The 56,249-nt window shown below is 62.0% G+C and carries 49 protein-coding genes, 1 tRNA gene and 20 pseudogenes; 51 read left to right on the plus strand and 19 right to left on the minus strand.

What is annotated here, in order from left to right:
* The coding region (locus QNJ43_RS08745; RefSeq protein WP_300469165.1) for a carboxymuconolactone decarboxylase family protein at positions 1 to 312 on the minus strand (312 nt) is incomplete at its 3' end.
* A 114-nt stretch (positions 313 to 426) separates the two neighbouring features.
* On the opposite strand from QNJ43_RS08745, the pseudogene QNJ43_RS08750 reads away from it, so the two are divergent.
* From QNJ43_RS08750 to QNJ43_RS08820, 15 genes and pseudogenes are all read left to right on the plus strand, one after another.
* Positions 427 to 1,393, plus strand: a pseudogene (locus tag QNJ43_RS08750) (LysR family transcriptional regulator).
* A gap of 213 nt (positions 1,394 to 1,606) precedes the next feature.
* Positions 1,607 to 2,863: an ABC transporter substrate-binding protein gene (locus QNJ43_RS08755; protein ID WP_300469167.1), complete on the plus strand. Its 1,257-nt coding sequence runs from the start codon at positions 1,607 to 1,609 to the stop codon at positions 2,861 to 2,863.
* A gap of 113 nt (positions 2,864 to 2,976) precedes the next feature.
* A pseudogene (locus QNJ43_RS08760) lies at positions 2,977 to 3,847 on the plus strand (sugar ABC transporter permease).
* A 61-nt stretch (positions 3,848 to 3,908) separates the two neighbouring features.
* Entirely contained in the window at positions 3,909 to 4,733 is an 825-nt protein-coding gene (locus tag QNJ43_RS08765; protein WP_300469169.1) for a carbohydrate ABC transporter permease, read from the plus strand.
* 6 nt (positions 4,734 to 4,739) lie between these two features.
* The gene (locus tag QNJ43_RS08770) at positions 4,740 to 5,258 is read left to right on the plus strand and encodes an ABC transporter ATP-binding protein (protein ID WP_300469171.1); all 519 of its coding nucleotides are present in this window, start codon (positions 4,740 to 4,742) and stop codon (positions 5,256 to 5,258) included.
* Positions 5,228 to 5,635 carry a hypothetical protein gene (locus QNJ43_RS08775; protein WP_300469174.1) on the plus strand — a complete coding sequence of 136 codons (408 nt, stop codon included), beginning with the start codon at positions 5,228 to 5,230 and terminating at the stop codon, positions 5,633 to 5,635. The genes QNJ43_RS08770 and QNJ43_RS08775 overlap by 31 nt, the downstream gene beginning before the upstream one ends.
* Positions 5,636 to 5,740: 105 nt before the next feature.
* A pseudogene (gene mmsB, locus QNJ43_RS08780) lies at positions 5,741 to 6,626 on the plus strand (3-hydroxyisobutyrate dehydrogenase).
* Between the two features lie 242 nt (positions 6,627 to 6,868).
* Complete coding sequence (locus tag QNJ43_RS08785; RefSeq protein WP_300469177.1) at positions 6,869 to 7,192, plus strand: ureidoglycolate lyase; 324 nt, start codon at positions 6,869 to 6,871, stop codon at positions 7,190 to 7,192.
* Positions 7,189 to 7,341: a hypothetical protein gene (locus tag QNJ43_RS08790; protein WP_300469189.1), complete on the plus strand. Its 153-nt coding sequence runs from the start codon at positions 7,189 to 7,191 to the stop codon at positions 7,339 to 7,341. Before QNJ43_RS08785 ends, QNJ43_RS08790 begins: the two co-directional genes overlap by 4 nt.
* A 358-nt stretch (positions 7,342 to 7,699) precedes the next feature.
* A pseudogene (locus tag QNJ43_RS08795) lies at positions 7,700 to 8,511 on the plus strand (BMP family protein); the annotation flags it as partial.
* A 37-nt stretch (positions 8,512 to 8,548) separates the two neighbouring features.
* Positions 8,549 to 9,178 carry an amidase family protein gene (locus QNJ43_RS08800; RefSeq protein ID WP_300469191.1) on the plus strand — a complete coding sequence of 210 codons (630 nt, stop codon included), beginning with the start codon at positions 8,549 to 8,551 and terminating at the stop codon, positions 9,176 to 9,178.
* Complete coding sequence (locus QNJ43_RS08805; protein ID WP_300469193.1) at positions 9,175 to 9,894, plus strand: amidase family protein; 720 nt, start codon at positions 9,175 to 9,177, stop codon at positions 9,892 to 9,894. The genes QNJ43_RS08800 and QNJ43_RS08805 overlap by 4 nt, the downstream gene beginning before the upstream one ends.
* Positions 9,891 to 11,424 (plus strand): annotated as a pseudogene (locus tag QNJ43_RS08810) (ABC transporter ATP-binding protein). Before QNJ43_RS08805 ends, QNJ43_RS08810 begins: the two are co-directional and overlap by 4 nt.
* Positions 11,414 to 12,451: pseudogene (locus tag QNJ43_RS08815) on the plus strand (ABC transporter permease). Before QNJ43_RS08810 ends, QNJ43_RS08815 begins: the two co-directional pseudogenes overlap by 11 nt.
* Positions 12,448 to 13,380: an ABC transporter permease gene (locus tag QNJ43_RS08820; RefSeq protein ID WP_300469195.1), complete on the plus strand. Its 933-nt coding sequence runs from the start codon at positions 12,448 to 12,450 to the stop codon at positions 13,378 to 13,380. The pseudogene QNJ43_RS08815 and the gene QNJ43_RS08820 overlap by 4 nt, the downstream one beginning before the upstream one ends.
* Positions 13,381 to 13,529: 149 nt before the next feature.
* Here QNJ43_RS08820 and QNJ43_RS08825 read toward each other — a convergent pair whose 3' ends face one another.
* Both QNJ43_RS08825 and QNJ43_RS08830 read right to left on the minus strand, forming a co-directional pair.
* Entirely contained in the window at positions 13,530 to 13,853 is a 324-nt protein-coding gene (locus QNJ43_RS08825) for an FCD domain-containing protein (RefSeq protein ID WP_300469198.1), read from the minus strand.
* On the minus strand, positions 13,834 to 14,250 hold the full coding sequence (locus tag QNJ43_RS08830) for a GntR family transcriptional regulator (RefSeq protein ID WP_300469201.1): 417 nt from the start codon (positions 14,248 to 14,250) through the stop codon (positions 13,834 to 13,836). The genes QNJ43_RS08825 and QNJ43_RS08830 overlap by 20 nt, the downstream gene beginning before the upstream one ends.
* Positions 14,251 to 14,501: 251 nt before the next feature.
* Here QNJ43_RS08830 and QNJ43_RS08835 point away from each other — a divergent pair.
* The 9 genes and pseudogenes from QNJ43_RS08835 (at position 14,502) to QNJ43_RS08875 (ending at position 21,470) form a co-directional block, all read left to right on the plus strand.
* Positions 14,502 to 15,483: pseudogene (locus tag QNJ43_RS08835) on the plus strand (ABC transporter ATP-binding protein).
* 120 nt (positions 15,484 to 15,603) lie between these two features.
* Positions 15,604 to 16,900 (plus strand): annotated as a pseudogene (locus QNJ43_RS08840) (extracellular solute-binding protein).
* 110 nt (positions 16,901 to 17,010) lie between these two features.
* A pseudogene (locus tag QNJ43_RS08845) lies at positions 17,011 to 17,881 on the plus strand (ABC transporter permease).
* Position 17,882: 1 nt separating this feature from the next.
* Positions 17,883 to 18,706: pseudogene (locus tag QNJ43_RS08850) on the plus strand (ABC transporter permease).
* Entirely contained in the window at positions 18,706 to 18,894 is a 189-nt protein-coding gene (locus QNJ43_RS08855) for an aspartate/glutamate racemase family protein (protein ID WP_300469203.1), read from the plus strand. Before QNJ43_RS08850 ends, QNJ43_RS08855 begins: the two are co-directional and overlap by 1 nt.
* Positions 18,895 to 18,898: 4 nt before the next feature.
* Positions 18,899 to 19,375: pseudogene (locus tag QNJ43_RS08860) on the plus strand (aspartate/glutamate racemase family protein).
* A gap of 88 nt (positions 19,376 to 19,463) precedes the next feature.
* Positions 19,464 to 19,994 (plus strand): annotated as a pseudogene (locus QNJ43_RS08865) (SDR family NAD(P)-dependent oxidoreductase); the annotation flags it as partial.
* A gap of 106 nt (positions 19,995 to 20,100) precedes the next feature.
* Positions 20,101 to 20,226, plus strand: coding sequence for a hypothetical protein (locus QNJ43_RS08870; RefSeq protein ID WP_300469281.1), 126 nt, complete (start codon positions 20,101 to 20,103; stop codon positions 20,224 to 20,226).
* A gap of 38 nt (positions 20,227 to 20,264) precedes the next feature.
* On the plus strand, positions 20,265 to 21,470 hold the full coding sequence (locus tag QNJ43_RS08875) for an acyl-CoA dehydrogenase family protein (RefSeq protein ID WP_300469206.1): 1,206 nt from the start codon (positions 20,265 to 20,267) through the stop codon (positions 21,468 to 21,470).
* Positions 21,471 to 21,741: 271 nt separating this feature from the next.
* On the opposite strand, the pseudogene queG reads toward QNJ43_RS08875, so the two are convergent.
* Together queG and QNJ43_RS08885 are read right to left on the minus strand one after the other, a co-directional pair.
* Positions 21,742 to 22,879, minus strand: a pseudogene (gene queG / locus QNJ43_RS08880) (tRNA epoxyqueuosine(34) reductase QueG).
* Between the two features lie 52 nt (positions 22,880 to 22,931).
* A complete protein-coding gene (locus QNJ43_RS08885; RefSeq protein ID WP_300469208.1) occupies positions 22,932 to 23,624 on the minus strand; it encodes a glutathione S-transferase family protein in 693 nt (230 codons plus the stop codon).
* A gap of 248 nt (positions 23,625 to 23,872) precedes the next feature.
* Here QNJ43_RS08885 and QNJ43_RS08890 point away from each other — a divergent pair, with 248 nt between their 5' ends.
* A complete protein-coding gene (locus QNJ43_RS08890) occupies positions 23,873 to 24,679 on the plus strand; it encodes an undecaprenyl-diphosphate phosphatase (RefSeq protein WP_300469210.1) in 807 nt (268 codons plus the stop codon).
* A gap of 136 nt (positions 24,680 to 24,815) precedes the next feature.
* Here the strand turns inward: QNJ43_RS08890 and QNJ43_RS08895 are convergent.
* Positions 24,816 to 25,793 (minus strand): annotated as a pseudogene (locus QNJ43_RS08895) (complex I NDUFA9 subunit family protein).
* 365 nt (positions 25,794 to 26,158) lie between these two features.
* Between QNJ43_RS08895 and QNJ43_RS08900 the strand changes: the two are divergent.
* Positions 26,159 to 26,245, plus strand: a tRNA-Leu gene (locus tag QNJ43_RS08900).
* A gap of 661 nt (positions 26,246 to 26,906) precedes the next feature.
* Here QNJ43_RS08900 and QNJ43_RS08905 read toward each other — a convergent pair.
* Positions 26,907 to 27,137, minus strand: coding sequence for a hypothetical protein (locus tag QNJ43_RS08905; protein WP_300469213.1), 231 nt, complete (start codon positions 27,135 to 27,137; stop codon positions 26,907 to 26,909).
* Here QNJ43_RS08905 and QNJ43_RS08910 point away from each other — a divergent pair.
* Together QNJ43_RS08910 and QNJ43_RS08915 are read left to right on the plus strand one after the other, a co-directional pair.
* Positions 27,123 to 27,806 (plus strand): LysR substrate-binding domain-containing protein, encoded by a 684-nt coding sequence (locus QNJ43_RS08910; RefSeq protein WP_300469215.1) that lies wholly within the window; start codon positions 27,123 to 27,125, stop codon positions 27,804 to 27,806. The genes QNJ43_RS08905 and QNJ43_RS08910 overlap by 15 nt on opposite strands.
* A gap of 152 nt (positions 27,807 to 27,958) precedes the next feature.
* Positions 27,959 to 28,525: a hypothetical protein gene (locus QNJ43_RS08915; protein WP_300469218.1), complete on the plus strand. Its 567-nt coding sequence runs from the start codon at positions 27,959 to 27,961 to the stop codon at positions 28,523 to 28,525.
* A gap of 199 nt (positions 28,526 to 28,724) precedes the next feature.
* Here QNJ43_RS08915 and QNJ43_RS08920 read toward each other — a convergent pair whose 3' ends face one another.
* Positions 28,725 to 28,991: a hypothetical protein gene (locus QNJ43_RS08920; RefSeq protein ID WP_300469220.1), complete on the minus strand. Its 267-nt coding sequence runs from the start codon at positions 28,989 to 28,991 to the stop codon at positions 28,725 to 28,727.
* A 63-nt stretch (positions 28,992 to 29,054) separates the two neighbouring features.
* Here QNJ43_RS08920 and QNJ43_RS08925 point away from each other — a divergent pair, with 63 nt between their 5' ends.
* The 7 genes and pseudogenes from QNJ43_RS08925 (at position 29,055) to QNJ43_RS08955 (ending at position 34,457) form a co-directional block, all read left to right on the plus strand.
* The gene (locus tag QNJ43_RS08925; RefSeq protein ID WP_300469222.1) at positions 29,055 to 29,612 is read left to right on the plus strand and encodes a TRAP transporter small permease; all 558 of its coding nucleotides are present in this window, start codon (positions 29,055 to 29,057) and stop codon (positions 29,610 to 29,612) included.
* A 331-nt stretch (positions 29,613 to 29,943) separates the two neighbouring features.
* Positions 29,944 to 30,921, plus strand: a pseudogene (locus QNJ43_RS08930) (TRAP transporter large permease subunit); the annotation flags it as partial.
* A gap of 107 nt (positions 30,922 to 31,028) precedes the next feature.
* Positions 31,029 to 31,589, plus strand: a complete 561-nt coding sequence (locus QNJ43_RS08935) for a glutathione S-transferase family protein (RefSeq protein ID WP_300469224.1) — start codon at positions 31,029 to 31,031, stop codon at positions 31,587 to 31,589.
* 229 nt (positions 31,590 to 31,818) lie between these two features.
* Positions 31,819 to 31,968, plus strand: a complete 150-nt coding sequence (locus QNJ43_RS08940; protein ID WP_300469226.1) for a hypothetical protein — start codon at positions 31,819 to 31,821, stop codon at positions 31,966 to 31,968.
* Between the two features lie 161 nt (positions 31,969 to 32,129).
* Positions 32,130 to 33,002 carry an amidohydrolase family protein gene (locus QNJ43_RS08945; RefSeq protein WP_300469229.1) on the plus strand — a complete coding sequence of 291 codons (873 nt, stop codon included), beginning with the start codon at positions 32,130 to 32,132 and terminating at the stop codon, positions 33,000 to 33,002.
* A 103-nt stretch (positions 33,003 to 33,105) separates the two neighbouring features.
* Positions 33,106 to 33,807: pseudogene (locus tag QNJ43_RS08950) on the plus strand (SDR family NAD(P)-dependent oxidoreductase); the annotation flags it as partial.
* A 479-nt stretch (positions 33,808 to 34,286) separates the two neighbouring features.
* Entirely contained in the window at positions 34,287 to 34,457 is a 171-nt protein-coding gene (locus QNJ43_RS08955; protein WP_300469231.1) for a hypothetical protein, read from the plus strand.
* A 65-nt stretch (positions 34,458 to 34,522) separates the two neighbouring features.
* On the opposite strand, the gene QNJ43_RS08960 is transcribed toward QNJ43_RS08955, so the two are convergent.
* Positions 34,523 to 35,317: an aminotransferase class I/II-fold pyridoxal phosphate-dependent enzyme gene (locus QNJ43_RS08960; RefSeq protein WP_300469233.1), complete on the minus strand. Its 795-nt coding sequence runs from the start codon at positions 35,315 to 35,317 to the stop codon at positions 34,523 to 34,525.
* 308 nt (positions 35,318 to 35,625) lie between these two features.
* Here QNJ43_RS08960 and QNJ43_RS08965 point away from each other — a divergent pair, with 308 nt between their 5' ends.
* Positions 35,626 to 36,531 carry a hypothetical protein gene (locus QNJ43_RS08965; protein ID WP_300469235.1) on the plus strand — a complete coding sequence of 302 codons (906 nt, stop codon included), beginning with the start codon at positions 35,626 to 35,628 and terminating at the stop codon, positions 36,529 to 36,531.
* A 108-nt stretch (positions 36,532 to 36,639) separates the two neighbouring features.
* Here QNJ43_RS08965 and QNJ43_RS08970 read toward each other — a convergent pair whose 3' ends face one another.
* The gene (locus tag QNJ43_RS08970) at positions 36,640 to 36,990 is read right to left on the minus strand and encodes a cyclophilin-like fold protein (protein ID WP_300469238.1); all 351 of its coding nucleotides are present in this window, start codon (positions 36,988 to 36,990) and stop codon (positions 36,640 to 36,642) included.
* A gap of 529 nt (positions 36,991 to 37,519) precedes the next feature.
* On the opposite strand from QNJ43_RS08970, the gene QNJ43_RS08975 reads away from it, so the two are divergent.
* From QNJ43_RS08975 to ptsN, 7 genes and pseudogenes are all read left to right on the plus strand, one after another.
* Positions 37,520 to 38,140, plus strand: coding sequence for a ribonuclease H-like domain-containing protein (locus QNJ43_RS08975; protein WP_300469240.1), 621 nt, complete (start codon positions 37,520 to 37,522; stop codon positions 38,138 to 38,140).
* A gap of 137 nt (positions 38,141 to 38,277) precedes the next feature.
* Positions 38,278 to 39,000, plus strand: a complete 723-nt coding sequence (lptC, locus tag QNJ43_RS08980; RefSeq protein ID WP_300469241.1) for an LPS export ABC transporter periplasmic protein LptC — start codon at positions 38,278 to 38,280, stop codon at positions 38,998 to 39,000.
* On the plus strand, positions 38,997 to 39,551 hold the full coding sequence (locus QNJ43_RS08985; protein WP_300469243.1) for an LptA/OstA family protein: 555 nt from the start codon (positions 38,997 to 38,999) through the stop codon (positions 39,549 to 39,551). The genes lptC and QNJ43_RS08985 overlap by 4 nt, the downstream gene beginning before the upstream one ends.
* Positions 39,552 to 39,814: 263 nt before the next feature.
* The gene (gene lptB, locus QNJ43_RS08990) at positions 39,815 to 40,552 is read left to right on the plus strand and encodes an LPS export ABC transporter ATP-binding protein (protein WP_300469283.1); all 738 of its coding nucleotides are present in this window, start codon (positions 39,815 to 39,817) and stop codon (positions 40,550 to 40,552) included.
* A 295-nt stretch (positions 40,553 to 40,847) separates the two neighbouring features.
* Positions 40,848 to 42,424 (plus strand): annotated as a pseudogene (gene rpoN / locus QNJ43_RS08995) (RNA polymerase factor sigma-54).
* 242 nt (positions 42,425 to 42,666) lie between these two features.
* Positions 42,667 to 43,248 (plus strand): ribosome-associated translation inhibitor RaiA, encoded by a 582-nt coding sequence (gene raiA / locus QNJ43_RS09000; RefSeq protein WP_300469246.1) that lies wholly within the window; start codon positions 42,667 to 42,669, stop codon positions 43,246 to 43,248.
* A gap of 71 nt (positions 43,249 to 43,319) precedes the next feature.
* Positions 43,320 to 43,787 (plus strand): PTS IIA-like nitrogen regulatory protein PtsN, encoded by a 468-nt coding sequence (gene ptsN / locus QNJ43_RS09005; RefSeq protein WP_300469248.1) that lies wholly within the window; start codon positions 43,320 to 43,322, stop codon positions 43,785 to 43,787.
* A 226-nt stretch (positions 43,788 to 44,013) separates the two neighbouring features.
* Here the strand turns inward: ptsN and QNJ43_RS09010 are convergent, their stop codons facing one another.
* From QNJ43_RS09010 to QNJ43_RS09035, 6 genes and pseudogenes are all read right to left on the minus strand, one after another.
* Positions 44,014 to 44,265, minus strand: coding sequence for a DUF1150 domain-containing protein (locus tag QNJ43_RS09010; protein WP_300469250.1), 252 nt, complete (start codon positions 44,263 to 44,265; stop codon positions 44,014 to 44,016).
* 105 nt (positions 44,266 to 44,370) lie between these two features.
* Complete coding sequence (locus QNJ43_RS09015; protein WP_300469252.1) at positions 44,371 to 44,799, minus strand: Hsp20 family protein; 429 nt, start codon at positions 44,797 to 44,799, stop codon at positions 44,371 to 44,373.
* 231 nt (positions 44,800 to 45,030) lie between these two features.
* Positions 45,031 to 45,804: a FecR domain-containing protein gene (locus QNJ43_RS09020; RefSeq protein WP_300469254.1), complete on the minus strand. Its 774-nt coding sequence runs from the start codon at positions 45,802 to 45,804 to the stop codon at positions 45,031 to 45,033.
* 291 nt (positions 45,805 to 46,095) lie between these two features.
* Positions 46,096 to 47,294 (minus strand): annotated as a pseudogene (pcaF, locus tag QNJ43_RS09025) (3-oxoadipyl-CoA thiolase).
* Positions 47,295 to 47,431: 137 nt separating this feature from the next.
* Complete coding sequence (locus QNJ43_RS09030) at positions 47,432 to 48,205, minus strand: CoA-transferase subunit beta (protein WP_300469256.1); 774 nt, start codon at positions 48,203 to 48,205, stop codon at positions 47,432 to 47,434.
* Between the two features lie 8 nt (positions 48,206 to 48,213).
* Positions 48,214 to 49,062 (minus strand): CoA transferase subunit A, encoded by an 849-nt coding sequence (locus QNJ43_RS09035; protein WP_300469258.1) that lies wholly within the window; start codon positions 49,060 to 49,062, stop codon positions 48,214 to 48,216.
* Between the two features lie 349 nt (positions 49,063 to 49,411).
* Between QNJ43_RS09035 and QNJ43_RS09040 the strand changes: the two genes are divergently transcribed.
* Entirely contained in the window at positions 49,412 to 49,660 is a 249-nt protein-coding gene (locus tag QNJ43_RS09040; protein WP_300469260.1) for a helix-turn-helix domain-containing protein, read from the plus strand.
* A gap of 471 nt (positions 49,661 to 50,131) precedes the next feature.
* Complete coding sequence (locus QNJ43_RS09045; protein WP_300469262.1) at positions 50,132 to 50,539, plus strand: CerR family C-terminal domain-containing protein; 408 nt, start codon at positions 50,132 to 50,134, stop codon at positions 50,537 to 50,539.
* Here the strand turns inward: QNJ43_RS09045 and QNJ43_RS09050 are convergent.
* The 3 genes and pseudogenes from QNJ43_RS09050 to QNJ43_RS09060 form a co-directional block, all read right to left on the minus strand.
* Entirely contained in the window at positions 50,484 to 50,918 is a 435-nt protein-coding gene (locus QNJ43_RS09050) for a precorrin-6A/cobalt-precorrin-6A reductase (RefSeq protein ID WP_300469265.1), read from the minus strand. The two genes, QNJ43_RS09045 and QNJ43_RS09050, sit on opposite strands and share 56 nt — an antisense overlap.
* Positions 50,879 to 51,241 (minus strand): precorrin-6A/cobalt-precorrin-6A reductase, encoded by a 363-nt coding sequence (locus tag QNJ43_RS09055; RefSeq protein ID WP_300469267.1) that lies wholly within the window; start codon positions 51,239 to 51,241, stop codon positions 50,879 to 50,881. The genes QNJ43_RS09050 and QNJ43_RS09055 overlap by 40 nt, the downstream gene beginning before the upstream one ends.
* Positions 51,234 to 52,332: pseudogene (locus tag QNJ43_RS09060) on the minus strand (cobalt-precorrin-5B (C(1))-methyltransferase). The gene QNJ43_RS09055 and the pseudogene QNJ43_RS09060 overlap by 8 nt, the downstream one beginning before the upstream one ends.
* 109 nt (positions 52,333 to 52,441) lie before the next feature.
* On the opposite strand from QNJ43_RS09060, the pseudogene cobA reads away from it, so the two are divergent.
* From cobA to QNJ43_RS09090, 6 genes and pseudogenes are all read left to right on the plus strand, one after another.
* A pseudogene (cobA, locus tag QNJ43_RS09065) lies at positions 52,442 to 53,333 on the plus strand (uroporphyrinogen-III C-methyltransferase).
* Complete coding sequence (locus QNJ43_RS09070) at positions 53,330 to 53,602, plus strand: hypothetical protein (protein ID WP_300469271.1); 273 nt, start codon at positions 53,330 to 53,332, stop codon at positions 53,600 to 53,602. The pseudogene cobA and the gene QNJ43_RS09070 overlap by 4 nt, the downstream one beginning before the upstream one ends.
* A complete protein-coding gene (locus tag QNJ43_RS09075; RefSeq protein ID WP_300469273.1) occupies positions 53,590 to 54,579 on the plus strand; it encodes a cobyrinate a,c-diamide synthase in 990 nt (329 codons plus the stop codon). The genes QNJ43_RS09070 and QNJ43_RS09075 overlap by 13 nt, the downstream gene beginning before the upstream one ends.
* Positions 54,580 to 54,759: 180 nt before the next feature.
* Complete coding sequence (locus QNJ43_RS09080; RefSeq protein WP_300469275.1) at positions 54,760 to 55,026, plus strand: hypothetical protein; 267 nt, start codon at positions 54,760 to 54,762, stop codon at positions 55,024 to 55,026.
* A 251-nt stretch (positions 55,027 to 55,277) separates the two neighbouring features.
* Positions 55,278 to 55,628, plus strand: a complete 351-nt coding sequence (locus QNJ43_RS09085; RefSeq protein ID WP_300469277.1) for an RcnB family protein — start codon at positions 55,278 to 55,280, stop codon at positions 55,626 to 55,628.
* Positions 55,629 to 55,825: 197 nt separating this feature from the next.
* Positions 55,826 to 56,170 (plus strand): cobalamin B12-binding domain-containing protein, encoded by a 345-nt coding sequence (locus tag QNJ43_RS09090; protein WP_300469279.1) that lies wholly within the window; start codon positions 55,826 to 55,828, stop codon positions 56,168 to 56,170.
* Positions 56,171 to 56,249: the final 79 nt, after the last annotated feature.

The raw sequence follows: 56,249 nt of genomic DNA on the forward strand, positions 1-56,249 counted from the left end.
GCGGTTCGCAGCAATCTCTTCCGGCGACAGCTTGGCGAGGTTGGCGCCGAGATAGGTGTGGGCGGAGAGGCAGTAGCCGCAACCGTTATATTCGGAGATCGCAAGGGCGATCCGTTCGCGGGTGGCGGCAGGCAGTCGGCCCTTGCCGAGCGCACCGAAAATGCCGAGGTAGCCTTCCAGCGCGGCCGGGCTGAGGGCGGCCAGACGGAACAGGTTCGGCACGCTGCCGAGCTGCTTTTGCACCTGCTGGAGAAGCGGGCGGGAGGCTTCGGGCGCGTCGTCGACGGTGGCCGGGTAATCGATGCGGGACATGGGGATCTACTTGGGATCGAGTTGGATCGTTCGTCTCGATGTCCCCAAGGTAAGAATTCCGCTTTTCGCGAATAGATGGTACTTTCGAGATCCCTCCTCCCGAAAAGTGAGAGCATGGCAGACCGTTTCGATTTCATGTCCATCCTGATTGCAGCGGTCGATTGCGGCAGTCTTTCCGTCGCCGCGCGCGAGCTCGGAATGCCGCTGGCCACGATCAGCCGACGGGTTGCGGAACTGGAGGGGCGTCTCGGCACGCAGCTTGTGATCCGCTCGGTTCGCGGTCTTGCGCTGAGCGAGGCGGGCACAACCTATGTCGCGGCCAGCCGTGGAATTCTCGAACAGGTGGCGAAAGCGAAGAAGGCGGCGGCGGGCGAGTTCAGCACCGTCAAGGGACGGCTCAGCCTGACGGTACCGATCGTCTTCGGCCGCCTGCACGTTCTGCCGGTGATCACCGATTTCCTGAAGACCTACCCTCAGGTCGATGTCCGGCTTGAGCAGATCGACCGACCGATCAGCCTGCACGAGGAACATATCGCCGCCGCCGTGCGCATCGGCCGTCTGCCTGACAGCAGCCTGCGGGCACGGCGTCTGGGAGAGGTCCGGCGCGTAACCTGCGCCAGTCCGGACTATCTTGAAGAGCGGGGACAGCCGGAGCGCGGCGAAGATCTCGCCGGTCACGACTGCATCACCTTCGAGAACCTAATGTCGGCGGAGCGCTGGCGGTTCGGCAAGGGGCACAGGGAACGGCAGGTCCGGGTTCACTCGCGCATGGCGGAGACGGCGGTCGATGCCGCCACGGCCGGGCTTGGCATCACCCGGGTTCTGTCTGTCCTATCAGGCAGTACAAACGGTGGCTGCGGGGCGCTTTGTCGTCCTTCTGGAAGACAACGAGCTTCTGGAAGACGACGAGCCGGAAGCCTGGCCGGTCAACATTCTCTACGCGGGCGGTCTCGTGCCGCAGAAGCTGCGCGCCTTCATCGATTTCGCCGCTCCACGCCTGAGCGCGGTGCTCTCCGAACAGTCTGCACATTTTCGCGCCGCTGCTCCGCTGAGTGCAACTCGCGGTTTCACAACCGCGTAAACAAGCCGCCTATAATGCGACAGTATGCTGCGGAAGGTTCCTTTGATTGACAATCGATCAAAGTGGATGCAGTTAAATTCCCGTACTGATTTTCGACTCTTCATTATGTTCAGCGATGACAAATGCCATTGAGACTCGCACCGGACCATAACGATACTAGATTGTAGCCTAACAAGGTTTACGGGTTGAGACCTGAAAAGCGAGGGACGTCCCATGAACAAGTTCAAGAATATCCTTGCCGCAACTATCGTAGCGTCACTTGCCCTTCCGGGCATTGCCTACGCGGACGGAACCGTCGAGGTTCTGCACTGGTGGACCTCCGGCGGCGAAGCCAAGGCAATCGGAGAACTGAAGAAGGCCTTCGAGGCGGAAGGCGGGAAATGGGTCGACTCGCCGATCGCAGGCGGCGGTGGCGATGCGGCGATGACCGCACTGCGCGCCCGCGTCGTCGCGGGCAATCCCCCAACCGCCGTTCAACTCAAGGGACCGGGCATTCAGGAATGGGCCGCTCTCGGCGCGCTCGACGACGTGCAGGACGTGGCCGACGAGGAAGGCTGGGACGACGAACTTCCCCCCGCTCTTGCCAAAATCATGAAATATGACGGCAAATACGTCGCCGTTCCCGTCAACATCCACCGCGTCGACTGGTTCTGGGCCAATCCGGAAGTGCTGGCGAAGGTCGGTGTTACCGAAATGCCGACGACCTGGGGTGAATTCAACACGGTCGCCGACAAGCTGAAGGAAGCGGGCATTACGCCGCTCGCCCATGGCGGTCAGCCCTGGCAGGACGCGACGATATTCGAGGACGTGGTGCTGGGCATCGGCGGGGCGGACTTCTTCCGCAAGGCGCTGATCGATCTCGATCAGGACGCGCTGACCAGCGACACGATGGTCAAGTCCTTCGATCAGCTCCGCAAGCTGCGCGGCTATGTGGACCCGAACTTCTCCGGGCGCGACTGGAACCTCGCCACCGCCATGGTGATGCGCAGCGAAGCCGGTTTCCAGATCATGGGCGACTGGGCCAAGGGCGAGTTCCTGACAGCCGGCAAGGTGCCGGGCAAGGATTTCGTCTGCGCGCCGACGCCGGGCAAGGGCTTCGTGCTCAACTCCGACAGCTTCACCTTCTTCAAGGTCACCGGCGAGGAAAAAGTCGAGGGCCAGAAGGTGCTGGCGAGCCTGATCATCTCGCCCAAGTTCCAGGAAACGTTCAACCTGGCCAAGGGCTCCATTCCGGCCCGCACCGACGTCACGCTCGACAAGTTCGACGATTGCGCCAAGAAATCCCACGCCGACCTTCTGGCGGCGATCAAGGCCGACTCGCTGGTGCCCTCCATGGCGCATGAAATGGCGGTTCCGCGCTCCGTGCGCGGCGAATTCCTCGACCTCGTGACCAATTTCTTCAATTCCGACATGAGCTCCGAGGACGCGGTCAAGACGCTCGCCGCCGCCGTCAAACGCGCTCAGCAGTAACCTCTCTACAAAGGCTCAGATAAGGGTCCTCCGATCAGGGCACGGGGCTAGGACATTTCAGCGTCCCGGTTCCGCTCCTGCGGTTCGAACACCTTTCCGGAAAGATATTTGCAATGGGACGCCTGCTGAAGCGCTGGCTGCCGAAACTGGCGGTCTCGCCGCTATTCGCGGTCAATCTTTTCTTCGTCTACGGCTTAATCGCCTGGACCGTCTATATCTCGTTTACCCGCTCCGGCATCCTGCCGACCTACGATTTCGCGGGACTGATCCAGTATGTGCGACTGTGGGAGACGCCGCGCTGGTATGTGGCGCTCGCCAACCTGTTCATCTTCTCCGCGCTGTTCATCGGTGTGTGCACGATCATGGGGTTGATCCTCGCCGTTCTGCTCGATCAGCGCATCCGCGCGGAAAGGGCAATCCGCACCATTATCCGATGGTGCTGTCCTTCATCGTCACCGGCACGGCGTGGAAGTGACTCCTCAATCCCGACCTCGGTCTGGAAAAGGTGGTGCACGACCTCGGCTTTCCGGGCTTCCGGTTCGACTGGTTGGTCAATCCGGAGATGGCCATCCATCTACACGGTGGTGATCGCGGGCGTATGGCAGTCGTCGGGCTATGCGATGGCGCTGTTTCTCGCCGGATTGCGCTCGGTCGACGACAACGTACTGAAGGCGCGGCGACGATCGACAGGGCGGGATCGTGGCGCACCTATTCGCGCATCGTGCTGCCGAACCTGCGGCCGGTGTTCCTGTCGGTCTTCATCATCCTGGCGCACCTGTCGATCAAGAGCTTCGACCTCGTCATCGCGTTGACCAACGGCGGGCCGGGCTACTCGACCGACAACCCGCGACCTTCATGTATTCCTTCGCCTTCCAGCGATCTGAACTGGGTACGGCGGCGGCCAGTGCCGTGATGATGCTGGCGACCATCCTCGCAATCATCGTGCCCTATCTCTATTCCGAATTGCGGGAGACGAACCGATGAGCGGCGCAAACTCTTCCGGCATCTGCGCGCCTTCTGCTGGGGCCATCACGTCCTGCGCTATATGCTTTATGCGCTGCTAGTGCTGTTCTGCCTCTACTATCTCGTGCCGCTCTTCGTGATGGTCCCGACCTCGCTGAAGTCGGTGGCGGAGATCCGCGACGGGTACTTGATCGCGCTACCCGATGCGCCGACATTCGCCGCCTGGACGAAGGCGTGGGATACGGCCTGCGCGGGTGTTCGCTGCGACGGGCTGAAGCCCTATTTCTGGAATTCGGTGATGATGGTAGTGCCCGCCGTGGCGCTGTCGACGTTTCTCGGCGCGATCAACGGCTACGCGCTCACCAAGTGGCGCTTTCGCGGCACCAACGTGATCTTCGCGCTGATGCTCTTTAGCGCCTTCATCCCCTCCCAGGTGGTGGTGCCGATGGCCCGCACGCTCGGCGCGCTGGGGCTTGCGGGCTCCGTCTTCGGGCTGATCCTGGTGCACACGGTCTACGGGCTCGCCTTCTCCACGCTGTTCTTCCGCAACTTCTTCGTCGGTGTGTCGGATGCCATCGTGAACGCGGCGAAGATCGACGGAGCGGGCTTCTTCCGCATCTTCTTCATGATCATGATGCCGATGGCGCTGCCGGCGATGGTGGTCACGGTGATCTGGCAGTTCACCCAGATCTGGAACGACTTCCTGTTAGGCGTCATCTTCACCATCGGCGACAGCAATCCGCTCACCGTTGCGCTCAACAACCTCGTCAACACCTCCACCGGCGTGAAGGAGTACAACGTCGACATGGCCGCCGCGATCATCGCCGCGCTGCCTACGCTCCTCGTCTACATCGTCGCCGGAAAGTATTTCGTCCGCGGTCTGGCCGCCGGCGCTGTGAAAGAATAGGGAACCATGGCCAGCATACGCCTCGAAAACGTCCGCAAGCGCTTCGGCAACGTCGATGTCATCAAGGGGATCGACCTGGAGATCGAGGACGGCGAATTCGTCGTGCTCGTCGACCCATCGGGCTGCGGCAACTCCACCCTTCTCAACCTGATTTCGGGTCTGGAAACGATCAGTTCCGGCGACGTGAAGATCGGCGACAAGCGCGTCAACACCGTGCCGCCGAAGGACCGCGACATCGCGCTGGTGTCCCGGTCCTACGCCCTCTATCCCACCAAGAACGTGCACGACAACATCACCTTCGGCATGCAGACGCGAAAGGTGCCTGTAGCCGAGCAGCAATCGGCGCTCAAGGAAGTCTCCGAAATGCTGCATATCGATCATCTGCTCAATCGAAGGCCGGGGCAGCTTTCCGGCGGCCAGCGCCAGCGCGTCGCCATGGGGCGCTCCCTGGTGCGCAAACCGGAAGTCTTACTGTTCGACGAGTCGATCTGTTCGTGGCCGGCTTCATGGGCTCGCCGCCGATGAACATGCTGCCGGGAAAGCTGGTGCGCGACGGCGGCACCTTCGTCGATGCGGGCGAGTTGCATTTCCCATTGTCAAAGGACCTTGCCGACAGGCTCTCGATCGAGGACGGGCACGAGGTCGTCCTGGGCCTGCGTCCGGAAACGATCTTCGCGGCGGGCAGCGAGTTGCCTGGACCGGACCGCTTCATCTTCGAGCGGCCGGTCGAGGCCGTGGAGCCCACCGGGCCGGAAACGATGCTGGTCTTCACCGTCGCGGAGACGGAGATGATCGCGCGGGTGCGACCACAGGACGAGGCCCCCGTGGGCGCACCGTTCCGCTTCGAGGTTGAAATGGGCAAGGCGAAGCTCTTCGACAAAGCGACCGGCGTGCAGCTTTAATCGCCTTCAAAAGACATCTAAAACATGTCCAATCCGAGTAGGGAAAAGTGCTGAGGGAGCGGCATTGTCCCTGCGCGGGCGTTCGACATCCTGGGAGGAATACAAATGAGCGACGTCGCATTCATCAGCCTTGGCAACATGGGGCTGCCCATGGCGATCAACCTGGTCAAGGCCGGGCATTCCGTCACCGCTTTCGACACGGTGCCGGAAGCGCTGGACAAGGCGAAGGCGGAAGGAATGCGGATCGCGGCCGAGGCGGTCAACGGCACCGATTTCGTCGTCACCATGCTGCCGAACGGCTCGATCGTCGCCAAAGTCTATGCCGAGATCGTTCCGGCCGCCAAGGCGGGCGCGGTACTGATCGATTGCTCCACCACCGATGTCGCAAGCGCGCGTCAGGCCCACAAGATGAGCGCCAAGGCCGGGCTTCTCTCGCTGGATGCACCGGTGTCCGGCGGCACGGCGGGGGCAGCGGCGGGCACACTGACCTTCATGGCGGGAGGACAGCGCGACGCCTTCGACAAAGTGGGGCCCGATCCTCGATGCAATGGGGGCGAAGATCGTCTATTGCGGCGAGGGCGGTGCGGGACAGGCGGCCAAGATCTGCAACAACATGCTGCTCGCCATTTCGATGATCGGGACCTGCGAGGCCTTCTCCTTGGCCGAAAAGCTCGGGCTTTCGCCGCAGGTCGCCTTCGACGTGATGTCTACCTCGTCCGGCGCGTGCTGATCGGTCAACGCCTATTGCCCGGTTCCCGGCGTCGGACCGCAGACCCCGGCCGACAACGGTTACAAGCCTGGCTTTGCCGCGGAGCTGATGACCAAGGATCTGGGGCTTTCCCAGCAGGCGGCCGACGAATCGGGCCAGGCGACGCCGCTCGGCGCCCATGCGCTCGATCTCTATCGCCATTTCCTTGAGAACGGCGGCGCGGGCAAGGATTTCTCCGGCATGATCGAGTATCTCAGGACGGCAGTACGCGGCGGCGCCTGAGACGTCGGTTTCGCCCGCTTTTTCGCAGAATTCTACCCTAGCGGCAGATAACCATCGATCCAAATCGGCGCTTGACACAGGTGCCGGTTTCCAAGCCATCTCCGGCAACCGCACGAAACCCGGCACGGCTCCGTTGCCCGGTCTTTCACGCTTCATCCAGCGCTCAAAAGACCGTCGCCGCGCCGGGCTCTCCCGCCTTGCCGCCGGTTCGCAGACAGCGCAACAGCATGCCGAGAGCGGACATGATCAAACCGATCCCCCTCACCCCCGAAGCCTTCGCCCCCTTCGGCCATGTCGCGCACAGCGGCAAAGGCGATACCCAGATGATCCGCGACGGATCCGTGCTCATGACCAAGACCGCCGCCAAGATCGGCCATGACGCGGAAGGCACTGAATTCTCGATCGATTTCCACGACGTCGCCCCCGTCTCGGGCACGTTGCGCATGACGGTTGCCGAAAAGCACCCGCAGTCGTCGCAGGTCTTCGTGCCGATCAACGCGGAGCGCTATAGGAGCCTACCCCCGGCGTCGAGCCGATCGTCTTCGTCGCGGGCACGAAGGACGTGATCGTCTACAATTCCGGCGTCTGGCATCACGGTATCGTCGCCCTCGACAAGCAGACCGTGTTCACCTCGCTGATCTGGCGCCCGACCGACGGACGTCCCGACACGATCTTTCTCGATCTGGCCGAGCCGGTCGACGTCTCGCTGGACTGAGTCCCCAGGCCTACCCTCCGGGGTTGCCGCCCCGACTTGCCCGACGTCACGAGGATGCAGCCGCGCCCCCGCGCGGCTGCGACATCCCGCCACGACCGTGAGACCTCGAAAGCGCGCATCGGGTCCACCGCAGCGGAATCAGAACGCTGCCGGATGAATCGGCACGTCAATTGTGCACGATTTCTCCGCATGCCCACATTTGCGCCGATCTCGGCGAAGTCACGGACTTGAGCTGCACGCGTCGATTGACGACAACGTCTCCAGCAGCTTTGCCCGCTCCCATCTTCCGGAACCTTCCATGTTTGACCTTCTGATCCGAAACGCCAACCTGCCCGACGGGCGGGAGGGTATGGACATTGCCGTCAAGGACGGCGTCATCGAGTATGAGTTCTCCGAGGACGTGTCCGGCACCCACTATCCGCGCGCCATGCGCGAATATGTGGAAAAGGACGTCGATCTGATCGTCGGCGAATCTTACGCGGTGGAGCGCGAAGCGCGCCAGGTTGCAAAGGATTGCCTGAACGTGCCTTCCCGATGGGCTTCTTCGGCAAGCCGTCCGGCGACAATTTCGGTGTCTTCGGCACGTGGAACCATGACGGCGCCTATCTCGCCGGCATGCTGGCGGGCAAGATGACCAAGACCAACGTGGTTGGCTCCGTCGCCACCATTCCGATCCCGGAAGTGAACCTACTGATCAACGCCTTCAACGCGGGCGTCCACGACGTGAACCCCGAGTGCAAGACGTTGGTCTCCTTCATCGGCACCTTCTTCGATCCCCCGAAGGCACGCGAAGCGGGCCTTGCCGAGATCAACGCGGGCGCGGACATCCTGTTCGGCGAGCACATCGGCACGGCGGACGCCGCCAAGGAGCGCGGCATCAAGGCTGTCAGTTCGCTGATCGACTACACGGACCGCTATCCCGACACGGTCTTCGCCAACGCCGTGTGGTACTTCCGCCCGATCCTGGATGTGGCCATCGCCGATGTGAAGGCGGGCAAGCCGGTCGGCAAAGTCTACACCTCCTACGGCCTTATGAAGGCAGGCGGCTCGGACATCGTCTACACCAAGGATGTGGCGCTGAAGGAAGCCGAAGAGGCCATGGAGAAGCGTCGCGCCGAGATCAAGGCGGGCACGTTCGAGGTTCCGCCCGACATGAGCGAGCCGAAGTGAAACCGGACCGATTGACGGCGTGAACGCCGGACAGACCATGACAAAACAGAACGACGCGATGGCACTTGCCGCAGCCATCGCGTCTTCACGTGTGAGCGCAAGCGAGGCGATGGAAGCCTCACTCGCCGCCGTGCGCAAGCATCGCGACCTCGGCGCCGTCGATGTGCTCAAGCCCGAACTCGGCCTTGAGGTCGCCGCCGCCTTCGATGCGGAACGGCGCACGACGCCCGAAAGCTTATCTGGGCGGCCCTTCGGTGACGTTCCGACGCTGGTCAAGGATCTCGGCAGTCCGTTTGCCGGAATTCCGGAGGCTGCGGGATCGAACGCGCTGCGCGGGCTTTCCGACGGCAGCGCCGATTCCGAATTCGCCCGCAGGTTCCGGGCAACAGGCTTGATCTCCTTCGGCTCGACGCTTGTCCCCGAATTCGGCATGTCCGTATCCACCGAGCCGCTCGGCCGCGATCCGGCGCGAAATCCGCTCGATCCTAAACGCACGCCCGGCGGCTCCTCCGGCGGTTCGGTGGCGTGCTGCGGACTGATCGGGCTGAAGCCCTCGCGCGGGGTGATGCCGCAGGCTCCCGATTTCGGCAATATCTGGCCGGGCTCGCCTCGGAACTTGCCCTGTGCCGTCCCATCCGGGACGCACGCGTCGCCTTCGATCACATGATCGGAGATGTGCGCGGGCCTTCGCCCGAGCCCCAGATCGAGGCCGCGACATTGGGATCGCGGACCATCGGGCTTGTCAGCGAAGTCGACTCCTTTGCGCTCGAGCCTGCCCGCGCCCACGCGGTTGCGGAGACGACCGCGCTTCTGGAAGGCGCCGGTCATCGCATCATCGACATTCCCTTCACCCGTCTGGCGCCGCTGGTTTCCATCGGCAAGCGCGCTTTTGATCGGATCATCTACGCCTCCATGGCCGCAACGTTCCAGGACGTGCGGCTGAATGAGGACAAGATCGAGCCCCTGACCCGCGCCGCGCTCAACCGCGGACGGGCGATGGAGGTGGGCGACCTGTGGATCACCATGCACGAGGGCGTGCTCGCCGCCCATGCGATGTGGCATATCTTCGACGAGGTCGACATCCTGCTGACACCGATGCTAGCGCACAAGCCGCCAAAGCTCGGCTCTTTTCCGACCGATCACGATGACATCGAAGCCCATTGGGACCGCATGATAGCCTTCGCACCGCTGGCCTCGATCGCCAACATCACCGGCACGCCCGCCCTGTCCATGCCCGCGGGCGCGGACGAGGCAGGATTGCCGCTGTCGGTTCAGTTCATCGCTCCGATGGGGGCCGACCGGCGGCTTCTCGCCATCGGCGCAACGCTTGAAGCGCTCAGGCCCTGGCAGCACAAGTTCGAGATCGCGGGGTTACCGCAATGAGCGATGCCCCCGTCCTGCGTCTGTCCGACATCTCCAAGCGTTTCGGCGACACGGTCGCCAACGATGCGATTTCCATCGACCTTGCGCGTGGCGAGGTGCTGGCGCTTCTGGGCGAGAACGGCGCCGCGGCAAGACCACACTGATGTCGATCCTGTTCGGCCACTACACGCCGGATACGGGCTCGGTGGAGGTGGAAGGCCGCAAGCTCACGCCGGGCCGCCCGCGTGCGGCCATCGATGCGGGCGTCGGCATGGTTCACCAGCATTTCTCGCGGGCGCCGAACCTGACGGTTCTGGAAAACGTCATGACCGGAACCCAGAGCCTGTGGAAGCCGAAATCCGATACAGGCACGGCGCGGCGCAAGCTTGCAGAGATTTCCGAACGCTTCGGCCTGGCGATCGATCCGGACGCGCGGCTCAGCGATCTGTCGGTCGGCGAGCAGCAGCGCGTGGAAATCCTGAAGGCGCTCTACAACGATGCGCATATCCTGATCCTCGATGAGCCCACCGCCGTTCTGACCAATGCGGAGGCCGAACGGCTTTTCACAACGTTGCGTGAAATGGCGCGGCAGGGCCTGTCGCTGATCTTCATCTCGCACAAGCTGCATGAGGTTCTGGCGGCAGCCGACCGGGTGGTGGTGCCGCGCGGCGGCAAGGCCGTCGCCGAACGTCAGGCGAGCGAGACCATCAAGTCGGAACTGACGGACTGATGGTCGGTCATCAGGTCGCGTGGCCCAAGCGCGAGGCGGGCAAGACCGGCGACGTGGTTCTGGAGGCCATCGGCGCATCGCTGGTGAAAGACGAGGTCACACGGCTTTCCGATCTCAATTTCAAGATCCGGGCGGGCGAGACGCTCGGCATCATCGGGGTTTCGGGCAACGGGCAGGCGCAGCTCGCCCATCTCGTTTCCGGTCTCTCGCAGGCGAGCTCCGGCGAACTGCGATTGTTCGACGAACCGATCGCCGACGGCGTGGAAGCGCTGATGAAGGCGGGCGTCGGCCGCATTCCCGAAGACCGCAACGCGGAAGGCGCCATCGGCGAGATGACACTTTGGGAAAACGCCATTCTGGATCGGGTACGTTCACCGCGCTTTTCGCGCAACGGCTTCGTTGACCACGCAGCCGCCCGTGCCTTCGCCTCCATCATCATCGAGTAATTCGACGTGCGCGGCGGAGCGCCGGACCGGCGCACGCGGCTTCTCTCGGGCGGCAACATGCAGAAGCTCATTCTGGGGCGGAACCTGCACGACGAGCCGAAGCTACTGATCGCCGCGCAGCCGACGCACAGGCTCGACGAGGGCGCGATTGCCGCCGTTCACACGCGCATTCTGGAAGCCCGCGCCCACGGGACCGCGGTGCTGCTGATATCCGAGGATCTGGACGAAGTGCTGAGCCTGGCCGACCGTATCCGCGCCATCGTCAAGGGACGATTGTCCCCGCCGCTTGCAGCCGAAGGGGCCGATGCCAAGAAACTCGGGCTCATGATGGCGGGCGACTGGGGTCTTGCGCAGGAAGAAGCTCATGCGTCTTGAACGCCGCACTCACCATCCCTTCGCCCTCGCCGATCATCGCGATCGTCGCCGCGCTGGCAATCTCCGACATCCTGATCGCGGCCGCAGGCGCGCTCATTCTGGAAGCCTATTACCAGATCTCCATCGGCTCCTTCGGCTCCCGTCTGGCGATCACCGAAACGCTGACACGGGCAACCCCGCTGATCTTCACTGGGCTTGCCGCCGCCGTCGCCTTCCGCGCGCAGGTGTGGAACATCGGCGCCGAAAGTCAGTTCTTCATCGGAGCGATCGCGGTCGCGGCCTTCGGGGCGCAGGCGACCGCCGGTCTGCCGCCCGCATTCACCATTCCGCTCCTAATGCTAATCGGGGCGATCGCGGGCATGATCGGCTGCTTCTTCCGCTGGGCCTGAGGCTCGAGTTCGGCGTCGACGAGGTGGTGACGACCCTGCTCCTCAATTTCGTCGCGGTGCTGTTCGTCTCCATGATGATCGAGGGCCCGCTGAAGGATTCGCTCGCCTTCGGTTGGCCGCAATCGCTGCCGGTTGCCGACAATGCGGTGCTGCCCAAGCTGGTGGAGCGCTCGCGGCTTCATATCGGGCTGATCGTCGCCATCGCGATTGCAGTGGTCGTTCATCTCGTTCACGCACGCACGGTCTTCGGCATGCAGTCGAAGGCGGCGGGGCTCAATCCCAAGGCCGCGAAGTTCGCCGGCGTGCCGCTTGCCTCCACGCTGATCAAGGTCGCCTGCCTTTTCGGCGGATTGGCAGGGCTTGCCGGTGCGGTGGAGGTGATGGGGGTGAAGGGCTATGTCACCACCGACCTTTCGCCCGGCTTCGGCTATTCCGGCATCATCGTCGCCATGCTCGCCAACCTTCACCCCATCGGCGTCATCGCGGCGGCCGTGTTTACCGCCGCCACGTTCGTCGGGGCAGACGGCATGAGCCGGGCCATCGGCATTCCGACCTACATCGCGGACGTGACCGTCGCGCTATCCCTGCTGACCATGCTGGTCGCCCTTTTCTTCACGCAGTACAGGATCGTTAAGTGATGGAGATCCTCGACATCTTCGCCTCCGCCGGTCTGTGGGCCGCCGTGCTGCGTATCGCCACACCGCTGATCTTCGGCACGCTGGGCGCGCTGATGTGCGAACGCTCCGGCGTGCTCAATCTCGGCATCGAGGGCGTCACGACCTTCAGCGCGATGATCGGCTGGCTCGCCGTCTTCAAGGGGACGGATCTGTGGACGGGGCTGCGGGTCGCGGCACTTGCCGGTGCTGCCTTCGGCTTCCTGCATGCAGCCCTCACCGTGACGCTCGACCTCTCCCAGCATGTAACCGGGCTCGGCATCACGCTGTTTGCCAGTTCGCTCAGTTATTTCCTGTTCCGGCTGATCGTGCCGGCCGCGGGCACGCCGCCGACCATCGTCCCCTTCCAGCCGATCCACATTCCGGGACTGTCCAACCTGCCCTTCATCGGGCCTGCGCTTTTTGCGCAGACGGCGCCGGCCTATCTCGCCATCGTGCTCGGCTACGTGCTGTTCTTCACCTCGCTGGGGCTGGCGATACGGATAACGGCAGAGAACCCGCACGCAGCGGAGGCGCAGGGCGTCAACCCGATCACGGTGCGCTACGGCGCGATCAGGGCGGGCAGCGTGCTGATGGGCGTGGGCGGCGCGTTCCTGACGCTGTCTGCCTTCAACTCGTTCTTTCCCACCATGGTGCAGGGACGCGGCTGGGTGTGCATTGCGTTGGTCGTCTTCTCCTCCTGGCGCCCGAACCGTGCGCTTCTGGGCGCGCTGCTGTTTGCGCTGTTCGACGCCTATCAGCTCCGGCTGCAGACGGTGGTCGGCAAGGCCGTGCCCTATCAGCTCTTCCTGATGGTGCCCTACATCATGTCGATCGTGGCACTCGCCGTGATGGCGCGGCGTGCACGGGTGCCTCAGGCTTTGATACGGGCCTATCGGCGCGGAAAGCAGTAGGGAAGCGACTTCGCACCAGTCTCTCCGTCGTCATCACCCGGCGCAGTCCGGGTGATCCACAGGATGCTCCACATCTGCGGGAACCCGTATTGGATTGCCCGGACAAAGCCGGGCAATGACGACGGGGAAATGGGAAACTAGCGGCTCCTTCAAGGAGCCAGAGCCGCCTTCAGCGAGGCGGCCTCTGCGGGCTGTTCACGCAGGTTCAGCCCCAAGCGCAGATCGATGATGTGGCTCAGCATGATCTCTTCCGCCGCCGTCCCATCGCCACTGGCCAGCGCCTCGATCAGCGCATGGTTGGAGTGGCTTTCGCAGGCCGTGTCCGCCCGCTTCCAGTAAACCGCGATGATCAGCGACGAGCGCGCGATCAGCGCCCGCACCATGCGGGCAAACAGATGCTGGTCGGCGATATCCGCGATGTCGATATAGAAGAGGCCGGAGAGATAGAGCGCCTTACCCCATGTCCCCGGCATCGATCGCCGCGTGTTCCGCCTCGATATGGGCATGCAGCCGCTCGATATCGGCGGTCTCCACCGCCTGGGCCGCCATGCGCGCGACCCTAGGCTCGATCAGCCCGCGCGCTTCGAACACCTCGTTCGCCTCGCGGATGGTGGGGCTTGAGACGAAGGCGCCGCGATTGCGCTCGATGGCGGCGAGATCGGAATGAGCGAGCGCCTGCAAGGCCGTTCGCGCGACGGTACGGCTGGCGCCGTAGATCTCGCCGACCTCGTCCTCCGACAGATTCACCCCCGGGGGCAGACGATGCTCCAGAACGGCCTTCTGCAGCGCCAGGGCAATATCAAGGGCACGACCGGACGGTAGCGAAAAGATCTGATCGAACCCGCCTCCGGACCGTGGCTCGACGGGCATGACCAATCGATGTCCACCTCTTCAGTTCGTTACCCCGCCATAGGTAGCGGAATGACGAGACATCGGCAATTCAAAATCATATACAATAATTTATGAAATCGTATGCGATATGATTATTTTTTGCGCACGATTGCCTCTCGGATAGAAACACGGAATTTTCAAGTATTTATTTTCAATGGGTTAGCTAGTTTTTCGCCTTGGCACATCGATTGCTTTGTCATTGTTTGATATGACATGTAGTATGGGTGCCCATGACCAAGCCGGCCGAGCTTGAGCTGATTGCCACGACGAAGCGCTACGGCACGACACTGGCCGTCGACGCCATCAACTATTGCTTTCCCGCCGGCAGCTATTCCTGCCTTCTCGGACCTTCGGGGTGCGGCAAGTCCTCCACGCTCAGAATGATCGCCGGACACGAGACGGTGAGCGACGGCAACATAGTGCTCGGCGGACGCAATGTCACCGAACCTACCGCCGGCTGCGCGCGGAACGGCGATGATGTTCCAGAACTACGCCCTCTTCCCCCATCTCAAGGTCGCCGACAACGTCGCCTTCAGCCTGCGCATGAAGGGCGTCGACAAGACAACGCGGCTGAAAAAGGCGCACGAGCTGCTCGACCTCGTCGACATGGGCGACTACGGTGAGCGCTTTCCCAACCAGCTCTCCGGCGGCCAGCAGCAGCGCGTGGCATTGGCGCGCGCGCTCATCACCGAACCTTCCGTCCTGCTCCTCGACGAGCCGCTCTCGGCACTCGCCCCCTTCCTGCGTATCCGCATGCGGCTGGAACTGAAGCGGCTGCAGCGCGAACTCGGCATCTCCTTCATTCACGTCACCCACTCCCAGGACGAGGCGCTGGCCGACAACATCATCGTCATGAACGGCGGCAAGATCGAACAGGAGGGTAGCGCGCGCGAGGTCTTCGATTCTCCGCGCACCGAGTTCATCGCCCGCTTCATCGGCGGGCACAATGTGGTCGACGGCGAGGCAGGACAGGTTGCGGTTCGCGCGGACAAGGTGACGGTCGCACGCCAGAGCACGCCCGCCGGTCTGACGGCGAGGGTCAGCGAAATCGAATATCTGGGCTCGCTGGTGAACCTGACGCTCGATGCGGGCGAGGCAGGCAGCTTGACCGCCGCCATTCCCGACGCCACCTTCTTCCAGAACCCGATCGAAATCGGCGAGACGGTCTCCGTCAGCTGGAAACCGGAAGACGCGCACAGGCTCGTCGCCTGATCCACTTATCTGAAACCGGCAAAGACCGGTCAGGACCCGAAGATCGGGTCACCTCAAACACCCCTGACACACCCGAAACACAACGGGGACACCTCCGGAAGAGGAATAGGAGTAGCAGACATGACCACCCCCAAGGGTTTAAAGACGGTCAGCCGCAGAAACGTGCTCAAGGGCGGCGGCGCTCTGGCGGGCGCTGCCGTCGGCTCAGGTGCGATCACCGGGTTTCCGACCATCTGGGCGCAGAACATCAAGAACGTGACGCTTCGCCAGTTCGGCACCGGCGTGTCCAACATCAACGAGGTCGCCCAGACGGTGAAGGAAGACCTCGGCTTCACGCTGGAAATGACCGCGCTTGATTCCGACAGTGTGACCCAGCACGCCGCCACCCAGCCGAAATCCTTCGACATCGCCGACATCGAATACTGGATCTGCAAGAAGATCTGGGGTGCGGGCAACCTGCAGGCGATGGATACGACCAAGATCAAGAATTACGACGAGATCGTCGGCATCTTCAGAAGCGGCAAGTTGACGCCGGAATCGGAGATCGCGCAGGGCACGGCCCCGCACACGGTCGGCTTCCGTCAACAGCCCGGACAGCAAGTCCTTCGCCAAGGGCGAAACCCAGTGGATGACGCTGAATCCCCACCATCTACAAGGCGGACACGCTGGGCGTCCGTCCCGATATCATCAAGCATCCGATCAAGAACTGGTCGGAACTACTGAACCCGGAATTCAAGGGCAAGGCCTCGATCCTCGACATCTCCGCCATCGGCATCATGGATGCGGCGATGGTGTGCGAATCCATGGGCGAGATCACCTATGGCGACAAGGGCAACATGACCCGAGACGAGATCGACAAGACCATGGCCGTTCTCACCGAGGCAAAGAAGGCCGGTCAGTTCCGCGCCTTCTGGAAGACCTTCGACGAGAGCGTCAACCTGATGGCGTCGGGCGAGGTCGTGATCCAGTCCATGTGGTCGCCTGCGGTCACCGCTGTCAAGACCAAGGGCATCCCGTGCGTGTTCCAGCCGCTTGAAGAAGGTTACCGCATCTGGGGCGGCGGCATCGGGCTTTCCAAGAACCTCTCCGGCCTCGAACTGGATGCCGCCTACGAGTACATCAACTGGGTATCTCGACGACTGGGCCGGCGGCTTCCTGATGCGTCAGGGCTACTATTCGGCCGTGCCTTCGACGTCCAAGGAGTTCATGAGCGAGAACGAATGGAGCTACTGGTTCGAGGGCAAGCCCGCCACCGACACCATCACCAACCCCTACGGCGAACCCCATGGCCAAGGCGGGCGAGACCCGCGATGGCGGCTCCTTCTACGAGCGTATGGGCCACGTCGCATACTGGAACGCCGTCATGGACGAAAACCAGTACATGGTTCGCAAGTGGAACGAGTTCATCGCGGCCTGATCACTTCCTCCCGATCAGTTCCACGGTGACAACCGTTCTCTCCTGCCTGCCCGGAGACTTCCCATCCGGGCAGGCCCCCATTTGCAAATCGCCGGAACGGCTTCATCGCCATGTCGAAACGCGATCCCATCACGCGCGCCGAAAGGATCAGCTGGCTGCTGGTCACGCCGATCACGGCGGTGCTCGGCTTCTTTCTGGTGTTGCCGATCCTGACCATCGTCGTCGTTAGCTTCTGGAGCTACAACGAGTGGTCCTTCTATCCCGACTTCAATCTTGAGAACTTACACCTATCACCTGACCTCGGCGGTGACCTGGGCGACCTATCTCAAGACCTTCAAGTACATGATCCTGGTGTGGGCCTTCTGCACTGCGATTGGCTTCACGGTGGCCTATTTCCTGGCCTTCCACGTGCACACGCTGACGGCGCAGGTCGCGCTGTTTCTGCTGTGCACGACCCCGTTCTGGACCTCCAACATCATCCGCATGATCTCGTGGATCCCGTTTCTCGGGCGCAACGGCATCGCCAACTCCACCCTGATCAACCTCGGCATCGTCGACAAGCCGTTGGAATATATTCTCTATTCTGATTTCGCCGTCGTGCTGGCCTTCGTCCATCTCTATGCGCTGTTCATGGTGGTGCCGATCTTCAACACCATGATGCGCATCGACAAGTCGCTGATCGAGGCGGCGCGCGATGCGGGCGCCAGCGGCTTTCAGATCCTGCGCCACGTGATCATTCCGCTCGCCAAACCCGGCATCATGATCGGCTCGATCTTCGTCGTCACGCTGGTGATGGGCGACTTCATCATCGTGCACCACATGTCGGGCGGCCAGTCGGCCTCGGTGGGGCGGCTCATCTCCAACGAAATCAGCCTGCTGCAATACCCGGCAGCCGCCGCAAGCTCGGTCGTGCTGCTGTGCACGGTGCTCATCATGATTGCGATCATGCTGCGCTTCGTCGATATCCGGAAGGAGCTTTGAGATGAAACCGCGCTCCAGATCCTTCTACGTGCTGGCAGCCTTCTTCGCGCTGTTCGTTCTGTTTCTCTACGGGCCCATCGTCACCATCGGCATCCTGTCCTTCCAAGGGCCGGAGGGTGGGCTGACCTTCCCGATGCGCGGGGTGTCGCTGCACTGGTTCTACGATCTCTTCCAGCAGCAGGCGGTGGGCGACATCTGGGGCGCGTTCCGCCGCTCCTTCGCACTGGGGCTGATGGTGATGGTCGTCACCGTCGTCTTCTCGGTGATGGGCGCCTCGCCTTCCGCAATCGCTTCCGCGGCCAGACGGTGCTGTTCTACCTGATCATTCCCTCCATCCTGGTCTCGCTCGGCGTCGGGCTGATCTTCAACATTCTCGATCTCGACGTGCACTGGGCAACATCCGGTTTCGGCTCGCAGCTCACCTGGACGCTGCCCTTCGGCCTGCTGATCATGTTCGCGGTCTTCAACCGGTTCGACAAATCCTATGAAGAGGCCGCACGCGATCTTGTAGCGACGCCCTGGCAGACAGTACGCCACGTGGTATTGCCGATCATCGGACCGATGCTGATCGGCGTCGCCCTCTTCGGCTTCACACTGTCCTATGACGAATTCGCGCGCACGCTGCTGACGGCGGGATCCTACAACACCCTGCCGCTGGAAATCTTCGGCATGACGACGAACGTCACCTCGCCAGTGCTCTATGCGCTGGGCACGCTGACAACGCTGTTCTCCTTCCTGATCATCGGCATCTTCCTGACGATCGCCGTGGTGCTCAGGGTGCGGCGCGCGCGCCAGGCATCGGATGTCAGTAAGGGAATGATGTGATGCAGGTTCTCGTCATAAACTCCAGCTCGACCGCGACGATGACGGAGGAAATCGCGGAAGCCGCGCGGCTTGCCGCTAGCCCGCGCATGGCGATCACCGCGGTCAATCCGCAAGACGCGCCCCCGGCCATTCAGGGGGCGGCCGATGGAGACGCCGCGCTGCCCGCCCGCCGTCTGCGAGCTGTTTGAACGGATGCTGGCGGGGCCGGTGCAGTTCGATGCGGCGATCATCGCCTGTTTCGACAATGTCGGGCTGAAGGTTCTCAAGAAGACAAGCCCGATCCCGATTATCGGTATCAGCGAGGCGGCCTTTCACGTCGCCACGCTGCTGGGACCACGCTTTTCCGTGGTCACCACACTCGATGTCTCCATCCCGATCATCGAGGAGAACATCGCGACATACAGTTTTTCCGACCAATGCGCCCGCGTGCGCGCAGTGGGCGTGCCCGTGCTGACCGTGGGCGGGGCGGATCACGGTGATCCCTGAATCGCGGAAGAAATCCGACACGCGGCAAAGGAGAACGATTGCCGCTCGATCGTGCTCGGCTGCGCGGCCATGGCGAGCCTTGCGCACACGCTCAGCCACGATATCGGCGTACCGGTGATCGATGGGGTTGCGGCGGCGGTGAAACTCGTCGAAACGCTGCTGGATCTCACTCCGAAGCACTAGGACACGCCTCTTCCCGTGACAGTGTAAAATCCTCTAAGGTCGAGGCCGAACCGGCTCGGGAGAAGCCGGCGGAACCTGGGAGGACTTCATGGATCTTGGCGCACGGCTCAAAGGCCGCCGCATTCTCATCACCGGTGCCTCGAGCGGGCTCGGGGCTCATTTCGCCCGCCTTTGTGCGGCCAACGGCGCGCGCGCTGCGGTTGCCGCGCGGCGAATGGACCGGCTGGAAGAGCTGGTCGAGGATCTGCGCGATGCAGGTGCGGCGGAGGCAATCGCGCTGCGGCTCGACGTTTCCGACGAGACATCGGTGCGCAACAGCTCGGCGACCGGGACGATGGGCGGGCTGGACACGCTGATCAACAATGCCGGGATGGCGAGCGAGAGCCTGTCGCTTGACCAGACCAGCGAGGATTTCGACCGGGTTCTCGATGTGAACCTACGCGGCGTCTGGCTGATGGCGACGGAAGCCGCTCGCTACTGGCGCGAAAGCGCGACGCCCGGCGCCATCGTCAACATCGCCTCCGTGCTCGGCCTCCGCGTCGCCGTCGGCGTGGCGCCTTACGCGATATCCAAGGCCGGGGTCGTCCAGTTGACCAAGTCGCTGGCGCTGGAGCTGACGCGCTTCAACGCGATCGCGCCGGGCTATTTCGCAACCGAGATCAACGAGGGCTTTTTTCGGCGATCCGCGCGGCGCGGTGATGATGGTGATGATCAAGCGCATTCCCATGCGACGTATCGGCGATCTGCCGGAACTCGATGCCCCCTTCGAATTGCTGGCAACCGACGCCTCCTCCTTCATGACAGGAGCCGTCATTCCCGTCGATGGCGGCCATCTGGTCAGCACGCCCTGATCCCGCACTCCCCGCCTTTTCCTTGAAGGACGATCACGATGGATTTCACGCTCGATCCCCGTCACGAGGAGCTTCGCGCACGGGTGCGCACTTTTGTGACCGAGCATCTCCTGCCGCTGGAAGCCGATCCGGCGAGTTTCAACGAATTCGAGAACATACGCCTGCCGCTTCGCGACGAGATGCGCGCAAAGGCCCGCGAGGCGGGCCTGTGGGCCCCGCAAATGCCGCAGGATCGCGGTGGGTTGGGACTTTCCATGGTCGGTCAGGCCACCTTTTACGAGGAAACCAACCGCTGCGTCTTCGGCCCCTCGGTCTTCAATTGCGCGGCGCCCGATGACGGCAACATTTGGCTTCTGGAAACGGTGGCCCGCGAGGACCAGAAGACCCGCTGGCTGCAACCCATCGTGGCGGGCGAGGTGAATTCCTCCTTCGTCATTACCGAACTTCACCCCGGCGGCGGCTCCGATCCCGGCATGATCGGGACTCGGGCGGAACGACACGGCGATGTCTGGAAGATCTACGGTCACAAGTGGTTCATTTCGGGGGCGGCAGTCGCCAAACACTTCATCCTGATCGCGCGCACCGACGACAACCCGGACGAGAAGCGCCGCCACCTGACCGCCTTCCTGTTCCACCGCAACCAGTCCGGCTGGCGGATTGTACGCCGGATCGAAAACATGGGACCGGACGAGCACGACGGCGTCTGCGAGCTGGAATTCGATGGACTGGAAATTCCCGACGGCGACCGCCTGATGGAGATCGGCGACGGACTGAAGGTGACGCAGATCCGCCTCGGCCCTGCCCGGCTGACCCATTGCATGCGCTGGCTCGGCCTGGCCAAGCGGGCGACGGAGATTGCGCAAGCCTACGTCTCGAAACGCGAGGGTTTCGGCCTTCGACTGTCGGAACGCGAATCCGTCGATCTGGCGCTGGGCGAAGTGGCGCACAAGATCCAGATCGGGCGGCTTCTGGTGATACACGCGGCCTGGAAAATCGATCAGGGCGAGCGGGCGCGCAAGGAAGTTTCCCGCGCCAAGATCCACGTGGCAGATACGTTGCACAAGGCGATCGACACCGCGATCCAGCTCAACGGCGCGCGCGGCTATTCCAAAGACACGATGCTGGAATGGATGTACCGCTACGCCCGCTGCGCCCGCCTCGTCGACGGTGCTTCGGAGGTGCACAAGATGGTGCTGTCGCGCTTCCATGCGCAGGAAGGCGACGGGTACTGGAGCTGGGGGTAGAGCGCGGCTGCGGGTTGCGGCGACGACTCCCTCTCCCATGGGGAGAGGGTTGGGGTGAGGGGTATCGGACTGTCTAGGATACGGAGATATCTCCGCCCCTCACCCGGCGCATTCGCGCCGACCTCTCCCCATGGGAGAGGTGATTTCGGGGGCTCTCGGACTTTTCCATTCTGCCGCTTGCCCGTGCATTCTCCTTCCGTCATTACCCGGACTTCGCCGGGTAATGACGGAAGGAGGGGGCAAGGCGTAACGGCGACGTGGAGTGAGAAACTCACTCTGAATTCGCGTGCGCCCATTCTTCGCGAACAGAAGGCTCCGTTTCTTCCGCGCCGAGCACATTTCTTAGCCGACTAAATTCTTCAAGGGACACTAATCGCAACATCGCCCAGACGGCCATCCCGCGCACGTCCGCAGAAGGGTCATCAAGCAGCGCCCGCGCCTTTTCCGCCAGGGTAGGATCGCCGGAATTTCCGATCGCGATCAGGACATTGCGGATGAATCGATCGCGCCCGATGCGCTTGACGGGGGAGCCGGAGAAAAGCGCGCGGAAAGCTGCGTCATCCAGATCCGCGAGCTCCGCCAGACGTGGGGCTTCCAGATCCGCGCGGGCCTGAAGCTTCGCCTCGCGGGCGGTTGCCGCGAACTTGTTCCACGGACACGCGGCCAGGCAATCGTCGCACCCGTAGATCCGGTTGCCGATGACCTCGCGAAACTCATACGGGATCGGACCCTTGTGCTCGATGGTCAGATAGGAAATGCAGTGCCCGGCATCGAGCCGATAGGGCGAAGGGAAGGCCCTGGTCGGGCAGGCATCGAGGCAGGCCCGACACGAGCCGCAATGGTCCCTCTCCGGCTCGCCCGGCTCCAGATCGAGCGTGGTGAAGATCGAGCCCAGAAACAGCCAGGAGCCGAATTCGCGCGAAACAAGGTTCGTGTGCTTGCCCTGCCAGCCGAGACCGGCGGCACCGGCCAGCGGCTTTTCCATCACGGGTGCTGTATCGACGAAAACCTTCACGTCGGCCTGTTCGTCCGCCGCATCACCCTCTTTCGCCAGCGAGACGATCTGACCGGCCAGCGTCTTCAGCTTGCCCTTGATAACTTCGTGATAATCGTGGTGGCGGGCGTAGACGGAGATCGAGCCAACCTCCGGACGCTTGAGATTTTCCAGCGGATCGCGGTCGGGACCGTAATTCATGCCGAGCATGATGATGGAACGAACTTCCTGCCACAGCGCGCGCGGCGCGGCGCTCCTCGGTATCCGCCATCCAGACCATCGTGGCGTGATGACCGTCGCGCAGAAAGCGGGTAAGGCGCGCTGGTGCCTCGGGAATCGCATCGGGAGAGGTGATGCGGCACGCACCGAAGCCCAGTGCTGCCGCCCGCTCGGCTATAGTCCGTTTCAGCCGCACGCCGTGCTCTCCTCCGACCGCTCCCGTCAACCACAACTCAGGGCGCGGTTTGCTAGAAATCCAGATCCACATAGGTCGCGGCCGGGCGCATGCCGGGGATCGTTTCGGCAAGGAGCCCACGGAAACTCGGTCGCGATTTCACCCGTGCATACCAGGCTTTGGCGTTTTCGTCCTCATCCCACGGCACTTCGCCCAGATAATCGACGCACGACAATTCCGCCGCCGCCGCGATGTCGGCAAAGCTCAGCCGGTCGCCGCCAAGCCAGCGGCGCGAGGCGGCCAGATAGCCGATATAGCGCAGGTGATGGCGGATATTGTTGCGCGCGGCCCTGAGCGCCGCCGAATCGGGTTCGCCGCCGCCCGCCGATTTCGGCATTTCCAGCTTGTAGACCTTCTCGCGCACGAAATGGCCGATCACTTCCTGATCGAATTTCCCGAGGAACCAGTCGACCAGCCGACGCACTTCCGCCCGGCGTTCGGCATTGTCCGGCATGAGTCGCTTTTCCGGGATCATGTAGCCGCGCGTCTCGTCGAGATATTCCATGATCACGCCGGCGCCGCAGACCAGCGTGCCGTCGTTTTCCACCACCACCGGCACGGTGCCGGCAGGATTGATCAACAGGAAATCGCGGCGGCGCTGCCAGGGGAATTCGAGGTAGGCCTCGAAATTGACGCCATATTCGTGCAACATCAGACGCACAAAGCGCGAGGCGGGTGAGAAAGGATGGTGATATACGATCAACATGCGGGCTTCATATACTCGTGACGCGGTTTGTTGGGCCGCAGATCGATTGCCAACCTACCCATTCCGCGAAACCGGTAAACGGATCCTGAAGACGGTGCGAACGTTGCAGCAGGACCCACGTAACCCACAGGACCTTTATCCCGGCTATCCCGGCGCGGCGGCGTCATCGAACGTGATACGCTTACCCGTCCGTCGTCCCTCACACCCATCTTCCAGTCTCTTTCCAGTCATCAACGGACCGCAACTCCATGGATCAACAGACCATCTTCGAAGCGCTCGTGCTGGGCACGCTCGAAGGCCTGACCGAATTCATTCCCGTCTCTTCAACCGGCCATCTGCTGCTGCTCGGTCATTTCATCGGCTTCGAAAACCCCGGCAAGACCTTCGAAATGCTTATCCAGCTCGGATCGATCCTGGCGATCCTGTCGGTCTATTTCACCCGCCTGTGGGGGCTGGCCACATCTTTGCCGAGTGACCCGCGCAGCCGCTATTTCGTCGCCGGGATCCTCGTCGCCTTCATGCCCGCGGCGGTCATCGGCTTTCTCGCCCATGACTTCATCAAGACAGTGCTGTTCGAATCACCCGCGCTGATCTGCACGACGCTGCTGATCGGCGGGATCATCCTGCTGTGGGTCGACCGGTTCGACCTCAAGCCACGCTACCATAATGTCACACAGTATCCGATGCGCCTCTATCTCGGCATCGGCCTGTGTCAGTGCCTGGCGATGGTTCCGGGCGTCTCGCGCTCCGGCTCCACCATCGTCGGCGCCCTGTTGATGGGAACCGACAAGCGCTCGGCGGCGGAATTCTCCTTCTTTCTGGCGATGCCGACCATGGCCGGCGCCTTCGCCCTCGATCTCTTCAAGGACCGTCACGCCATCACCTTCGACGATGTGGCGATCATCGGGGTCGGCTTCGTCACCGCGTTCATCGCCGGAGTCATCGTCGTGCGCTGGCTGCTCAACTACGTCTCCCGCCACAGCTTCTCGCTGTTCGCCTGGTGGCGTATCATCGTCGGCTTGGCCGGGTTCGCCGGTCTCTATGCGCTCGACTGACGGGGCGTAGACGGCAAATAAAATGCGGCAGGGCCGCCGGGCCCTGCCGCATAAAGATGTCGCAAAAAAGACGAAACCGAATCACGGAGCCCCTCGGGCGCCAGAGCGATCCGGTCTCGCCGACTATCGGGACAGCCTATTTCGCGTGATAGGCGGAATCGAACTGGCCGTGAACGCGGAAGCGCCAGAGATAGGTCAGCAGGATCGCCGCCATCGTCACCGGCGCGATGCCCAGCCCGTCCAGCGTATGCCCGGCCTTCACGGCCTCTTCGCTCACCACATTGTCCGTCTCGAGCAGGCGAACCTGATCGACCGTCAGGAGCGGCTTCGGCAGCACCTGCGCGACGCGCGCGATCGCCCGGGCAAACCCGAAGGGCAGAGAGATCAGCAGCCGCTTGCGCGCCGTGATCTCCAGCATCTGCTTCATGCATTCCTTGAAGCTCTTCACCTGCGGACCGCCGATCTCGTAGACGCCATCAGCTTCCGCCCCGCCCTCGACCGCGCGGGCGACCGCTTCGGCGACATCGCCGACGAAGACCGGCTGGAATTTCGTCTGGCCGCCGCCTATCAGCGGCAGGAACGACGAGATCCGCGCCATGGAGGCGAAGCGATTGAAGAAATCATCCTCGGGATCGAACAGAACGGAAGGCCGCATGATGACCGCCTCCGGCACAGCCTCGCGCACCGCAGCTTCACCCGCAGCCTTCGAACGCGCGTAGCCGGAGGGCGAATTTGCATCCGCCCCGATGGCGGAGACATGGACGACGTCGGTGATGCCTGCATCGCGGCAGGCCTCGGCAACGGCGCGTGCGCCGAAGGCCTGGACGGCATCGAAGGTCTATCGACCACCTTCGGCAAGGATGCCGACGAGATTTACGACCGCATCCGCCCCGGCGACCGCATGGTCGAGCGACTGGGGATAGCGCAGATTCGCCTGGACGGCGTGAATCTGGCCGATAATGTCGAGCGGCTGGAGATGGAAGGCGAGATCAGGACGCCGCACCGCCACACGCACCCGCCAACCACGCTTTGCCAGCGCGCGAACCACATAGCGGCCCAGGAAACCGGAGCCGCCAAATACCTTCACGAGTTCGCCGTTGAGCGGAGTGGTCATTATCACTCCCTTGCTGTCAGCCCACCGCATGCCGCACGAAACCGGCCCCGGCCGCCGTACCTCCCGGCGGTCTGTCGGCTGTCGAAGTCCCCGTTTTACCCCTAGGCGCCGCAGGGGGGACCGGACGGTCCCGCCAATACTGTTTTCCGGCGCCAGGACAAAGACTTCGACCACGCGGCGTTTTCCACATTCCTCATACTGCCTCGACGCCGATCTGTGAAGTAAGCAGGAGACTTGACGCCATATGCCGCGCGCCGCGCGGGGGTGAAAGAGGCATTTTCAAACAGGATGTTGAAAAGGGTACGATTGTCCCGTTGGAAGTGATTGACAAGCCGCGGCGGTGTTCGTATGTATCGTCGCCATCGGCCCAGGTGGCGGAATTGGTAGACGCGCTAGCTTCAGGTGCTAGTGCTCGAGAGGGCGTGGAGGTTCGAGTCCTCTCCTGGGCACCAAATTCCGGTTTCAGACGGACTGCCACAGTCGGAAATTCTCGGAAAAGCTTCTGTTCTCCGGAGCTTTTTCGTATCTGGGGTCCGTCAGGATCTGTCCCTCATCTGCAGTACTCCCCAACACCTTCACCGAGTACCCAACGTCGTAGCGGCGTTGAAAGTGAGACGGCATTCGCAGCATCGGATCCGACTCAAAACGAACCAGGATTCGTCATGGCCGAGAGACAGTTCCGCTCGGCCCGCTGACCGGTTCAAGACCGTGGCGACAGGCCGATTGCGTCATCGGCGAACAGAAGATTTCGGCAGGGCTTCGGACACGCATGCCTTCCGGCGACACTTGGTAAAGAATACATCTGACGGATCAACGCCTGGAGTCAATTCAGATTCGCGACACGGTCGACAAGAGGCAACTCGGATACTGCATTTCTTCTTAGTTGCGAAAGAAGATCACCCAGATCTTCTGCCCTTTTCCGATCCAGATTGATGATTTTCATTGCAGCTGCGGCTGAGGATAAACACGAAAACAATTGCGTCATCTTGCCCGATAACATCGCTCGGCATTTTTTGAATATTGACTTGAGGACGTCAGTTCTGACCACCTATTGATTGCATCCGGTGTTCCCCCTGCCCGAGGCGGATATGAACGGCGATTGGCAAGTCGAATTCAGAGCGTTGCGGTATTTCGCCTGCGTGGCCGAAGATGAAGAGCTTCACGCGCGCGGCAAACCGGCTCCGGATCGCCCAGCCCGCGCTCAGCCGCTAGGTCAAGAAATTCGAGGACGATCTCCAGGTTCAGCTCTTCGTCCGCAATGCCCGCGGCGCAGAACTGACGGAAGCCGGCGAGATTCTGCTCCGGCGCGCCTACCTGATCTTCAATCAAGTGCAACAGACCCACGACGACGTCACCCTCTATGCCAGCCGACCCGCAGGCGTCGTCTCCGTCGACATGCCGCCGACCCCCGGCGAGTTCATCGCACCGCGACTGCTGGAACGGACAAAGGAACGCTATCCGGATATCGAACTCCGCTTCGTGGAGGGCTTCAGCGGCGAGCTGAAACAGAAGCTGAGCAACAACGAAATCGGCGTGGCCGTGATGCACGACCCCACGCCCCGGGAAGACATCCGCATCAGCGAGCTTCTGGTTGAAAGCCTTTGCCTCGTCGGCAAGAAGGGAAAGCTCAACAAGACCGAATACACGCTTGCGGAGGCCAGCAGCTATCCGCTGATCCTGCCAAGCCGTCCCAATTTCCTGCGCATCCTGATCGACGAACACGCAGAACAGCTCAACCTTCCGCTGAACATCATCACCCGGTCCGACGGCATCGGGCACACGAAGTCGCTGGTCAGATACGGGCACGGGTTCACCATCCTGACCTACGGCGCGATCATTTCCGACGTGCAGCGCGGAGCGCTGGAAGCCGCCCCCATTCGCGACCCGGAAATGAACTGGACGCTTTGCGTGGCGATGCGCACCGACCAGATCCAGAAAATGATGCTGGCGGTGATCGAGGAGCTTATCCAGGACGTGGTCCAGGAGCTCATCTCGACGGGCATCTGGAGGTAAGCTATGCCGCTCAGGCATGAAAAATATTCTTCTATTATATTTGAATTATATCTCCCGATCTTTTCAATCGGGCTCGTCTCCGGCATCGGGTTAGGGAAGCCCGGTTGCCATTCTGAATACAGGGCGCTGAAAGAGGCGCCATGGGAGGAAACATGACTGGACTTCCGCGCCGCGGGTTCCTCGGATCCGCAGCTCTCGGACTGGGCATGCTTGCAGCAGCCTGGACGACAGAAGCCGCCGCTGACACCTACAAATGGATCACCTTCAAGCCGCAAGGCGCCGGTGATGCGCAGTCGATCTCGACGCAATGGTTCGTCGACGAGTTCAAGAAGCACACCGACGGTAAGCACGAGATCGAAGTCTTCTGGGGCGGTAGCGTTGCCAAGACCCACGAGATCCCGGATTCTCTCGCCGCAGGCGTCGGCGACTTCGGCGATATCGTCACGCCCTATTTCCCGGACAAGTTCCCGCTGAATAACGCCGTGGGCTTCTTCATTCCGCAGCCGAAGTCGACGATGGAAATAGCCGAGCTGATGGAAGTCTGGCACAAGAAATACCCGCAGTTCGATCAGGAGCTGACCAGCCAGAACCTGAAGGCCATCGGCTATCGTCCGCTGGAATCCTACGGCCTGCTGTGCACGTCGCTGATCCACTCGGTCGCCGATCTCGAGGGCAAGCGGATCCGCACCTATGGCTTTGCCTATCCGGCTCTGGTGTAAGCGCTGGGCGCAACCCCGGTTTCCATCGCGACGTCGGAAGCCTACGAGGGCTGGAACGAAACATCCTCGATTGCACCCCGATCGGCCCGGCTCTGGCGCATGGCTGGAAATACGATGAAGTGGCTCAATACTATATCGAGATTCCGCTGGAGGGGCCTCCTTCGGCCACCTGATCGCCATGAACCTCGACACCTACAATTCAATGGACGATGAGACGCGCGCCGTCGTCGATTAGCTCGGCAAGGACGACGCCAAGGCCTATTTCGACGAACTCGACAAGATCATTGCCGAAGTCCGCGCCGGATGGCCGGAAAAGGGCGTTCAGGTCATCAAGTTCCCCAAAGAGGAACTGACCGCGGTCATCAGCGACGAGCGTATCCAGAACGTGCGCAAGGAGTGGATCTCCCGTGCAAACGCCGCCGGAGTTCCGAGCGCTGAAATCGTCAAGGAACTGAGCTTCTAGCACTCGCCCTCTCCGAATTGGGCTCGGGGGCGGTTCCTGCCCCCGTCTCTCCACTCCCCATCGATCTTGGGGGCGGACAACGCCCCCGTCATTTTCGGAGACATCGCAGATATCTATGTTCGAAAGAATCTGGCGTGGTTACGGCAGATTTCTTCGTTGGTGCGGGCATATCGCGGGTTTCACCACCTTCGCAATGATGTTGCTGGTGATCGCGAACGCCACCTCCCGCTTCTTTTTCAGCGCGCCGGTCTGGGCGCCTTCGAGCTGACCGAGTCCATGCTGACGGTGCTGATCTTCCTGTCGCTCGCGCTCACGCATTTCGAAGGCGGCCATATCCGCGTGGTGCTGCTGACCCACCGCATGCCCCGCGGTTTCCGCAAGGCTGCGAACCTGTTCGCGCTGCTCGCCGGAGCCCTCTTCTTTGCCTGGTGCGCGCAAGTCGCCTGGGGCTACACCATGAAGTCTTACCTCATCAACGAGCAGCAGTGGGGCACCGTTCGCTACCCGCTCTACCCCATCAAGTTCGTGGTTTTCTTCGGCCTGACGCTTCTCGCGATCCAGTATGTCCTCGGATTTGTTCGCGAAATACTCATCACCAAGGACCATGAGGAGTTGGGCCTGTAATGACCGATCTTGAAATCGGCCTCGTCGACATCGTCGCGCTGTTTGCGGCCATCCTGCTCGGCGTCAACGTCATGGTCGGCCCTCGGCGCGGTCGGCGCAGCGGGCCTTGCGGCAATCGTCGGCGTCAAGGGCGCCACGGCCATGCTCTCCACGGTGTTTTTCGACACCACTCACAGCTTCCATTTTTCCGTCATTCCGCTGTTCCTGCTGATGGGCTTCTTCGCCATGCGCGCCGGGCTCAGGGAGGATATGTTCAAGGTCACCAGCAAATGGCTGGGGAACCTCAAGGGCGGACTAGCCATCTCCACGACCATCGGTCGCGGCGGCCTTTGGATCGAGCGTGGGCAAGGCGACGGTCTTCACCAAGCTGGCTCTGCCGGAAATGTTGGCGCGCGGATACGACAAGAGCTTCGCATCGTCGTCCATCGCGATTGCCGGTACGCCGACGGTCGTGATCCCGCCGAGCGCGCTCGTCGTGGTCTACGGCATCCTGACGGATTCCAGCATCGGCGGCCTGCTCATCGCCGGCATCATCCCGGGGCTGGTCTTCGCGGTCATCCTATGCCTGGCGACCTACATCACCGTTCTGCGCAAGCCGGAACTGACTCCGCCCGCCCACACGGACGCGACCTTCAAGGAGAAGGTCTATTCTCTCCGGCTGGCGGACCCGCTGGTCCTCGTGATCGTGTGCATCATCGCAGGCCTCTATCTCGGCATTTTCACGCCGACAGAAGCCGGCGACATCGGCGCAGGCCTGACGCTGATCCTCGCCATCATCCGTCAGCGCGGGATCAAGGGCGTCAGGCTAAGCGAAACGATGCTCGATACCATCCGCACCTCGGCGATGATCTTCGCGATCATCATCTGCGCGCTGGTGTTCTCCAAGTTCCTCGCCCTCAGCGGTGTCGCCAATACGCTGGGCACCTTTCTGACGACGCTCGACGTCAACCGCTGGGTCGTGGTCTTGATCATCGTCGGCATCTATCTGGTGCTCGGCATGATGATGGATGGCCCAGCCCTGCTGGCGATCACGCTGCCGATCACCCATCCGGTGATGATGAAGCTCGGCTTCGATCCGATCTGGTTCGGCGTGTTCGTGGTCCTGCTCGTCGAGATAGGAGCCGGTCACGCCTCCGGTGGGGATCAACTGCTTTGTCGTGCAGGCGGCATCAGAAGGGCGCGTGCGCCTGGAAGACGTGTTCCGCGGGCTCATTCCCTATGTGCTCGCCGGGTTCCTGATGCTGCTTATGCTGTGTCTGTTTCCGCAAATCGCTCTGTTCCTGCCGCAGACGATGAAGTGAGGGACTGACATGAGCCTGAATGCTTCTCCGACCCGCGGGAGCGAACCGGATCTCGTTCCGCGGATCCTGCGCTCGACCCTGATGTCCCCCCTTCGGGCGAAAAGTGCGCATCGCAATGGATGTTCTCGGACTGTCGAAAAGTATCGAGATCGTCCCCGCCGATACCCGGGACGTGGACGATACGCTCCGGCTGCATAACCCGCTCGGCAATATGCCGTGCCTTCTGCTGGAAGACGGCACCGCGATTTACGACAGCCGGGTCATCCTGGAGTTTCTGGATGCCTGGACGGGCCGGAACATCCTCATTCCGCGCGACCCGATGGAACGGGCACTTGCCCTGTCCCGGGCGCCCCTGGCCGACGGTATCGGCGATGCGGCACTCCTGATGATCTACGAACATCGCTTCCGCGAGCCGGAGCAGGTCTCCGAGGTCTGGCTGAGCCATCAGCGCGGCAAGGTCGACCGGGGGTTTGCCGCCATCCGTGCCGATCTGCCCGATCCGAAAAAGACGGACATCGTCTCCATCAGTCTGGCCTGCGCGCTCGGCTATCTCGACTGGCGCAAGTCGGTGGAATGGCGCAGCCGTTTTCTTGATATCGCGGCCTGGCTTGAGGATTTCGCAGCCGCCGAACCTGCCTTCAACCGCACCCGTCGACCGGACGAGGCAAACACATGACCCGCATCCCCCCCTCTCGACCAGGAAAATCTGAGCCCCCGTCAAAGGGAAGTCTACGAGGACATCGCCTTCGGCCCGCGCGGACGCGTGCGGGGCCCTCTGGCCGTCTGGCTCAACCGCCCCGACCTTTGCCGACAGAGCCCAGGCACTGGGGCGCTACTGTCGATACGACAGCAGTCTTCCCCAGCGCTTGTCGGAACTGGCGATCCTTGCGACCGCCCGCGTCTAGATGTCGGAATTCGAGTGGGCCGCCCACAAGCAGATCGCGCTCAAGGCCGGGATTTCGCAGAACATCGTTGAAGCGATCCGCACCGGCCGCACGCCCGTCTTCACCGCAGCGGACGAGATCTATGCCGAAGCTGTCGAGGTGCTCAGATAGGACGCGGTCGTCGATCTGACGGGACTGCTCGGCTACTACACGCTGATTTCCATGACGATCAACGTGTTCCAGATACCGCCTCCCGACGGACTTGCTCCGGAACTCGAATAGCGATTTCCGCTCCCATCGCGCATTCGTACCGTTTTTACATGAGGCCAGCCTTGAACTCGGCTCCGATCACCTTTCATCCTGCCCCGCGCAAACCGTCCTTCGTCATGCCGAAGGACGCCTGCGATACCCATTGCCATGTCTTCGGAACGGCCGCGCGCTTCCCCTACTCCGCGCAGAGCAAACTGCAACCGGGCGATGCGCCCAAGGAGAAACTGTTTGCGCTTCACGACATGATCGGCATCGAGCGCTGTGTCGTGGTGCAGTCGGGCGTCCACGGCTTCGACAATGCGGTTTCCGCCGATGCGATTGCCGCTCGTCCCTGCAAGTATCTCGGTATTGCCCTGCTGCCCGCCGACGTTTCAGACGACGAGATCGCTCGGCATCACGACATGGGCTTTCGCGGCATCCGCTTCAATTACATGGCGCACCTGACCGGCGGCGCCTCGATGGACGAGTTTCTGCGTCTCGCCGACCGCCTGGGGCGTTTCGGCTGGCACCTGCAGATCCACATGGACAACGAGCTGATCGCGGAAAAGGCGCCGGGACTGGCGAAGGCGAGCGTGCCGGTTGTGATCGATCATATCGGCCGCATCGACGCCTCTCTCGGCATGGATCAGGCGCCGTTCAACGCACTGCTCGGCCTGATGGAAAACGATCACATCCTGGTCAAGGTCTCAGGCTGCGAACGCGCCTCCCGCCAGAACCCGCCCTATGCCGACGCTGTGCCCTTCGCGCGCAAGCTGGTCGATGAATATCCCGACCGGGTGCTGTGGGGCACGGACTGGCCGCACCCGAATTTCCGCGCAGATCCGCCCGATGACGGAGATCTGATGGATCTGATCCCTGAGATCGCGCCGACCGTGGAATTGCAGCAGGCGTTTCTGGTCGACAATCCGCTGCGTTTCTACAAGTTCGAGGCGTAAGGAGGGCCCCGTGGCTGGAAGACTTCAGGACAAGGTTGCCATCGTCACCGGTGCCGGCTGTGTCGGTCCCGGTTGGGGGAATGGGTGAGCGGTCTCCGTCCGGTTCGCTGAGGAAGGCGCGAAAATCTTCGCAGTCGATCTCAATCCCGACGCGCTCAAGGAAACCAACGAGCGCACGGAAGCCGTCGGCGGAGAGATCGTCGGCCATATCTGCGACATCACCGACGGAGATGCGGTTGCGGACATGGCGAAGGCCTGCGTCGCGCGTTTCGGCACGGTCGATATCCTGATCAACAATGTCGGCGGTTCGGCCAAGGGCGGGCCGGTCGAAATGAGCGAGGAGATCTGGAACAAGCAGATCGACTTCAACCTGAAGAGCGTTTTCCTGACCTGCAAGAACGTGCTGCCGATCATGGAAGCCAAGGGCAAGGGCGCCATCGTCAACACCTCCTCCACCTCCGGCCTGCGCTGGACCGGAGCGACGCAATCGGCCTATGCCGCGACCAAGGCGGGCGTGATCCAGTTCTCCGAGGTGGTGGCCGTCGAATATGCGACCAAGGGCGTGCGGGTGAACACAGTCGTCCCCGGCCAGTTGCACACGCCGATGGTCGAAGCCCGGCGTGCCGGGGGCGATGTCGATGCACTCCTGAAAACGCGCCTTGCCCGCATCCCGCTCGGCTTCATGGGCGACGGTCGCGACACGGCCAACGCAGCCCTGTTCCTTGCCTCCGACGAAGCGCGCTTCATCACCGGCACGGAAATCGTCGTCGACAGCGGCATGACGGCTCACTGCGACCAGCCATAGCCAGGCGTCCGCCGTGGCCGCGCTCCGCCTTTCTTCTCGTCGCTCGTCTGGACGTAATTTGCCAGGCCGTGTCCTCCGGCGACTAGCTTTGCCCCGGCACGGCAGCTAGCCCTGACTGGATGAAAGTCTGGATCGTAGAGAAATGCCTTTGGACACAAACATGTTGATGGCCGCGCCAACGAGAATGACGGAACAGCCGACAAAATACAATATATACAATTATTTTCTTCAAATAAGGCAGAACTGCGAAGAAATAATTCCGATCCAGAAGACATATTCACCTTCTGAAATAAATTCAGCATCACTAGATCGGCCAAACCATGAGAAAGACCGAAAATTTTCTCAATATCTCATAAAAAATTATATAGTTAAAAATAACTATGAATGAGCAACCTCAAGCATGTTGTGGATTTCGATGTCATATCGAGGCCGCATGGATTTCCGACACGCATCCCGCCTCTGCGTGAGAAGGAGAGGTCATGCCGGGTTCACGTCCCGTCGGGGGCGAGAAAACGGCCGGAACGGGGATCGCTCCCCATTCCGGTCAGGTTCAGGCAAGAACCGTCTTCAATCGCGACAGCCCGTCGAGAAGCGTGCTGCGCGGACACGCCATATTCAGGCGGATGAACCCGTCTCCCGCGGTGCCGTAGGCGGAGCCCGTGTTGATCCGAATCCGTCCCTTCGTCTCCAGCTCCTGCGAGCTCTTGCCCAGCGATCAACAGTCGATCCAGGCGAGATAGGTCGCTTCCTGGTCGATCAGATGCAGATGGGACAGCTCATGGGCCAAGAAGTCGGCGACCGTCAGATAATTCTCGTGGACATAGGCGTTCAGCTCCTCCAGCCAGGGTTCGCCTTCGTTATAGGCGGCGATCGTCGCCTCCACCCCAAGCGGATTGACGTTCGAGACCTCATGCACGTTCAGGGCCCTGTCGACGCGCGCCCTGAGATCGGGATCCGCGATGACGATATTGGCAAGCTGCAGGCCGGCAATGTTGAACGTCTTGCTCGCCGAATTGCAGGTAATCGAGCGGACATTGAATTCGGACCCTAGCGCGGCAAAGGCGCAGTGCTTGTGCCCCGGATGGACGAGGTCGCAATGGATCTCGTCGCTGATCACGGTCACGTCGTGGCGAAAGCAAATCTCGCCGAGCCGTCGCAGTTCCTCCTCGCTCCAAGACCGCCCGACAGGATTGTGCGGATTGCACAGAAGCAGCACACAGGCATCCGGTTCGGCCGCCTTGCGTTCCAGATCCTCGAAATCCATTTCGAAGTAACCGTCGCGGTTGATCAACGGGTTCTCGAAAGCCTCGCATTCCATGTTGCGGATCGAGGAGAAGAAGCAATTGTAGACCGGCGTCTGGACAATCACCTTGTCGCCGGGTTTGGTCAGCGCGCGCAGGATGGCCGAGATCGTGTGCACGACGCCCGTCGTGCACAGCACCCATTCGCGGCTCGATCGTGAGACCGTGGCGACGCTGGAACCAGCTCGCCAGCGCCTCGTAGAAGGCATCGGGAACGCGGGCATAGCCGAAGATACCGTGCGCAACGCGCCGCTGCAGCGCCTCGATGACGGCCGGGGCGGTGCGGAAATCCATGTCCGCGACCCACATGGGCAGGTTTTCGGGATCGCCGGACACGTTCCATTTGAAGGAATCGGTGCCATGGCGGGGAATGACTGTGTCGAAAGCGTAGGTCATGCTTCAGGCTGCGTTGTGACGATCCGTTTCGATCTTGCAAAGGTTCGGATCGATACAGTTCTCGTCGATGCTGCGGGCATGGATCCGTCCCCCTCTCGGGTTCTTCACACTGGGGATCGCGGTGATCACATCCACCTGCACCGTCGAATATTTCGAAGGCGAGGTCGGTTTCGTCCATGCGGCAGTTTTCCATCACGAATCCCGAGGCATAGCACAGGGGCTGCTCGCCGCGGACGGCGCAATTCACCAGTCGCAGATTTTTCGAATGCCAGCCGAGATATTCGCCGTCGAGAACGACGTCATGGATGGTGACGTTTTGCGAGCCCCAGAAGGCATCCTTGGAGGAAATCTCGCTGTTGCGGATCACGATATTGCGGACATCCTGAAACGAGTAGTTGCCGGCGAGCTTCATTGCGTCGATCTCGATGTCGGCACCGTTCATGAAGACATAGTCCACACCGCTCAGATCCACATTGCGCAGGCGGACGTGATCGCAGTTCCACAGCGTTTCGGCCGCATTGGGGAAGGACGAATTCTCGATCGTGAGATGCGAGATGCACCGGAACATCTTCGGCGCCTCGACCCGGCAATCGCGCATGGTGAGATTGCGCGCATACCAGATGGCGGCACGGGCGTAGACGGTGAAAAGACAATCCTCGATGGTCACGCATTTGCTGTGCCAGAAAGGGTACTTGCCCATGAATTCACAATTGCGTGCGCGAATGTCAGCACTGTGCTCGAATGTCAACACTGTGCTTCAGGGCGGATTCACCAGGATAGAAGCGGATATCCTCCAGTTCCGCATCTGTCAGCCCGAAAAGGGGGCGCTCGCCCTCGTAAAAGCGGTTGCGCAAACGGATCATGGTGTCGGCAGCATCGGACATCGAAAGGCTCATTGCTCGGATGGATTGCCATTGCCGTCATCGGGCCGGAAACAAGCGGGCTCTCCGGCCACGGGAGACAAGGCCACCCGCCTCACTCGGGGCGCAGGCTCGGCAATCTGGAAAATCGTGAGAGCGGACCATAATCGCCGGGCCCCGGGCGGGGTATCGGCGCAAAATGACATGCCGGGCATGAACGCCACTCATGAATGACGTCCCCTCACCTCACCGGGTTAGTGCGGTCGCTGGCGTTCCTAGTCGGCTTTCTCGATCCTCAAGGGATATTCGCCGCGCACCAGCAACGGATCGACGGGACCGTCCAGTCGCCCGAGCCGCACGAGGCCCGGAGCATAGCTGTAATCGCGATAGAAGAAGACGATGTCGCCCCAGGGCGCGTAGTAGCAGAAGTCCCCGGCGCGCCCGTCGGAGAAATGGCCGCTGCCGCCCAGTTCCAGCTTGCGCGGCGGATAGGCGATCTTCTCGTTGCTGGAATAGTCCTCGATGGACAGATCGAGCGGCAGAAGGGAGAAGAGATCCCGCGCCGGCCGACTGTCATTCAGTGTGACGGTGAATTCCTGATCTGCGAAGCGGCAGAGAATACGCATCCGAACCTCGGTTTCCTGGGCCCAAAGCCCCTTCGGTGCAACAATGGGCGCCAGAGCGCTGCCCAGAACAAGACGGCGCGAACATCTGCCGCCTAACCTTGAAGGTTCCCCTCACCCCATTCTTGCGCGCCTCTTTTCGTGTGACATCACCCGAGACGACAGTGCCATTGTCGACACATCGGCAAACGGGACCGAGGCCGTCGGCTGGATCCATTTCGCCGGACGTCGCAAACGCGGGAAGCGGCGAGGTTCCGGGTCGGGCACTCAGTTTTTTGCTCGCGGAGTGATGTAGATATTGGCGGGCGGGCAACTATCCCTCGTGCGCCACTGCCATTGATGAGCGAGGTTCATCGATCAGGCGTTTGCGCAATCACGTTGCGGGATCCGCACAGCGCCGAGGCATCTTGCCCGCAGGCGAGACACCGCGACGGTTGGCAGGGCCCCGGGGTTCTGGCATACACGGGACCGACGCACCGGGGAGCCATATTCCCAAGGGCTTTCTTTTTTCGATTCCAGTGAGACATCCCGAATGACCATCCGCCTGCACAAGGGTGATTTGCCCTCTCTCGACGCCTATCCCGAGAAGGGCGCTGTTGCCGTCGACACCGAGACGATGGGCCTGCAGCCGCATCGCGACCGGCTGTGCGTGGTGCAGCTGTCGCTGGGCGACGGGTCGGTCGACGTGGTGCAGATTGCCCAGAGCCAGACGGAAGCCCCCAATCTTGCGCGTCTTCTGAGCGATCCAGACCGGGTCAAGATCTTCCATTTCGCCCGCTTCGACATCGCTGCGCTGAAGAACGGTCTGGGGATCGACACCAATCCGGTCTTCTGCACCAAGATCGCCTCCAAGCTGGTGCGCACCTATACCGATCGGCATGGCCTCAAGGATCTGGCGCGGGAACTCATCGGCGTGGAAATGTCCAAGCAGCAACAGAGCTCGGACTGGGGCGCCGAGGAGCTGAGCGAGGCGCAGCTCAACTATGCCGCGTCCGATGTGCTATATCTGCACGCGATGCGCAACGAGCTCGTGATCCGGCTGGAACGGGAAGGACGCACGGAGATCGCGCGGGCCTGCTACGAATTCCTGCCCACAAGGGCGGCGCTCGATCTTGCCGGGTGGTCCGAAGTCGATATCTTCGCCCATTCGTAAGGTCGGTTCGTGAGGCCCGGCACTCCGGTGCCATCTTGTCTTGTTCCCCTTGGCCGCGTTCGTCCGGTCACTTACGTTCTACAAGCGCCAGAATAAGGCCTATAAGGGTGCGCAAGCGTATTCCGTACCCACGCGAGATGGATCAGCGAACGGACCAGATCGGCCTGAACTCCGCTGAGGGAGTTGCCGCCGCCCAACCTTCCCGGCTCTGGAGTATGCAAAGCCCGGAACGGCGGGAGCGCGAGCGTCGTTCTGCGCGGCGCCATTCCACGCGCGTGCACTGGCTGAAGCGACTTCTGCCCGCCATCAGCGGACTGATCGTGCTGGGGGTCGTCGGCACGATGATGCTGCGCAACCTCCTGCCCGGGTTCGATATCGGCGCCGTCGACATCACGTCCGAAGGCATCGTCATGACCAATCCGGAGCTTTCCGGCCATGACGGTGACCGCTCCTACCGGGTGACCGCGAAGCGGGCGATCCAGAGCCTGATCAATCCAAAGATCATCAATCTGGAAGAAATCGATGCGCGGGTGAAACTGAGCCCCAAGGAATGGGTGGCGTTCACCGCGCCGCACGGCATCTATGACAGCGGTCGGGAACGGCTCAAGCTGTCGGATGGCATCAAGCTCGAATGGAGCCGCGGCTACCACGTCACGCTGAGTGGGGCGGAAGTCGACCTCAAGGACGGATCCATCCTGTCGGATGACACGATTCATGTGACATCCGATCAGGGAACCTTCAATGCCGGTCGGATCTCGGTTGCAGACAACGGCGAAAGCGTCCATTTTACGGACGGAGTAAAAATGACCCTTCACCCCGCCCGCATGAGCGACACGGCCAAAGAGGGAAAAGCCCGATGATCCGTATCCTGCCCATCGCAGGCATTCTGCTCGCTGCGGCTTTCGCACTCGTTCCACCCGCTGCCGCCCAGACCTTTTCCGACAGCTTCGCCGGTTTTGGATCCAATGACCGCGAACCGATCCAAATCGAGGCGAAGGAACTCAACGTCCAGGACAAGGACCACACGGCGCTGTTCGTCGGCGACGTGGTGGTGCGCCAGGGCGATGCCACGCTGAAGACCCAGCGCCTGAAGATCTACTATGCGGGGTCGGCGGCGGGCCAGGCGGTGCAGAGCCGGATTTCGTGCATGGAGGCGAGCGGCACGGTGCTGATCTCTTCCAAGGACCAGGCGGTGACCGGCGACCATGCCTCCTTCGACATGAACCGCGAGGTGCTGGTGCTGTCCGGCAAGGAAGTGGTGCTGTCGCAGGGCCCGAACGTGGTCGTGGGCAGTCAGCTTACCGTGAACCTGAAGACCGGCACGGTCGATCTCGAAGCCCCGCGCAAGGGACGCGTGAAAGTCCTGATCACGCCCAACAACCTTCGGGACAAGAACGCGGGTACGAACTGAATATCCGCCCATAATCTGCTCGAACCGGCGTGCAATCCGCTGCAGGACGTGCCTGTTGAATGTGCACAGCGTCTCGACAGGTTCGGACAAAGGCTTTACGAAAAGTCCTCCGGGCAGCCGCTACCGCCGGCCCCTGATCGAGACAAGAGCTCTTGAGACTTTTCCCTTTTCCGCTGCCGTTTTCCCGAAAGCGCCGTGCCGGTGCCGGGCTCGGTGATATCGGGTCCAGCGACGTCGGTTCAGGCGATCTCGGAGACGGCCGCGTGCCGGAGGCCGAAGGCGATGCGCTCATCGTCGAGAGCATCGGCAAGAGCTATCGGCGGCGGCGGATCGTCAAGGACGTCAGCCTGTCGGTTCGGCGCGGGGAAGCGGTCGGGCTGCTGGGCCCCAACGGCGCGGGCAAGACCACCGTCTTCTACATGATTACCGGCCTGATCCAGCCCGATCACGGTGCGATCCGTCTCGACGGATTCGATATCACGCGCCTGCCCATGTACAGGCGCGCGCGCCTCGGCATCGGTTACCTGCCGCAGGAAGCCTCGATCTTCCGGGGCCTGAGCGTGGAAGACAATATCCGCGCCGTGCTGGAGGTGGTGGAGCCGAACCGAAAGCGCCGGGCGGAAGAGCTCGATGCGCTGCTTGCGGAATTCGGCGTCACGCATCTGCGGAAATCCCCCTCCATCGCCCTGTCGGGCGGCGAACGGCGGCGTGTGGAAATCGCGCGGGCCCTGGCAAGCCGTCCGGCCTTCATGCTGCTCGACGAGCCCTTCGCCGGCATCGACCCGATCGCGGTCGGCGACATCCAGCAGCTCGTGCACCATCTCACCCAGCGCGGCATCGGCGTTCTGATCACCGATCACAACGTGCGCGAAACGCTGGGTCTGATCGACCGCGCCTACATCATCGCGTCCGGCAAAGTGCTCACCGAAGGACTGCCGCACGATATCGTGGACGACCCGGACGTGCGTCGACTGTATCTCGGCGAACAGTTCACGTTCTGAGATCGCGCGTCTGAGACTGCACTTCTGAGACCGGCCCTGTCCTGTCCGCATGTGCGATCGGGGCAGACCGCGGCACGGTTTCGCACCCCTTTCCTCCACATCTCCAGCGCGCAACACCGCAACCTCTCAGGATATTTGCTACCCTTGCGCCTGCTTTGCCTCCACCGTCATCCCCCTCTTATGCTTTCGACGGTTACGTCAGGGCCGTTTACACTTTGAACGAACCTCGCACGTAGTGTAAGAAAGCAAAAGTAAGAATTGAACCAGTTTACCGCAACAGAACCGCCAAGCGTCTATGGCCATCGCTCCCAGACTAGAGGTACGCCAGAGCCAGCCCCTGGTGATGACGCCGCAGCTCATGCAGGCGATCAATCTGTTGCAGCTCTCCAATCTGGATCTCGTCGCCTATGTGGACGCGGAGGTGGAGCGCAATCCGCTGCTGGAACGCGGCGAGAGCGAGGATGCACCGGGCTCTGCTCAGGATCAGGCCTCCGACCAAACCCGGGATCAGGGAGATACGGGCGGAGAGGGCAGACAGGAGGGCGCGGAAGGCTCTTCCGGTGACGGGAATAGGGGCTTGGGCGAACGGGCGGAAGGCTCGGACTGGATCGATACGCAGATCGAGCGCGAACCGGGGACGATCGCCGACAAGCTCGATACCGATTTCGAAAATGTCTATCAGGACGATTCGCAGCCCGGCCCGAGCGATCCGGGGGCGCTGGCCGGAGATCCGTGGCAACAGGGGACAAGCCGGGGGGCGACCTCCTCGGAAGGAAGGCTACAACCTGGAGAGCTTCGTCGCCGAGACATTTCGCTGTCCGATCACCTGCACGAGCAGATGGCTCTGGTGATCACCGATCAGCGGAGCGGGTCATTGCCGGGAACCTGATCGACAATCTGGACGAGGCGGGTTATCTGCGCGCCGATCTCGGCGAGATCGCCGAGCGGCTTGGAGCGGAGCCCGAGCAGGTGGAGAGCGTTCTGGGACGCCTGCAAACGCTTGAGCCCACCGGCGTCTTTGTCCGAGTGCCTGCGCCTGCAATTGCAGGAGAAGAACCACTTCGATCCCGCCATGGCAGCGCTTCTCGACAATATCGAGCTTCTCGCCAAACGCGATCTGTCCGCGTTGAAGAAGCTGTGCGGCGTGGATGACGAGGATCTGGCGGACATGATCCGCGAGATCAAGTGCTCAATCCGCGTCCCGGCAGCGCCTTCGGCGCGGGTGCTGGTTCAGCCGATGGTGCCCGACGTGATCATGCGTCCGACCGCCGACGGCGGATGGTCGATCGAACTCAACAACAACAACCTGCCCAAGGTTCTGGTCAACAAAACCTATTACGCCACCGTCCAGAAGACGGCGCGCAACAAAACCGAGAAGGCCTACCTGATCGATTGCCTGCAGACGGCGAACTGGCTGGTGAAGAGCCTCGACCAGCGCGCCAAGACCATCGTCAAGGTGGCGACCTAGATCGTGCGTCAGCATGACGCCTTCCTGACCCACGGCGTGCAGTATCTGCGCCCGCTGAACCTCAGGACCGTCGCCGATGCGATCGGCATGCACGAATCGACCGTCTTACGCGTGACCTCGAACAAGTACATGGCGGCGACGCGGGGGATATTCGAGTTCAAGTACTTCTTCACATCCGCAATCGCGTACCACCAGGGCGGGGACGCGCATTCGGCGGAAGCGGTGCGCCATCGCATCCGGCAGATGATCGATCAGGAAAGCCGGATGCGATCCTTTCCGACTACACGATCGTGAGTCTGCTCAAGCAGGCGGGCATCGATATCGCCCGGCGGACGGTGGCCAAGTATCGCGAGTCATTGCGCATCCCCTCCTCCGTACAGTGGCGGCGAGAAAAACGCGGATAAGACAGCGCGAACCCAAGGAAACGCTAGTGCGCAAAAACGCTTCGACAGTGCCAATTGACTTACCGGCATGGCCGACTTAGAAGTCCGGGCTCGTTCAATCGAGATTACCTCACGCGACAGAAGATGCGGCACAAGAAGGATGGTCGTGATATCCTTCGAACGCCGCGGCAAGCGGTCCGGGCTGACGGCACCTAAATACGGTTCGCCGCTCAAATCGACCCATACAACGTCAGAGGAACTCCATGACCTTGCAGATTTCGGGAAAGAACGTCGATGTCGGCGATTCTATGCGCACGCATGTCGAAGAGCGGATTGATGACGCCCTATCCAAATATTTCGACAGCGGATACGACGCCACGGTCACTCTCGGACGCGAAGGCTCCGGGTACCGTTCAGAATGCAAGATCCGGCTCGATACCGGCATCGTCCTGCAGGCTTCGGCTGAATCGCAGGATCCGCGTGCAAGTTTCGATCAGGCCTGCGATCGCATCGAGAAGCGGCTGCGTCGCTACAAGCGCAAACTCAAGGAGCACTACCCGAACGGCGCCGCACGCGAAGTGACGGAAGCCACGTCCTATGTGCTGGCCTCGCCGGACGAGGACGAGGAAGTCGAGGAGAACTTCCATCCCGTCGTCATCGCCGAGACGCCGTCTCGCGTGAAGACGCTGACCGTTGGCATAGCTGTCATGGACCTCGACCTCACCGAGACTCCGGTAGTAATGTTCCGGAATGCGGGTAATGGCAGCCTCAACATCGTTTATCGGCGCAAGGACGGCAATATCGGTTGGATCGCTTCCTCCCTTTCGGAGACCAAGGCTTCCTGAGCGGGCTACGATCATTTGAAGCAGGCCGCGCGAACATATGTGCGCGCGGCAAAGCCATATGAGCTGATAAAATGGATTTGAGCGACCTCATCACCGCAGACGCCATCATTCCGGCGCTCAAGGTGAACTCCAAGAAGCAGGTCATTCAGGAACTGGCGGCCAAGGCAGCCGGTATCACCGGACTGCCGGAACGCGATATCTTCGACACGCTGCTGCAGCGGGAACGGCTGGGCTCGACGGGCATCGGGCACGGCATTGCCATACCGCACGGCAAACCCGTGGCGCTCAACCGGCTCGTTGGCGTGTTCGCGCGGCTGGAACGGCCGATCGACTTCGACGCGCTGGACGATCAGCCGGTCGATCTCGTGTTCCTGCTGCTGGCCCCGGAAGGCGCCGGAGCCGACCACCTGAAGGCACTTGCCCGTATCGCGCGCCAGCTTCGCGATCCCGGCATTGCCGCCAAGCTGCGCGCCAGCATCGATGCGGCCGCAATCTATGCCCTGTTGATGACCCAGTCCAGCGCATCCAACGCCGCCTGAGGCTTTCGAAGTCGGGCCGCTTTAACCAGCAAACACTTACCGAAAAGGCCTTGATGGAATTCCCGATAGCAGCCGAGGGAGCGGCTCGCCACGGAGGATGCTTACGCGTCCGGCATCCGTCATCGAGTGCGGACACGGCATCGAGGCGGACAAAGAAAAAGCGACGTCGTCTCCGGCGTCGCTCGGCTGAATTTCAGAATTTCCGATCAACCCTGAGACGGGCGAATCAGTGCACGCTGACGGGCGTCAGTTCGTTCTCCACCGCATTGGCGAGGATCGCATCGCGGCTGTCGGAAAGCATGATGGGCGAACCGTCGGCACCCAGAAGTGCCCACAGTTTCAAGCCCCCGGCCATTTGCGGCGCCGTCGGGAAGAGGTGATTGACATCTTCCGAACGGAGCTGGCGAATATAGGCGACGTGGCCGTCTCCCAGCTGAGCGAAGGCTTCCTCATGCATTGTTTTCAGGTTATCGGTCATGAACGATCGCTCCTGGGTTATGGGCCGTTACGGTCATACGCTCCCGACCTTGCGTGATCCCTGCCGAGGCTGAGGAAACACGGGCGGACGAAGCCCCGGGCCTGCTCAATCGTGCGCGAGGATTTCGATCCGGCGCACGGTGCGTTTCGGCTCGGGACGAACCAGATCGATCGAAAGCAGTCTGTCCTTCAAGTCGGCACCCAAGATGACGATGCCTTCCGCCAATACGAACGTGCGTTGGAACTGCCTGGCGACAATGCCGCGGTGCAGGTACTGGCAGTTGTTGTCCTCGGTCTGTCGACCGCGGATGACGAGTTGATTTTCCTCGACCGTCACATCGAGCTGATCGCTGGTGAACCCGGCCACCGCAAGCGTGATCCGAAGGATCTCTCCCTGGTCCTCGCTGCGTGGGATCCGCTCAATATTGTAGGGCGGATACCCATCATTGGCGGCTTTCGATACGCTGTCCAAAACCCGTTCGATATCGTCGAAACCAAGCAACAACGGGCTCGAAAACGCCGAGAGACGCGACATTGTCAAAGTCCTTTTCCTTAAGCGACCTTGGCCTTAGCGATCTTGCTAGACCCGGACCTGAAATCGGCATCCGGTCGAACCGTGTCGGTCCGCCCTCCGTCCATGAATATGGGCAGTTTATTCTCCCTGTTCAAGAACACGCCCATTTCCTGCTCACCATCATGGTGGAGAAATTGTGTCGTCGCCCGAATGAGGTTGTAGATATCACGCCTCGGTCAGGCCAGCAGACGGTCAGTCCTTCGAGTCCGTGGAACCGACGCCACCGCCTCCGCCACTCTGCCCGGAACCGGAGTGCCCCCCTCTCTGGCCCTCGCTCGTACCGCCGCCTCGCTCGACGGGTTGAGCCTTCGCGCTGACGCCACAGGTCGTATCGACGCGATAGTCCGGCCACAATTCGGATTGTGCCGCCAGCAAGGGGAAATCGTTCTCCAGCGCGGACGCATCGCGGCGTTGAATTGCGGAAACGCCGCTTTCCACCATGACGCCGGTGCACGGTTCCGTCACCAGTTGGCAGGCGCCGCCACGCCGGCAGACCTGCGCGCTGCCGTGCAGCAGCAGGAAGGCGGTGCGCCCGTCATGATGGGTCACGTCCACGACCGTTCCCCGGATCCCAACGACGGCAACGGGGGTCGTGATCGAGATCTCGTCACGCCCGGACCGTGCCCCGGAACCAAGGAACCGCAAGGTGCCTTTCGTGATACCAAGCCTGGCGCGTACCGCGTTCCCGTTGAAGACGAACTCATCGAGCACCACGACGCTGCCGCCGCCGACCACGAAACGCGAGCCGCCGACAAAGCGGAATTGCCCCTTGCCGGAGGGCCGCGCCTGAACGCGCTCGTTGAAATGGACCTTGCTGCCAGTCGACAGGAGATGCCGGGCTTGCGCAGGTGGCTGGCCGGTAACCGTCCCGGTGATCGCATAAGCCGAACCGATCACTTCCGCCGCTGCGACCGAACCGGGGGCAAGGCCTATCAGAGCGAGGTCGAGAATGAGGTGGCGAATCAAGGCATACCGCCCTTTTCAGTTGCACCAGCTTGCTTGCACGACAGTCACTCGCGTGACAGCCATTGGCGCCGGATGAGGGACCGCACCGGCGAAATGCGAAATGAGAGTGACAGTATTCAAGCTAAACAGGGAAGGCACGACAATGCTGTGCCCTCCATCACGCAACGACAGGTTTCAGGGTATCCGACCGGGTCGGGCGATCAAGAGACCTTGATGCTCACGGCCCAGAAAAAGAAAAGCCGCGGCATGTGCCGCGACTTCTCGGGACAGGTCTGGAAGGCCTTTTGAGCGCTAGACGGCTTCCAACGCGCAGGCGATGCCCTGGCCGACGCCGATGCACATGGTGGCAAGTGCGCGCTTGGCACCGCGCTAGTTCCAGAGCGGCCGTGCCCGTGATGCGGGCGCCCGACATACCGAGCGGGTGGCCGAGCGCGATGGCGCCGCCATTGGGATTGACGAAATCGGCATCAACCGCCACGCCCAGATCCCTGAGCACCGCGATGCCCTGGGAGGCGAAGGCCTCGTTCAGCTCGATCACGTCGAGATCCGCCACCTTGAGACCGAGGCGGGTCATCAGCTTCCTGGAGGCCGGGGCCGGACCGAAGCCCATGATGCGCGGCGCCACACCGGCGGCCACCCCACCCAGAATGCGCGCGATCGGCGTCAGGCCGTATTTGTTGACGGCAACTTCCGAAGCGATGATCAGACCGGCCGCGCCGTCCATTGATACCGGAGGCATTGCCCGCGGTGACCGATCCGTTTTCCCGGAACGGGGTCGGCAACTTGCCGAGCTTTTCGACCGTGGTGCCGGGACGCGGATGCTCGTCCTTGTCGACGACGATCGGATCGCCCTTGCGTTGCGGGATGGTGACGGAGACAATTTCCTTCGCCAGACGTCCGTTTTCCTGAGCGGCGACCGTCTTTTCCTGCGAGCGCACGGCAAAAGCATCCCGATCGGCGCGGGAAACGGAGAAGTCGGCGGCGACGTTCTCGCCCGTCTCGGGCATGGAATCGACGCCGTACTGCTTCTTCAGCACCGGATTGACGAAACGCCAGCCGATCGTCGTGTCGTAGATCTCGGCATTGCGCGAAAAGGCGCTGGTCGCCTTGGGCATGACGAAGGGCACACGGGACATGGATTCCACGCCACCGGAGATCACCAGATCGGCCTCGCCGGCCTTGATCATGCGCGCAGCCGCCAGGGTTGCATCCATGCCGGAACCGCACAGCCGGTTGATGGTGGTGACGGGAACCGTCTCCGGCAAACCGGCGAGCAGCACGGCCATGCGCGCCACGTTGCGGTTGTCCTCGCCCGCCTGGTTGGCGCATCCGAGGATGACATCGTCAACGGCGCCGAAATCGAGCGAGGGGTTGTGCTCCACCAGTGCCCGCAAGGCGGCGGCAAGGTCGTCGGCACTCACCGCGCTCAACGCGCCGCCGAAGCGGCCGATCGGCATGCGGATGTAATCGACGATATAGGCTTCACTCATGATTTTCGCTTTCCTCTCACGACCAATCCTCTTCGGCCGTCCTTGTGCGCACCGCGCGCAGACGAAGCGACGCGCGGCGATTTCACTGAGACGCGTCCCGCGCCCGGCTTCATCCACTCAGAGCGGGCTCCGCCCGTTCAGGATTGCTCGCCGTGGGCTGCGGCGGTGCGGGCATTCAGGGCGCGCAGAACCGCCAGTTCCTGCTCGCTGGGTGGCGTCGTCTCGCTCACCTCGTCAGCGAACTTCACGTCCCAACCGGTCGCCTCGACGATCTCCTCGCGGATGGCGCCGGGATGGATGGAAACGACGCAGAACTCCTTCGTCTCCGGGTCCGGGCGCATGACGCACAGGTCCGTGACGATCATGTTCGGGCCCTTGGTGGTGACACCGAGCTTCTGACGGGAATCGTATCCTTCGCCGTGTCCGAGCGACGTGCGGAAGGACAGCTTGTCGACGAAGCTGCGCTTGCCCTGCTTCATGACCACGAAGATCTGACCGCAGGATGTGGCGATTTCCGGCGCACCGCCGCCGCCGGGCAAACGTACTTTCGGATTGTCGTAGTCGCCGATGACGGTGGAGTTGATGTTGCCGAACTTGTCGATCTCGGCCCCGCCAAGGAAGCCGACGGAAATCCGCCCGCCCTGCAGCCAGTAACGGAACATTTCCGGGACGGCGACGATGATCAGTGCGGTTTCGCACAGCTCACCGTCGCCGATGGACAAAGGCAGGACTTCCGGCTTCGTGCCGATGGTGCCCGATTCATAAATCAGGGTGATATCGGGGGCATGGGTGAGACGGGCCAGGTTGCAAGCCGCCGACGGCATACCGATGCCGACGAAGCAGACGTCGTCGTTGGAAAGTGCGCGGGCCGCGGCGATCGTCATCATTTCCGTGGAAGTGTAATCCATCATCGCCTCCCTCAAGCCGTCTTACCGGCAAAAGCCGCGTAGGCCTCGGGACCCTTTTCCAGAACGTTTTCCCGCATCCAGGCCGTGAAGGCCTCGCGGTCGCGGGCGATCGGATCCCACTTCTTGTAGAAGGCGTTGTCGCGCGGATAGCAGCCCTGGACGTAGGAGGGATGCGCGCCGCCGGGAACCTCCACCACGGCGGAGACGATCCAGGACGGCAGAACGCAGGAATTCGGCGAGGGCGCGGCGAGATCGTCGACGATCTCTTCCACCGTGACGATGGAGCGCCTGGCGGCCAGCACCGCCTCCTTCTGGACGCCGACAATACCTTCGATCAGCACGTTGCCCTGCCGATCGGCCCGGTTGGCGTGGATGATCGCCACGTCGGGGCGAATGGAGGGCACGGCGGCCAGCACCTCACCGGTGAAGGGGCAGGTGATCGACTTGATATTCGGATTGACCTTCGCAAGGTCGGTGCCGCGGTAACCGCGGAAGATGGAGCAGGGCAGCCCGGCCGCGCCCGCCTCGTAGGCGTTCGCCATGACCGCATGGCTGTGCTCTTCCAGAACGATCGGCTTCGACCATTGCTTCTCCACCGCATCGCGCAGCCGATGGAGGGAGCCGACGCCCGGATTGCCGCCCCAGGAGAAGACCATCTTGTCGACACAGCCCATGCCGATGAGCTGGTCGTAGAGAATGTCCGGGGTCATGCGAACGGTCGTCAGTCCCGTGCACTTCTGACGGATCACCTCGTGGCCGGCCGCATAGGGGATCAGGTGGGTGAAGCCTTCCATCGCCACCGTATCGCCATCGCGCACCAGCTCAGCGACGGCATCCTTCAATGTCATGATACTAGCCATTTTACCCGTCCGTTTCTCCCTGGGTCATGCCAGCGCGACACGGCCAGAGGCCGCCTTGCGCTGCTCTTGTTCATTCCCCGCTCCTCCCGGCGTCTCTTACTGAACCGGCCGGGCCAACGGTCGCAGGACGCTCTGTCAGTTTGCTTGATACATAATAAGACAAATAAATAGAGCCGCAGCGTTACATAACGTCATTCAGGGTTCAAAAGCGGCCTTTCCATAGCGAAACAGAGCGATCGAACCGGTTGCATTTGTTCGAAAAACGAACTAGAATCCGCATAGTATTACTAATTGCGTCCAATCCGCACCCCTGTCAAGATCGACAATACCATCGACGAAGAGAGAAGAAATGACGCAACCGGAGACCGCCCTCGCCGAGCGCGACGACATCACCCGTGGGCGGGAGTTCGTCGGCTCGCAGGAACGTGGGTTGAAGGTGATGCAGGCCCTGGGCGATGCGCCCGCCGGGCTCACGCTGACCGACGTGGCTGGTCACGTCGATCTCACGCGGGCGACCGCACGGCGCTTTCTGCTCACCCTGGTGGAACTGGGGTATGTGCGCCAGGACCGACGGCTTTTCATCCGTGAAATAGGCTAAAAGTCGATATTGACTGGCCGCTCTTCGGTATGACATTGCGGAATCGTATGGTATCGGATATCCAATCTGGGAGGGCCCGTCTATCAAGAGGTCTCGACAAGGACAAAGACGCTTTCGCAGTGCATGTGAGAATAGTCAGGAAGGATACGCATTTCCCCGCACCCAACGGAAGGGCCCCAATGGTCATGCCACCTCGACAAGCCGCCTCTACGCGAGACAGACTGTTGCTTTCAACCTGTCGGATCTTTGCTGCAAAAGGCTTCGCGATACTATCGTCGCCGATATCTGTGAAGCGGCACAGGTCAACATCGCTTCGGTGAACTATCATTTCGGTAACAAGTAGAGCTTGTACCGGCAGGTTTTCCAGCGCCAGATCGATCTCTACGAGCCCCCGCATCCTCCTGATAACGGGGCGAGTACCGACGGAGAGAAGGTTCTCAAGGCCTCATCGTCGACCGTCTGGAGTGGCTGGTGCAAGATAACTCGCCGGAGCGCCTGATCCGCGCGGAAAGGGTTCAGCCAACTGGTCTGGTGGACGACTTGCGCTCCGCCGGACTGGAAAAGTCCCAGACCCATTTCCTTGAAGCGGTCCGAATGGTCTCCGGCGCCAACGTTCTGTCGGAAGCCACGGTCAGGCTTTGCGTGACGAGCACCCTCAGCCAGTGTCGCGCGCTGATGGCACTCAGCCAGCTTGGGTTCTACGCCACGGCGACGACGCATCCCACGGATGCGGAAATCGCGAGCTTCGCCGACCACGTGACGGTTTTCTCCGTTGCCGGCATCAAGGCTCTGTGCGCACGCAAAAAGCAGGCCTCACCCGGGATCAGCGTGCAGCAATCCACGCCCCAACTGAGCGAACCGCTTCCTCAACATTCGTGACGCAAGTTCCGCCGGAAGACGGCGGGCGTGCGACCATCACGACGGAGAGGCCCAGCTTGCGGGCGGCTTCGATCTTCGCATAGCCGGCGAGGTCGCCGCTGTTCTTTGCCACGAGATGCGTGATCGCATGTCGGCGAAAGAGAGCGGCCTCGGCTGCCGCATCCGCTTCCGACCGTGAGAGCAGGACTTCGCCGGGCGGCAAGATCGCGCCCGCTTCCGGCGGCTCGATCATTCGCATCACGAAACTCACATCGCGACGCGCGGCGAAAACGCCGACCTCCTTGCGTCCGATGCAGAGAAAGACGCGCGCGCCTTCCGGCAGCATCGCCGCTGCATCCGTCAGCATGGCGACGTCATGCCAGACATCGCCCTCAGACATCTGCCAGAGCGGGCGTTCCAGCCGCACATACGGAATGCCGCGGTTGCCTTGCAGGCGGCAACTGCATTTGAGTTGATGCGCGCGGCAAAGGGATGGGTGGCATCAATGATCCCGTCGACACCCGTCTTGCGCAGATAGTCGGTAAGTCCCTCGATACCACCGAAACCGCCGCTACGGGTCTCCACGTCGAGCGACAGGGGCCGCGCGGTCACGCCGGCAAGCGAGGCGATCGTGCGGATGCACTCATCTTGCGACAGTCGGCCCGCCAGGTCCCGGGTTTCGGCCGTTCCGGCAAGGAGGAGGAGCGTGAAAGGTCTACTCACCGGCCCTCCCGACGATTGTTCCTTCGCGATCGACCACGACCGTATCGGCGCGATGGAGGCGCTCCCAAGCGTTGCCCGCACCGTTTCTAGTGCCTTTGCGGCGATCAGATCACCCAACGCGAAATCCAGGCGGGCAGCGGCGTCGAAGACCTGCTTGGCCGTGTTGGCGCCTTGCGTCTCTTCCAACAGAGCGGCCGGAGCCCCGACCTTCGCCATCGTATCGACCAGCCAGGCGAAATCGACGCTTCCGCGCTTTGAATGAAGATCCAGCAGCCCTTGCGCGAGTTTCACCATCTTGCCGGGTCCGCCGCCGATGGTCAGGCGCGCCACGGGATGCTGGCGCACATACTTGATCACGCCGCCCGCGAAATCGCCCATGTCGAGCATCGCGGTTTCCGAAAGCCCGTGAAGCGCGCGCACCGCAGCTTCCGACGTCGACCCCGTGCATCCGGCGAGATGATTGAGTCCGCTTGCGCGCGCGACATCAACGCCGCGGAGGATGGAGGCGATCCAGATCGCACAGAAGAAGGACGAACGATACCGGTTGTGCCCAGAACCGACAGATCGCCGAGGATGCCGAGGCGCGGATTGGCCGTCTTTTGCGCAAACCGCGCACCGTCGGCAATGGAGATTTCGATTTCGACGTCGCCGCTGCCGCCCAGCAAATCGGCGACCTCGGCGATGGCCGCTTTCATCATCTTGCGCGGTACGGGGTTGATCGCAGGTTCTCCCGGCTCGATCGGTAGGCCCGGTAGGGTGACCGTACCGACGCCCTCACCTGCCACGAAGCAGACGCCTGCGCCCGGCGACAGTTCGTGCACCCGCACGCCAACGAGCACCCCGTGGGTTACGTCCGGATCATCGCCCGCATCCTTGACGATCGTCGCATAGCACCACCCGGCCCCGCGCTCGTGCCGGGCAAGCGCAAAGCTCGGCTTCTCTCCTCTGAGCAGCAAAATTTCGGCCGGATCGGGGAAGTCTCCGCACAGAAGCGCGTGATATGCCGCCTTGGCCCCGGCGGTGGCGCAGGCCCCCGTCGTCCAGCCGCACCTCAACGGGCGCGATGCCGCTTTCTTCGTCCGATCGATCATGACGGCGGAGTATAGGTGCACCGGTCTTACAAGACGAGCATGCGTTTGCCGCTGCAAAACCGGGCAAGCCGCCTTGCACCTTTATCGCAAGCCGCTAAAACCGGAGATCATGGTGTATCCGCTCGATCCAAGCGCCGAGCCTGAGCGCTCCGGCTTTCTTCCGAAATTCGAACCCGGTTGGGTCTGGCTGGCCGGTGCGGGGCCGGGCGACCCTGGTCTCGTCACGCTGCACACGCTGAACGGGCTGCGTCAGGCGGATGTCGTCGTCTATGACGCGCTTGTCGACAAGGGCATTCTGGACTGGATGCGTCCGGGTGTGGAAGCCGTCTATGCGGGCAAGAGGGGCGGAAAGCCGTCGCCGAAACAGCGCGATATCTCGCTGCGACTGATAGAGATGGCGCGCGAGGGCAAACGGGTGCTGCGTCTCAAGGGTGGCGATCCCTTCGTTTTCGGGCGAGGCGGAGAAGAAGCTCTGTCTCTCGTGGAAGCGGGCGTGCCGTTCCGCGTCATTCCCGGCGTCACGGCGGGGATCGGCGGGTTTGCCTATGCGGGGATCCCGCTCACCCATCGCGACGTCAACCAGGCCGTCACCTGCTGACAGGCCACGATCAGAACGGCCTGACGCCGGATGCCTTCGACTGGCAGCCATCGCGAAAGGCGCGCCGGTCATCGTCATGTACATGGCCATGAAGCATCTGGAGACGATCTGTTCCAAGCTAATCGAGGGCGGACGCAAAGCCGACGAGCCGGTGGCCATCGTGACCCGCGCATCGCTCGACGGTCAGCGTGTCGTGGAGACGACACTGGTGCGCGCGGCAACGGATGCTAGCGACGCGGGGCTTGAGCCGCCGGCAGTCGTCTGTGTCGGCGATATGGTGAGATTGCACGCGGGCCTCGACTGGCTCGGCGCCTTGCAGGGACGAGAACTCGTCTGCGATCCTCTCGGGCACGGGAAAGACGCCTCCGGGATATCGCCGGCCGAGCGGTCGAAGGCCGGATGACGGCCGCGTCGGGCCTCGTTTTTACCGCCCCGCAATCAGGCTCGGGCAAGACGGTCGTGACCCTCGCTTTGCTGAGAGCTTTTGCGCGAGGCGGCCGCTCTGTCGCCTCGGCCAAGGTCGGGCCCGACTATATCGATCCGAAATTCCATGAAGCAGCAAGCGGCGTGGCTTGCGTCAATCTCGATCCTTGGGCGATGCGTAGCCCCTTTTACGCGCTCTTGTCGACGAACAGGCAAGGGAACACGAGCTGCTGCTCGTGGAAGGAGTGATGGGCCTTTATGATGCGGCGACGGACGGCAGAGGGTCGACGGCGGAACTGGCCGAACTTCTTGATCTTCCCATTGTCCTCATCGTCGATGCGGCCCGACAGGCGCAGTCGGTGGCCGCATTGGTGCGCGGTTTTCGCGACCACGGCCCGGCCAGGATCTGCGGCGTTATTCTCAACCAAATCGGCAACCCGCGCCACGCTCAGATGATCGAAGAGGCGCTGGGTGAGATCGTGATGCCGGTCATCGACGCCCTGCCCCGGGTGCCGGAACTTGTTTTGCCCGAACGCCACCTCGGGCTCGTTCAGGCAGGCGAATATGCCGATCTTACAGCCTTTCTCGACAAGGCTGCGGATACGGTGGAGGCAAATGTCGACCTCGATGCACTGGCCGCGATCGCCTGCCCGCTTCGCCGCGTCTCCAGCGACACGCCCCCCACGCGACTGGCCCCGCTCGGCCAGCATATCGCCATTGCGCGGGATGAAGCCTTCCCCTTCGCCTATCCCCACATCCTGCAGGGTTGGCGCAATCGGGGGGCGGAGATTTCCTTTTTCTCGCCACTTGCCGATGAAGGCCCCGGTCCCGATTGCGACGCCGTCTATCTGCCGGGCGGCTATCCCGAGCTTCATGCCGGAACGCTTGCCCATGCGAACCGCTTTCGCTCCGATCTCCGTGCTGCGGCGGCCCGCAAGGCGCTCGTCTATGGCGAATACGGCGGCTACATGGTTCTGGGCGAGACGCGTTGCGATGCCGAAGGCACGGTTCATCGCATGGCCGGGCTATTGCCGCTGGAAACGAGTTTCCGGTCTCCCCGGCTTCACCTGGGCTACCGCAGATTGACGCCGCGTGGACCTCTTCCCTGGGCCCAAGAACTGACCGCGCATGAATTCCATTATGCGAGCACTGAACGCGCCGATCAGACCCGCCTCTCTTCGAGGCGGTCGATGCCCAGGGAACCCAACGCGGGGCCATGGGGTTGATGAAGGAGACCGTCATGGATTCCTTCGCCCATGTCATAGACCAGACCTGATCCGCACCGGTTCCCATCGCCGCACATCCAAATCCCGAAAATTCGTTCCTCGTGACCGTGAATGCCACGTTCATCCGTTATTCAAACGGAACATTCAATCATACGAGTTACACACACCGGAGTTGAACACATGCAGAAATTCAAGATCCTTCTGGGCGCCACCGTTATCGGACTGAGCGCCGCCGTCGCAGCCGGCCCCGTTCTTGCTGCTTCGCCGCCCCCGGCCCAGAGCCAGACTCAGAACAAGGGCGAAGGCCCGGCAGTCCACGTCCAGAAAAAGAAGCCGGTACAGAAGTCGTCGACGAATCAGAAGAGCAAGCCCAAGGAACAGAAAAGCCAGCATCAGAACGACAAGCAGAAGAACGCGACGAAAAAGAAACCTGCCCCGAAATCCTGATTGCCAATCCGACCGCGGCCGTCTTCGAGATCGTTGATGCACACGGACCACAACGCGTGGTCCCGGGTTCGATCAGAGAGGCCGACAAGGCCTCCTTCGCCCAAAGCATCGACATGATCTGAACCGCACCGGTTCGAATCGCCGCATATCCACGCCCGGAACCCCGTTGCTCTTGACCGGGGACGCTACGTTCCCCTGTTATTCAAACGGATCTTTCAATCTTACGGGCCAGACACGCCGGAGTTGAACACATGCAGAAATTCAAGATCCTCCTGAGCGCCGTCATTATCGGCCTGAGCGCCGCCGTTGCAGCCAACCCCGTGCTTGCCGCTTCGCAGAACCGAAACCCGGGCGAAGGCCCGGAGCTCCAGTCGCAGAAGAAGAAACTGCCGCAAAAGGCGCCCAGTAGCCACAAGAGCAAGCCCAAGGCACCGAGCAGCCATCACCAGAAGCCTGCGAAAAAGAAGCCCAGCCATCAGTCCTGGATGGAGCATGGCGGGCACATGCCGAAGGCCTATCGCGGCAAGCCGGTTGACTATCATCGCCATCACCTGAAGAAGCCGCCGGAGGGTTATCACTGGGTGCGGCACGGCGATAAGTAAGTGCTCGTGGCGATCACGACTAGCATCATTTCCACCATCATCAACGCCACGCGGTAAATCCTTCCGCAGCTGCGCTTTTTCTTTGGCACCAAACTACCCCTACGTCATTTTGTCTTCCGTCTTCCCCGTTCCTCCTCTAACCTTTGCGGGCTCATTGCCATCTCAACCTGGCGTCCACAACCGGAGGAGCCCCCACCTTGACGACAGACCGCTGCAAGGTCCTTCTGATCCAGCCGCGTTACTCGGTCGGATCGTTCTGGAACTATCAAGGCACGTGCGAAATGGTGGGAGCGAAATATCCCGCACCGCCGCTCGGCCTGATCACGGTTGCCGCCATGCTTCCGGCAAGCTGGGACATCCGGCTGATCGACTACAATACGCAAGATCTCAGTGACGAAGACATCTCCGCCGCCGATCTGGTGATGAGCGGCGGCATGCTGCCGCAACAACCCTCCACGCTGGCCATCATCGAAAGCTACAAGGCGTTGGGTGTGCCGGTTGCCATCGGCGGACTGGACGTCACGACCAGTCCGGAGATCTAAGAGCATGCCGATTTCCGGGTTACCGGAGAGGCGGAAGGCGTCATCGACGAGTTCGTGGCCGTGGGGGGGGGGGGGGGGG

Origin of the sequence: Breoghania sp. (genome assembly GCF_030066895.1) — a bacterium.
In the GTDB taxonomy this organism is placed as follows: domain Bacteria; phylum Pseudomonadota; class Alphaproteobacteria; order Rhizobiales; family Stappiaceae; genus Breoghania.

Bases quoted from the DNA above. Each gene is read 5' to 3' on its own strand.
- QNJ43_RS08825 (WP_300469198.1), bottom strand. From the start codon at position 13,853: ATGCCGGGGACATGGGGTAAGGCGCTCTATCTCTCCGGCCTCTTCTAT.
- QNJ43_RS08875 (WP_300469206.1), top strand. From the start codon at position 20,265: ATGGATTTCACGCTCGATCCCCGTCACGAGGAGCTTCGCGCACGGGTG.
- QNJ43_RS08765 (WP_300469169.1), top strand. From the start codon at position 3,909: ATGCTTTATGCGCTGCTAGTGCTGTTCTGCCTCTACTATCTCGTGCCG.
- QNJ43_RS08975 (WP_300469240.1), top strand. From the start codon at position 37,520: ATGACCATCCGCCTGCACAAGGGTGATTTGCCCTCTCTCGACGCCTAT.
- QNJ43_RS09040 (WP_300469260.1), top strand. From the start codon at position 49,412: ATGACGCAACCGGAGACCGCCCTCGCCGAGCGCGACGACATCACCCGT.
- ptsN (WP_300469248.1), top strand. From the start codon at position 43,320: ATGGATTTGAGCGACCTCATCACCGCAGACGCCATCATTCCGGCGCTC.
- QNJ43_RS09035 (WP_300469258.1), bottom strand. From the start codon at position 49,062: ATGGCTAGTATCATGACATTGAAGGATGCCGTCGCTGAGCTGGTGCGC.
- QNJ43_RS09050 (WP_300469265.1), bottom strand. From the start codon at position 50,918: ATGTCTGAGGGCGATGTCTGGCATGACGTCGCCATGCTGACGGATGCA.
- QNJ43_RS08940 (WP_300469226.1), top strand. From the start codon at position 31,819: ATGTCGGAATTCGAGTGGGCCGCCCACAAGCAGATCGCGCTCAAGGCC.
- QNJ43_RS08785 (WP_300469177.1), top strand. From the start codon at position 6,869: ATGATCAAACCGATCCCCCTCACCCCCGAAGCCTTCGCCCCCTTCGGC.
- QNJ43_RS09030 (WP_300469256.1), bottom strand. From the start codon at position 48,205: ATGATGGATTACACTTCCACGGAAATGATGACGATCGCCGCGGCCCGC.
- raiA (WP_300469246.1), top strand. From the start codon at position 42,667: ATGACCTTGCAGATTTCGGGAAAGAACGTCGATGTCGGCGATTCTATG.
- QNJ43_RS09085 (WP_300469277.1), top strand. From the start codon at position 55,278: ATGCAGAAATTCAAGATCCTCCTGAGCGCCGTCATTATCGGCCTGAGC.
- QNJ43_RS08885 (WP_300469208.1), bottom strand. From the start codon at position 23,624: ATGTTGATCGTATATCACCATCCTTTCTCACCCGCCTCGCGCTTTGTG.
- QNJ43_RS09010 (WP_300469250.1), bottom strand. From the start codon at position 44,265: ATGACCGATAACCTGAAAACAATGCATGAGGAAGCCTTCGCTCAGCTG.
- QNJ43_RS08755 (WP_300469167.1), top strand. From the start codon at position 1,607: ATGAACAAGTTCAAGAATATCCTTGCCGCAACTATCGTAGCGTCACTT.
- QNJ43_RS08955 (WP_300469231.1), top strand. From the start codon at position 34,287: ATGCCGGGTTCACGTCCCGTCGGGGGCGAGAAAACGGCCGGAACGGGG.
- lptC (WP_300469241.1), top strand. From the start codon at position 38,278: ATGGATCAGCGAACGGACCAGATCGGCCTGAACTCCGCTGAGGGAGTT.
- QNJ43_RS08870 (WP_300469281.1), top strand. From the start codon at position 20,101: ATGCGACGTATCGGCGATCTGCCGGAACTCGATGCCCCCTTCGAATTG.
- QNJ43_RS08915 (WP_300469218.1), top strand. From the start codon at position 27,959: ATGACTGGACTTCCGCGCCGCGGGTTCCTCGGATCCGCAGCTCTCGGA.
- QNJ43_RS08830 (WP_300469201.1), bottom strand. From the start codon at position 14,250: ATGCCCGTCGAGCCACGGTCCGGAGGCGGGTTCGATCAGATCTTTTCG.
- QNJ43_RS08890 (WP_300469210.1), top strand. From the start codon at position 23,873: ATGGATCAACAGACCATCTTCGAAGCGCTCGTGCTGGGCACGCTCGAA.
- QNJ43_RS09080 (WP_300469275.1), top strand. From the start codon at position 54,760: ATGCAGAAATTCAAGATCCTTCTGGGCGCCACCGTTATCGGACTGAGC.
- QNJ43_RS08960 (WP_300469233.1), bottom strand. From the start codon at position 35,317: ATGCCTTCTACGAGGCGCTGGCGAGCTGGTTCCAGCGTCGCCACGGTC.
- QNJ43_RS08970 (WP_300469238.1), bottom strand. From the start codon at position 36,990: ATGCGTATTCTCTGCCGCTTCGCAGATCAGGAATTCACCGTCACACTG.
- QNJ43_RS08770 (WP_300469171.1), top strand. From the start codon at position 4,740: ATGGCCAGCATACGCCTCGAAAACGTCCGCAAGCGCTTCGGCAACGTC.
- QNJ43_RS08855 (WP_300469203.1), top strand. From the start codon at position 18,706: ATGCAGGTTCTCGTCATAAACTCCAGCTCGACCGCGACGATGACGGAG.
- QNJ43_RS08985 (WP_300469243.1), top strand. From the start codon at position 38,997: ATGATCCGTATCCTGCCCATCGCAGGCATTCTGCTCGCTGCGGCTTTC.
- QNJ43_RS09015 (WP_300469252.1), bottom strand. From the start codon at position 44,799: ATGTCGCGTCTCTCGGCGTTTTCGAGCCCGTTGTTGCTTGGTTTCGAC.
- QNJ43_RS08805 (WP_300469193.1), top strand. From the start codon at position 9,175: ATGATCGGAGATGTGCGCGGGCCTTCGCCCGAGCCCCAGATCGAGGCC.
- QNJ43_RS08935 (WP_300469224.1), top strand. From the start codon at position 31,029: ATGGATGTTCTCGGACTGTCGAAAAGTATCGAGATCGTCCCCGCCGAT.
- QNJ43_RS08800 (WP_300469191.1), top strand. From the start codon at position 8,549: ATGACAAAACAGAACGACGCGATGGCACTTGCCGCAGCCATCGCGTCT.
- QNJ43_RS09070 (WP_300469271.1), top strand. From the start codon at position 53,330: ATGACGGCCGCGTCGGGCCTCGTTTTTACCGCCCCGCAATCAGGCTCG.